The sequence below is a fragment of the Desulfosporosinus meridiei DSM 13257 genome, from assembly GCF_000231385.2.
Lineage (GTDB): Bacteria > Bacillota > Desulfitobacteriia > Desulfitobacteriales > Desulfitobacteriaceae > Desulfosporosinus > Desulfosporosinus meridiei.
The window spans coordinates 3,420,316-3,477,986 of record NC_018515.1; the positions used below are offsets into that span (position 1 = coordinate 3,420,316).

A 57,671-nucleotide genomic window follows, 5' to 3' on the forward strand; every position below is an offset into this window, starting at 1 on the left:
TTGACCTAGCTTCCGTTTCTGTAGCCTTGTTTTCGATGCAGTCTACCTTTTCTCTCAATCCGTTTTGGGTATCTAGTTTTGTCTCCACTCTCACGAGGCGTTCTCTTATGTCTATTAGTACTTCTTGATCGACCATATTGCCACTGTCCTTTCTAGAGACATAAAAATAACACCCCGTATTTAGGCGTTTTCTGCGCATAATGGGTCAACTGCGTATTAAGCTGTTTGCCGTTGTGATGATAATAATGTAGATAACTCTTGATATTCATCTGTAGTAAGTCGTTCTCCTGCGTAAAAGACATCTAGCATTTCATGCATTTGTTCAAACGAGATGAATTGTTTTTTTTCAATTTTCGATTTGCAAAGTGTATAAGTTAATGTATGCATGTAAAACTCCTCCTTATAATCCTAGTTCCATCATAATTAATCTATAATCGAGGTTTAGTACATAATCCCTTAAAATTTCGTTTTCGGTTGGTTGCGGTTCGGGTTCTGGTGGTATATCTGTTAATTCAAGAATTATTAACTCTTCGTTCTTTATTTCGTAGTAAGCTTGTTTACTACCTATAGCGTCGTACGTATCTTGGGATATTTCGTATAGAATCTCGTTTTCTTTCACTCGAACTATAGCACCTTCTGCTACAGCTGCGCAATTAGTAACTACGCTTTCTTTTTTAGATACAACGGCATAGTAACGCAAGTTTAGCCCTCCCTTTATTGTAGTGCGTACACTTCGTTTGTTTTGTAATCAAGTGTTGCGTTGGCGTACATATACGTAGGACTTGAAGTGTTGCCGTTGTAGACGTCAATTCTTATTGAATAAGAAGCACCTACAGCTATATCTGTTAAGTCAATATCCGCGCTCAAGTCACGACCAGACGCGTAGTAAACCTTTTGGACTCCGTTTAAATAAAAACGCGTCCCATAGCCAGCCGCTTGCGCTGTATTCGAGGTAGCGTTAAATCTCAGTGACTCCATATTGATAGTCAGTGTGTCGTGGCCCTTTAATCGGGTAAGGCTGACTGATTTCAAAGTACCCCATGTGTTTTGCGCTACTACAGCTTCGTTCCACGCCATAACTATGTGCGAAAGAACGTACCTAGTGTCTGACGTAGTAGCCACCGACAAAGACGTAGCTTTAGTTATGGCGGTCTGTACAGCTGCTGCTAGGTCGGTTGTTGGAATACCTAGAGCTGGCTTCGAATATTTAGAATTCCACAGCGTTTGCTTTTCGGCAGTAACATGTTTCGCCACATCCGCCAAATGCGCAGCAAAATCCACCTGCCCAACCCTGCTCGTATCAACAGGATGAACATGATCTGCTCTGGCATATCTCTTCGAAGCCCCTACTCCCGCTGTCCCATTCATGGTCGGTGCAGTTGTCCCGGCCTGGCCGAGCACAAAAGCGGTTGTAGCAACCTGTGTCGTACTCGTATCAACCGCGGCAGTTGTTGCTGTAGGCGTTCCCTCAAGTGCGGGCGACACCAACGGTGCCTTGGTACCGATGAGTGTTGCCGTCGTGGCCGCATAATTGGGGTCACTCCCTAAGGCATTAGCTAGTTCCTTTAATGTGTCCAGGGCAGCAGGAGCGGAATTAACCAAACCAGCAACTTTGGTATCTGTATAAGCCTTTGCATTAGCCTCCGCTGTATTCGCTTTCGCCTGTGCCCCAGCCGTAGTTTCCTTTGCCGCCACTGCTGTATCCAACAGATCCGCATTATCATTAAAGTCTTGGATATTGACAACATCTGTACCTTCGGGCTTTTTTAACCCTAAATTCGCCGTCGTTTGCATAGCTTATCTCCTTTACTCATACACTCTCAGTTCATTCCAAGTCATCAGGTTCACGCTATTCCAAGTGAGATATTTCAAAGAATCCCACCAAGTATAGGAATACTTAAAACTGTAATCTAAATGGGACGGCTTAATTTGTTCCAGCATCTGAATAAACCCTGGCATGTTAGACGGGATACCTTTTACCCCAATAAACCGTACCTCAAAGCGATATTCTGCCGGATACTCGATGACATCCACCTCCCCGCCCGAAAAGGCGGATGCAGTATCCAAGATCATATGCTTGGTGGTTGTGCCAGAGCCGCGAATTTTTGCTTTTATAGACTCTCTTCTCCGCTCGATAGGCTTATTAGCCTCTGTCGTTAAACCTAACTCGCTTTCCCAGCAATCCAATCTCCATGTGGCAGTATCCACAAAACATTGACTCAGCATATCGTCAATGGCATATAAAAAAAGACCCATCTCATCCGATGCAGTCTCTTGGAGTTTTTTCATTTCTCGAATGCTCTGATAATACTCAGGCAAATATCTCATGAGGTCAGGAATCGTGTATTCAGTCAGATTACCGTCACTGCCCTCTGTGCCAAAAGTGGTTGTGCCATAAAGTTGATTTCCATATCCCACTAGACTTACACCCCCTTTAATTGGTCCCAGGTTACTGCGCCCTTGGGCATAGCGTTCGCGACGATCGCTTGGGCCACTCTTTGGGCAGTCCATAATCTGGTGGATGTCGCAACACCTGCTTCTGCTTCTGCTTGAGATACCGTGCTCCAAGTGCTTGTATGAGCCAGTGTTCTGGTTGACCCATTGATGCGGGTAATGATTCCCGTAGTCGTTGTCCATACGTCTCCATTAACAGGGCTCGTTGGTGTTACACCATGGGGAAGGTTAAGGGAAGCCGTGGAGTCTGTCGAGGCAGGAAGATTAATCTTTCCCTCAAAAGTATCCCCAGCTTTATTTGCCGGAATATAAGCCAGGGCATCTTGTTTCGAGTTCCATGTAGACTTCTCTGCATCTGTAACAAGTCTATTGCTAGAATCCTGAGTAATTGCAGAAGGACTATGCGTATGTGCGCTTGGCGCAAAGGTGCTTGGTTTCTCGGTCACACCAGACCATGGCACACTTTCTGCTGCCTCAGCCGCATCGACTTTACCGTCATTATCAGTGTCATAAATACTTTTTAGCATATCTCCAACTGTTTGCGCCGCGACAAGCAACTCATTGCCGCTATCCGTTCCAATATAAAGTTTTTTGGTATCCGTACAAAAACCTAACTCACCTATAGCCAGCGTTCCGATACTGGCTTCAAGACCACGCCTAATTTGGATCATTACTTTCCTTGGCATATCATCTCCTCCCTAAAAGGTTCCTCCATCCACGACAGATACCATCAGCCTGTTTCCGTTGCCAGCATCATAGACAATACTGCTGGTATCAATGTTGGCTTCTATACCAGTGCTGTTGACGAGAATTCCTTTCCCTGCTTTAGCACTCACTGTGGTTGTTCCTACCGCGATCCCGTTTCCCGCCCCAACTGTTATGCTGACCGTGTCTGCCTGACCGCCTCCAGTTAGACCATTACCGGCGGTGATAGTTTGCAGAGCCCCGCCAGTTCTTACCCAAGCGGTTCCGTTCCAGGAATACACTTTTTGCTCATCATCGACATAACATGTCCAACCTGTCTGGGGTGTGTAAAAAAGCCAAGATGCACCATTCCACTCAGCAATTTTTGTAGCCTGGCTGACCCATGCCCCAGTGGCACTGGCGGGAATAATATATCGGTCTCCCGTCGTTGGCGACCCAGGGGGAGCGGTAAGATTCTGATCCTTGACGCTTGCTTGAGGTTCGATATTATGTTTGGCTAACTCAATTTCGTTGTTTATTTTTTGAGCACTCCACAAATCAGTTATCGTCGTCCCGGCGTCATTGATCAATCTGTGTTTAGCAGAATCGTCAATATGAGTCTTTATTTCTACTGCAGTTTTAGTGTTCGTTCCATCGGACACTTTATTAACCTGACCATTTGTGAGATCTGATTTTTTGACCTTGGCATAGGTGGTTCCATCAGCAATGTCATCTAAGGTTCCCGTCAGATCCGTCAGTTTTTGCGCATTGACTCGCTCCCAGACTGCACCATCATCCAGGTAGAGATTACCCACATTAGTTCCGCTAGTAACATAATAAAACCTTCCCGATACTCCTGCATTAGGCCGAGCCGCTTCTGTGCCTGATAGTACCCGACCAACAAAAATATTGGCGATTCCGTCCCCGATGTAAACTTCCTTAGTATCTGTGCATAGTCCCATTTCCCCCGTTAACAAGGCACCCAAAGCGATCAACTCAGTTTTTGTACCACGACGAATTCTTATTGTTTGGGCCACAAATTACACCTCCTCCAAAAATGTTCCACCATCAACGATACCCTTTTTCTTATAGCTCTCTAACGCTTGTTGAGTCGCTATAAGACTTTCTTGCAGTAAATTGATATCTTCTGCCTCCACCATATCCCCGAGAGTCTCATAGGTCACATACACTTTACCCACACTGGCAAAGATTTTAATCATCCGCTTCCAAGGGGATTCTGATGGGATTGAAACAATAAAGTTTGTGATCTCTTCTCCAGCAAAACGTGACTCCGTATAAACCCTGATCGTGCTGTTCGTGATATTGTCATGGCCTAAAAGCCCGCTATACACCCCCTCGAAAATTGGCAGTTCTTCTTCAACGGCATAAGCACTGCCATCTGGCTTTCTATTGAACTTTGGCGATAACTGGTCAATCTGCTCAGGATAGGGCATTTTTTCATACCCCCAGTCCTACGGTTCCAAGCACCGGTATTTCTTCATCCCGTAAAGCAACGTTTGCATTGCCGTTATTAAGCGTTAAACTGACATAGTCAATGATGCCAGGTGTGCTAAGCAGTAATGTCCCAACTTTGGCATAACTGACATAGGTACCCGTAAAAGCCATCTCTTGCAAATAGGCTTCCATGGATGCACTAAAAGCATCTGTCACAGCTTGGATAGCATAACCTGAGGCCAACACTACTCCAGCTGAAACATTAACCCCCTTAGCGGCTGCCGAAACAACAGTCACTGCAGCACCAATTGGCCGGACGGTTTCAAGGTATTTCATAACCTCATCCACTAAGGTTAAGGAGGCTGGCTGTTTTTCGGTATCCACTATGGCAAGCTTCACTGTTCCAGGTCCTGCCCATAACGGAAAGACTTTGGCATCTCCTACGCCGGGTACTTCTGTGGCCCACTGCCGATACTGAGCAGCATTTCCCGAGGTTGCCGGCTGCCGAACTCGCTGCAGATATCGCTTTCTGAGCTCGTCATCCGACTCTGTATCTACTCCAGGAATCAAAATATCGACCAGCTCCGCCCTTACAAGTCCACTAATAAAGTCAATGGGCAACATAGTTCCGAAGTTCTGGTTTCCTCTGCTTCCTGCAATCTCACACTCCAAACTATACTGACCGGTTGAAATTCTTTCCATAGTCTGATAGTTAACCTTCTCTATGGAAAAGCGACTGCCCACGGCCACCTCCAAAGGTAGATTATCTTTTCCAAAGAACAGGGCTTTCCGTAGTGCCTTCGTAGCAGCTTTACGAGTTACTCCATAATCTGCTGTCCTGTATTCCAGATAGTCTCCGCTTGAAGTCTGAGCCGAGAATAGCCTTAGATTGATCTCTAGCCCTGCATAGGCCTGAGCCAACTCTGCTGCAGCCGGGGATAGGGCATCATAAATGATGCTGCCCTCTCGTTTGTCTAGGTCTACGTCAACCCTGTCCAACATTCTTTTCAGTATTAACTCGTAAGTTTGTGCTTCATACACTAAACCTTCACCTCCTGAGTCATATCAAAGCTCCCATAGCTGCTGATCACTGTAAATTCAATCAATAGACCATCCCCTGCAGCTGTGATTTGAACATTTTCAATAGAAGAAATTCGATCATCTTGAGTCAGGGCTTCTCCAATCATCCGGCTTATTTCCGATTGGACAAAAATCGGATTGCTACCGATTAACTTCTCGAGCTCAGAACCATAGTTAGCTGTGTAAATCAAATGGTGCAAGCGTGGAGTCAGCAATATCTTATAGACGGACTGCTTGACTGCCTCGATTCCGTCTAACCTGCCTACAATTCGATCTTTGGCCACATCCAGCTTCCAAGTGAGTGACGGCTGCTCTATTTCTTGAATCGCATCATTGGTTAAGGTTCTCCCTACAGGAATCATAGCGTCACCACCTTATCTAAAATTACAAATTTTTGACCACCCTGAACTCGAAGCAACAGAACCATATCTCCAGCCTTGAGACCTCCGCGGATTACGATCTTGGTTGTTAGAGCTTTGGCACTATTTCTCGATGAACCGTCGTCAGTGTATTGGTGAGTATGCTCGAGATCAAGTTCAAACGAAGTCATACTTTCCGGTACCATTAAAAAATCCGCCGTAAGCGTGAATCGTTGATCGACCATCACACTGAGCGGATTAACTGTCATGACTTCTCCAGACATCACGGTTACGGGGTTAGAGGCTCCCACTGCGTCCATTCCTGCAGTCTTTATGACATCCAGTAAACTTGCCATTATATCACCTTCATAATTGCTTTAAGTTCTAGGCTCATTTTATGATCTGCTCCGTCAAAACTATGGGTACATTCATCCACCAGAAAAGGCTGATTGATTCCGTACTCTTGAATCTGGATTCGAACATAGCTTCCTGCCCTTACCCGAAGATCGCCGATGGCTTCAATCTTCAGAGTCTTTGACTCTCGGTTTTTCAATGTGGCCAGCGTATCAAGAAGCTCATTGATCTGAGCAGAGTTCATGTCTTCGTCCACACTTTGGTAGAGCTGTAGGACGCCCCACTTCGCCATATTTACGCTGTCTTGGGCACAATAGACCTCACGCCTGCCGGTGTCTTTGTTGTCCTTATAAAGCTTAATTTTGTTATAGGTGTCGGAGTCAATCGATAGTTTATGGACATAGTCCGTCATGAGACTATTATCCCCGACGACAAAGTCCAGCAACAGATCCTCTACATTTCTAACGGATAAAGAACCGAAGTCATCGAAGAAGACGTAGTTTTTTCCAGAGTTAATAAGGGTTAGATCCAACGCCTTGCAGATGACGTCTAGAAGCTTTTTATCGTTTTCGCTCATGGTGGGAATCCTGTAGCCGGTATCATCAATTTGGCCGAGCTTGAGATTGAAGTCGGCAGCGATCTTTTGAACCACCTCAGACGCTGTAATGTTGGTAAACACATAAGTATCATTGGACATGAGGTAGCGTATTTGGTCATAGCAAGTTATCTTAACTGCCTCATCCCTTCCCCCATCAATGGAAAAAATATAGCCAAAAAAGGCCTTGGCTCCATCTTCTGCCCTTTGAACGCTGACAATATCCCCATTACTATATTTAAACGTTTTGTCTTGGCCAGGGGCGTTTTTGATGAGTGTGAAGTCCAAGCTGCCTGCTTTACCAATCCGGCTGGTTTTCCAGCTCACATCGGCTACCAGGCTAGAAATGTCCCACACGTCGCCGTCTTTCTTATCGATTAGTATTTTCAGCATAACCAAGAACCTCCTTTTAGGGCAGCTTTAAAACCCTGCCGATCTGCAGTCGCTTGATCTCGGCATCAGTAATATCGTTTATTCTCTGAATTTCCGGCCAACGTGCTCCGTTGCCAAGAAACTGTTTGGCAACTGCCCAAAGTGTATCACCAGCCACGAGTGTATAAGTTTTAGGCTGTTGTGTCTCATCCGGGCGCGCTGGAGCTGCTGTTGTCGCAACGCCAGCAGCGCTTGGATTTGAGCTGATCTCAACCTTCTGTGCGGTATAGGGTACATACATTTTCAGCTTAATGTTGTAGTCAATGTCTCCTGCCCCACCAGCTACTTCTTTCCAGTCGAAACTCTCAATACTGGCCAAGGTGTTGATATTGTAGCGATCAGAAATAAAAATAAAGCGAATAGGCTGTGCGGACTCCATCCACTTTACGATGAATCTTACGTATTCAATGGGCTGCAAAAGGGTTTGTACCGTTACAAATGGATAACGCTGAGCAGGGAAAAGACTGCTAAATCCATATTGGCTGAGCTTGAGATTCTTGATCACATTGATTTCTCTTAAACCAACAATGTCATAAGTCTTGCTGCTTATGGCTTCGCTGATTTCAAGGGACCCCGGCATAACAGGTAGTTGAAAGATTTCAGCCTTGTCATTAAAGCTCAATTCTATTCCATACGGCATTACGCATACACCCCCTGAGCAGATGAGGAAATTTCGCTCTCCAGCATCGTCTTAATCTTTACTATAATTGAATCTACACTCTGCCCGTTGTGAATATCCCCTGTTGTCACGGCCACCGTCGGAGTAAGGGTCACAAAGTTTTGAATGTTCTTCATTTCAGCCAGTTCACGCATAGTCTTTAGGTCTTCGCTGGAGATGTCCACGGTGTTGTTTATTTTACCGACTTCGTTGACGCGGTCGATGGCGGGAATACTGCCTGCTCCTCCGTTCCAGCTATTCAAGATTTTTTGTTGATCCAAAGTCGAAGTATCCGCCTTTCCCAAATCAGCTAGACCAAATTTCTTCTTAATATCATCGAGGCTGATATTTTCAATAAAATCTTGTCCGGCTTTTTTAAATTGGGAGAAGTCAGCCTGAAATTCGATTTCCTGTATCTGTTTAGCATCTATGCCTAGAAGGTCACCGAAAAATCCAGCCACTTTGTTAATCGCATTGATAGCATTGTTGATACTTCCAAGGATAAAGTTTATTGCGCTCTGAACAACATCCACAACGAACCCAAAAGCTGAGCTAAATACATTCCTAATGCCGTTTGTGACTATAGCGAAGGTCCCTAATGCTGTGATTAACCCTACGATTAAAGCTATAACTATTCCGATAGGATTCATGCTCATCACAAAATTGAACACTCTTTGCTTTAATAAGGCAAACGATATTGCTCCCGCTAATTGGAGAGTTACCAGGGACCAGCCAGCTGTAAGCGCTGTGATCAATGGAATTAGTGTCCCCGTGATAAATATAACTGCGTTATAGATTCCCCAAGCTGCTGCTATCCCTAGAATGAATGGAGAGAGCCCCACAAGAATGATTCCCACATTATAAGCGACATCGCCAATCATTGATAACCCTTGTAGTAGAAGAGGCCAGACTCCTTCCCCGGTACTCACGAGCCACTGAAGGCCGGTAACGATCAAGAATAAACCTATGCTCAGACCCTCAAAAAATGGCTGAAAGCTTCCCTCCTGAAAGGCATCATTCAATCTAATCATGAGAGGAGTAAGGGCTTCAGTGGCTTGTTGCCCTGCATCAGCAAAGCTGGATTTCATATTGTTCGTTAAAATTTCCAACTGTTTTGTTGGAGACTTCATCATTTGATCAAAGGCCGCTTGTCCCATATTTTGTTTTTCGAGGAGCTGATCAAACGCTTTAATGAAACCATCAATGTTTCCCGACTTGCCTAGATCCTCAATTTTAAAGGCCTCCATATCGAAGTCTGATATACTGAAGCGTTTAGCCAAAGAAGCGGTGTTGCCGGACATCGCTTCCTTAACAGCGGATGCTGCCCCTTCAATCCCATTGCCAGCATTGTCAAAAGCGTTTAGACGAAATGCAAAATCATTCAGCTTGGATAGTTGGTCTACATTCTGGGTGGACGAAAGAAATGTAAGACTACTCTGCAAGGCTTTATTGACATCCTGCCCGGTGGCGAGTGCCTCCCTTTTGAACTTATCGAACATGGCAGTCCCAATTTCTGTATTTCCGGTCCGGGCGATAAACATATCTTGAGTTTTTCGCTGCTCCATTGCGCCACCAATGCTTGCTTTTCCTAACTCCGTAAACATTTCGACAGTTGCCTGGACGCGAGAGGATGCATTAAAAAACTTCAAGATTGAATCAACTGTTGCCAAATCGGAAACCTCCTTTTGCGCATAATAAAAAGCACTCTGTTTCGAGTGCTTATATGCTATGATAAATTTGGTAACAGAAAAGGCTTGCAGGGCGGTCGGCTTATGATTTCATTCGCGACATTGGTGGTGTTAATACTTTCTTTCCATAAACGGAAATAGACCGCCCCTGCCGAAAGGTTTGCGGTCTATCCGTCACCCTAAGCCGTCCGCCCTTTTAAGCGGCTGTTACACAAGGAGTCATGTTTGCAGCATGGCTTCTTGCTGTTACGATACGTAACTTCTGTCTTTAGCATACCATAATTGTTGAATTTTAACACAAGCTGAAAGATAAATCAGGCAAGTTTGAGGCTTAAGACTTGCCAATATCTCCGTCGTACAATCCTCTTCCTTATAAATCCTACTGATCAATTGCCCCTGTCAAATAGGAAAAGAAGAAGCTTAGGAACACTAGACATTATTTCTTCTTTATCTTCGCCCTATCTTGTCTTTCCTTTTTAATTCGAATATCAATCATGGCAAAGATAGCGGCCTTAGCTTCTCGTGTTTTTTGGGCCAGCTCATCGGGGGGAATATGGAGTTCGTGGAGGGCGTAGTAAGCGTAATTCCACTCACCCTCGCCCTCCTCAATTAGTTTTTTACCTCATCCATCAGGTCTTCCAGGCTTTGATCAAAACCGTTCAGTTCTTGCACCTGCTGAACAAGGGTCGCATATTCACCGGGAAACAGCATCTTGCGCAGCAGCTCTTCAGCGCCTATGACGCCGTAAGATTTTTGCAACTCAGCATTTTTCAGATCAGGGAAGCTGACACTTGCCACGATGATTTTGGCCAGATAGATGTTCTGATCTATTTCAGACTGCTGTGAACCATTTTTTCCCTTAACTTTCCGAGTGGCTGCTTTTCGGTACTCTTCATTTTCAGCTTCAGTTATGCTATGGATTTTCCAGGGTATTGACTTGCCGTCATTGTCCTTAAACCGCTCGGATATGACAACCTCTTTGCTGAGATCAGATCCTGCATTTTGCGCAAAAAATGCTTGTAAATCACTCATTTTCTCTTCCTCCAGAATTTCTGATTTCTATGATAACTACCACGAGGATACGACTTATCTCACAACCGGAGCATTAAACTGGTCCAAAAGATCAAAATCGTCAAACGTAAAGGGTAATTCTTCCTCCAAGGGGTCATCTGACGTCGCATCGAAGGCTGCAGCCACCACGCTGTCCAAGTTGCAATCCTTGAGGACGGAGGTCTGTTTGCCAACTGTAGAGGCAGGGTCCTCATTGACAATCTGCAGATCAAAGTAAAAATCTTTGCCCGTCTTGATATATTCCATCATCAGCGCCCTGAACATGCTCGTAAAGTAATAAATCGTCAGTGTTCCGGTCCCAGACCAACCGGCTGCCTTTTTGCCGACGTTGGTTTTTCCCAATATCGGTACATCAGCCTTCGTTTTTTCGATAGTCGCTTCCACTGTTTTGGCATAAAACAACTCTTCCACGCGGCCATTAATTGTGACAAAAGCCTTACCTTGCTTTCCGGATATTGCATCTTCTGCTTTAAGAAATGCCATAGCTTATCTCACCTGCACTTTCACATAGATTTTCTCAATAGAATCTACCGGCTGAGCATATGCCTCAATATAGACACTATCTAATTCATTACCCGTTTGGACTGTCAAATCTGCTTGAGAGTCAAAATTCTGGACAGCATCCATGCTCTGAAGTGTTTCCATATATTTGACACACTGGGTTTTTAACAGGTTTCGTCCATCAGCATTATTGGATACCTGCCCAATGTAAAACTCACTGAAAAGCTGGACAAAATCGTTATTAATTCCATCGAGAACTCTGATCACGCGGTTCTTGGCAAACTGCTTACCTTTTTCTAAGCTCGATGTGGTTAGAGTATTAATGTCCTGCTCGACGATGGCTCGGTTGTCATTGGCTGTGAAAATAAATTCCCCAGCCCGCAACGCTGCAATGATCTGTGCATTGGTATACCTCGGAGCTACATCCACTGCCCCATCATAAGCCTGATAGGTTAGAGATTCATTCACTTGAGCACCTGCAGTTGCACCGGCTACCCAGGCAGTAGCTTGAGCTGCACTGAGGGTTGTGCCGTTGGCAAGAATGACTCCGTTCTTCACACTGATCACGCCTTCATAATCAGCTGTTGGATAGTTTTCCAGCACGACCTGAATCTTTTTTCCTTCGTTATCTCGAAGACGTTGGCAAAACGCTGCGAATGTTGCTTTAAGAGTATCGTCTGTCGAAGGCAAGGCTATTGTGTTAAAGTCATAGATCTCGACTGCTGCCAAGTAGTCAACATAAGTCTGATTGGTGATCGTGCCATCTGCTCCTCCCATCAAAGGGACGCCCGCCGTTTCTGTCAAAGCTCCTGTGCCCGAAAATACGACCCAATCATTTTCTACCAGATCCGCGATATAGGGAACAGTTTGCTGATCTACTTCAGCCCCATCCACTAATGTGGTAACATCAAATTTAGTATTATCGTCAATGTTTTCCTGAATGACCAGAGACACATCATTCCCTCTGATACCGCCCCATTTGGCTGTGACCGTAAGGTTACCAGTTGTCACGGCTGCCTTTGTCCCAACATTAAGTCTGTATAAAAGCAGGGTTTTGGCTTGTTTCAAAGCCTCTCTAACTAAAAGCAGTTTGGCATCCCCCATCGGATAGCCCAGCTTGACGAAGGTATCTTCACCCGCCTCAAGGCTGATGATTTTATTAGGCTCACCCCATGAGAGCAAAAGCGGAAGAGAAACAATCCCTCGCTCTCCAAGTGCACCTACTACCTGGGGCTCTGATTTAAAATTAACATACACTCCCGGTCGTATTTTATTTTGAGTCGTCCATGTACCTGCTGCCATCTTATTTAGCCTCCCTTTTTAGAAAATCCTCAAGAATCTTTTTGACCTGATCGTGACTGTATTTCTGTCCTTCTTCCAAGAGCGCCTCCAGCAAATCCTTGCGGAAATATTGCTTGGACTTCAAAATCTGCTGTTTACTATAAATCTTAGGGAGCTGCTTATCTCTTTTTTCAGTTTTAACCACGTAAATATCCCTCCTGTCTCATAGACCCCATTAATGGATCTGGTTCAACACTTCGCTTAACATGAAAATTGTAAGCCACAAACCAATGAAGTACTCCGTTGACAATTTCGTGTCGCATTCCGCTGCCTCTAACGAGGCCGCCGTCCACGCTGATCAGCTCCAGTTTGTCATACAATTGCTCAGCCATGTCATGTAAGGCCTCATTACTCCCTGCAAAGTAATGAATATCGAATAAGTGATTGCGCTGATAATGCTGACCCAGCAGCTGATTTTGTGACATAGGAAACAGCTTTACATAAAAATAAGGCTCTACCAAGCCTTGATCACTCTCTTCGCTGTATGTGCCAATATTGGGGAAGCTCTGATCCAGAGCGGCAATAACGCCATCTAGGACACTATTGACGGTGATCATCAAATCATCTCCTTGACCTCGACCGATTACGATTTTTTAGAGCAAGCTGATTAGCTTTGGCTCATAAATCTCGGGCGCTGTCCAATTTTTCTAATGGACATTGTTTTAATGAGTTCTTTAAAGTCTTTCATGATCGCTGTTCAGATAAGAGTTCTTAATGTGTCAGAGTATTACCCCCCTCTCTTCAATCCTTCCAAAAGGACTTGCTTAGCCCCGATTGTTAGAACTATTGTCCCCAAACCTTGACTCTTCTGAAAGAACTAGCCGGAACAGAATCTCGCTCATACCATCGTTACTCCTCGGTTTCTTCGCATCATCCGGTCCCAAGCCTTAAACTGGGCGGTATCCTCGTAGTTCTCCTTAAACTCGCCTTTATCCCCACATAGCTTCCCCGTCCATTTTAAACAGTTGGCACAGGTTTCTTTAAGTTTTGGTTTTGGTTTTATTGGTGAGAATAAGGGGCAGGGTTTGGTTCTGGTTTTCACGGCTTGCACCTCGCTTTAATGAGATAAAAATGAACGCCCCAAACATCGGAGCGTTCTAGCCAGAGGAGGATTATGTTAGAGCGGGTCTCGTTCCTAACTTCTTTCACAATATTATTGTATCACGCTTTTTTCCAAACAAAGTGCAAACCCTCTGCCAAAAAAGTGCCAAACTTTCACTCCCAACTCCCCTAATCACGTTTATATATTCCTAATAAAATAGCCACCTCTGACAACAGTTCATCTCTTACACGATAATAAGTCCGAAGAGGTATTTTCATCTGTTTTGCTACCCACCAGTCATAATTATGTTTACTAAAGTAGCGATACTCAATTATCTTCCTTTCGTCTTCTCCAAATCCAGCGAGGATAATATCTATCTCCCTGATACGAAGTGTACACTCATTAATCTCTCGCGCTGTCTCCCAACGTTTTGAAGCAATCCCCGCTGTTTGATCGCTAGTCTTTGTGGATGCTGGAGTTAGGGAGTAGCTCGCTGTCGTCTTAGGTAGTTCGTTTCCCAGCTGAGCATTCAAAATGCAAAGCCGCTTTTTATCCTCCGGATATTGAGAAAGTCTTCTGATCGTTAGCAGGTACCACTCAGGCTTTTTGCTTTTTTTCTCTGCTTGATCATCCATAATATCCCCTTTGAGTTTTAACATTCTTACATCCTCCTCTCATAAACGTCAACAATCTTTACCTCTTTCGGGTTAATTTGCAGTTGTCCTATTTCATCTTGTATTTCCGTCATTCCCTTCTCTGTTGATCTAGTGGTAATTGTATTGTATATCCGTCATTTGCTCAAGGCGAAAAAACCCCTACTGAGTTTAATTAGATAGCTCGTACTTAAATTTGCGATTACTCACTTGTATTTCCGTCACATTTGAAAAATTAAATTACTTGTTGTTCCGACAATTCTGCTCTATAATATAAATGTCTGATATGCCGAACAAATATTCAAGGAGGGAACACCGTGGGTGTGGGCGAGCGAATTAAACAATTCAGAAAACAAAAAGGTCTTACTCAAGTTAAACTTGCAGAAAAGGCCGGAATTTCAAGGTCCTATCTAGCTGACGTGGAATCGGATCGATATAATCCAAGCTTAACCACGTTAATAGATCTTGCTCAAGCTTTAAATGTTACCGCGAGTTGTTTCCTGGATGACAAAGAAATAGATTTCAGTAACCTTATTCAGCTATGTAAAAAAAACGGCATGTCCCTGAGCTCTCTTGGTGCGATATTGGACATCTCGCCAAAGGAATTAGATCATATACGATCCAACAAGCTCCCCGTTGAAGAGACTATGTCTAAAATTGCCGATCATTTCGAATGCACTTGGGATTATCTTATTGGCAAAACTGACTCCCCCGATGATATCGTCTTGGGTGGAAACTCCATTTCCATCCAAGATCCAATTTCAACCCCCCCCCAGAAAGTTGGAAGTTCGGTTGAGCCCATAAACATTCCTTCCACCATCGCGGCTCATTTTGAAAATATGAATTTTACAAAGGAAGAAACTGAAGAGATCAGCAATTTCATTAAATTCATAGCCTCTAAAAGAAAAAAGTAGTCTTGCGCAAGGAGATGTCACATGAATTATGAGAGTTTAATTTTGGAGCTTGAAAAGGAAGGCGTCGAGGTAATAGAGCACAAATTCCACAGCGAATCTTTGAAAGGTTTATATTTTGACAATGTGATAACACTTAATCCTTCAAGTATTATAGATGAAAAGGAAAAAGCATGTATTCTAGCCGAAGAATATGGACACTATCGCACATCCTTTGGAAATATTCTAGATCAGAAAAACACCTCCAATATAAAGCAAGAAAAAAGAGCCAGAAATTGGGCCTATGAAAAATTAGTACCCTTAGAAAAACTCATCGATGCATTTGAAGCATGTATTTGTAACCGTTATGATTTAGCTGATTTTTTGGGAGTGACGGAAGATTTCTTAGATCTAACACTTGCCCACTATAAAGAGAAATTCGGCCTGTATGTGGAGTGTAGGAACTACCTTATTTATTTCAGTCCTCTCGGCATACTTCGCAAATTTGATAATACCGAATTCTAAATCGAATCAAAAATGTTCCCAAGATTCAGGCCGCCTCATAACTGAACTGCTCCCTGTCAAGTAGACAATCAAAAAGAAAAACGGTTTACTGGACTCCGTCAGAATGGAGTCCAGTTTTTTTATGCAGCGTTTTCTACAAACTGGCGGTACATCATCGGAGACATTTTGTTCAGCTTCCTTTGCCGTCGTTCATAGTTGTAGAAATATATGTACTGCTCAATCGCCGCCACCAGGCTGTCAGAATCCTTAAACTTGCTAAGGTAGTACATTTCGCATTGAGAATGCCCCAGAAGCTTTCCATGGGACCGTTGTCGAAATACACTGCACGAAATAAGAATAGCCGGTAGATAATAGGTTATAGTAAATAACTAATGTTGCTTTTAGGGATTAATGGCACTTTACACACTTCTAGTAAGGCACCTATTCAGAAAAAAACACCATACTAAAATAAGTTACTTTGTCGGGTCCATTGTTGTAACGAATGCCTACTGAGGGGGCCAGTTGCATTACCAGGATGCCATAGCTCTCTGTTGCTGGGAACATACGCTTAGGAAAGCGGCAGGGATTCTCCGGATAAGTACATTTCAGACAGATAGTACAACCTTCTGTTGAAAGAATTATTGGATTGCTAAATTCCTTACGAAAAATCTCCGCAACTTTTTCAGTAACTGCCTCGTGCGCAATTCTTGCTTCACGCCAACCAGCCATGTCGTACTTCTTCTTTAGCTGAGTCACTGTTGTAAAAATTAGAGCCTGCTCATATTCTTGACATTGCTTTTTGCAGTCTTCGACACTGCCAGTTGCCGGTGGACAGGCCCATGAAGTACCGTACATTCTACATGAGTTTTTTTCGCATAATCCTCTTACTTCCTGTGAAAAAATAACTTCCTCAGCCTTGATAAAAGCGTATTCATGAATTTTGAGAGCCTCTTTTTCTCGGGATATAATTTCCTCTATTTGCATATAAACCACCTCTCGCCTCTAAGAGCCTATTTATAAGAATACAAATGTAGTGTTGGGTTTTATCAAATTAATACTGTGTTATTTGATTGAATCAAGTATATATGACAACTAGTATTTTATGAATGTGAAATCTAATATGAGGTAGGTCAGCTAACATGGCAATTATTACTTTTCTTATTATTAGTTGGATATTCTGGTGTTTTCTTTGATCCACAGTTCACCCAAAGAAGACAGATCTTCCCCCTGACGAGGAAGATCTGTCTTCTTTGTATAACTCAAGTCAAATCGACTATTTTGCTGCTGCTGGGTCAGCTGGGATCTGCACCAATCTACCCAACTTATTAGCACCAGCATAAACCACATAGGTATCGCCTAGGATATCAGACAATCCCTGCTTCCGAGGATGAAATGCACAAACCAGATAACCCAGGTAGGTACCCAGCAACTGTGCCAATATTCTTCCGGCGACTTCCCGCATGATGACTGTAAGCCAGCTGAGAGGATGTCCATCCTTCCTTACGACTTTAATTCCCAGGATCATTTTTCCCAGCGTTTGTCCAAAATACATAGTCATCAAAACAAAATATAGGCTTCCCCAGATACCGGGGAAGAGTGAATTGATGAGAATAAACGATTTGATTGATGTTGTTTCCAGACCTGACGGCCATACAAGGCGGAAAAATATCTGACTGCTCATAGCAATGACCAACAGATCAATGATAAAGGCAAAAAATCTGGTCCAAAATCCCACGACTCTCAGAGTTATAACGTTTCCACTTTCCATTAACTGATGGCCGCTGTGCTCATTAATGATATCCATTGATTAATCACCATCCTTTAGCGGTATAGGTACATAGCTGTAGGTACCGCACTGTTCTGCAAATCCTCTTTGATCCCTGAAAAGTCAAGTCGCGACGACGGAAGGGACAAGAGTGTATTCCAATTGAATAGATCGTCTTTTTTGTATTTAATAACTTTAGGGTTTGTTTCGTTAATCATTTTTGCAGCTTCGGTAATAGCTCCGTCCAAATCGCCTATTTGGTCTATTAAGCCCAGTGACTTGGCCTGCGACGCTGTATAAACCCTTCCATCAGCAATACTGATGACTGCCTGTCGGTCCATTTTCCTTCCTTCAGCCACGACATCTACAAAATAACCATAATACTCATCAATGATCCCCTGCATGATCTGCATTTCTTCCTGCGTCGTATCACGCATGGGATTCAAGATGTCTTTATTTTTACCACTTTTGAAAACCAGCTCCTCAATACCCCATTTATCTGCAAGCTGGCTGTAATTATATGTTGACATAATGACGCCGATTGATCCGGTCATCGTAAAACGATTCGCAAGAATCTTATCCGCCGGCATAGAAATATAATACCCTCCTGAAGCTGCCATTGAACCCATAGATACAACTAAAGGTTTTTGGTATATGTCTTTTAAGCTCTTTAGTTTCTGATAAATTTGATCACTCTCATACACGCCACCGCCAGGTGAATCCACTGCCAGAATGATTGCTTTTATTTCCGGATTTTTAAAGGCGTTTTCGACTTCCTGTAAAAACACCTGTTGATCAAAGGTATTGGTACCGGCTGACAATGCATTGCCCGACTCAATTGTCCCGTCTACGTTAAGAATAGCAATGGTTTGGCCTAGTCCTTCTTGATAAGTCTCAGTACTAAATGGTGATTTTGAAGATAACATTGATAGGGGATCTCCCAATTTTCCTGTCGTTGTTCCAGTTTTTTCCCCTGTAGAAACAACATCTGTACGGATATACACTACTAACAATACAATGATAACAGCTATAGAAACCCAGCGTTTTTTATTCATAACTTTCCTCCTAGTTTATTTAATCGTGCAGCGAGAAGACTCAGAATTTCCGGAATGACACAAATGTAGGCAAAGAAATCGAAAACACTGCGAGGCAACTAAAAAGCACCTGCGAATTGCGCGAGTGCTTTGTCTTATATTTATAGATTTGCAGTTTTTTTCTCTAAAGCCTTAATTCTGCTCTCATAGTCGTTAAAACTATTATCTGCAGCAATAACGAATGACTTAATTATTTGTAAATCTGATTTTACTTTCTTCATATCAGATTCTAATGATTTCTGCCCATTTTCTAGTACCTTCTGTCCATTTTCTAGTACCTTTTGTCCTTCTTCTAATACTTTCTGTCCTTCTTCTACTTTTCCCAACCTATTTTCAATAATCCGCTGTCCCTCAGCCAGGGTTTTGAACATATCCCGAACTTCTTCAAGTATTACGCCCACCTGATTTTCATTCATAAGTTCACCGCCTTCTATATGTTCAAGCCTTTTTATTATACCATAAGTGCGTTTTAAGGGTAATATATTTCGCCTCGATCTTTTCATGCTTGCCACCTCAACGCTGCACAATTCGACTTACTCCCATGCCCTTATCCTCTAAAAGCCATTAGGAAACAAATTCAGGCATCGCATTACTTATTCTGGTAAATTTAGAAATTGCCACCATTTTCATCGAATGTTATATTTGGGTTAGCCAAAATATCCGAAAGGGTGAAAAAATTATGGACTATCAGAACGAAGGTAAGGTTAATGACTACCGTGTTAATTTCCATAATAACGGCAAAATCATTAGCGTTGAAGTAACCTGCTGCGGTGGACATATTGGAGAGATGCGCTTCAAAGACGACGAACGTAAACAATGCTTGGCTTGCGGGACGCTGCATACATTAAAGATCCAGCACAATCACTTTCATATCCGCCAATCCAAGTGAAGACAAATGAAACTAGACGTATACGACATGATGAGCTCTATAACTTGATTGCTATGAAGGGTCTAAGGCATACTAATACCTTAGACCCTTTCGCTAAAAACCATTTATCATATTGGGCAAGGATGTCTTAAAACAGGTTTTCAGACTTTCTTCGGCTGTTACCTGCAAGGCTTCCTTGGTCGTTCCAAAAACAATCACTGTCACACAGAGGGTGGCACTATCTAAAGACCACTCACTCCACCCCTGGGATTGTTGACAACTAATCCTTCTGCCGGTAGACGATAACCATAAATTCTCCTGGCCCTCAACAAAAACTTTAATATGTCCAACAAAATAAGCCTTAGCACTTGTCCAATCCCTGATCTCTTCAATCCATTGAGTGAGAGCTTGTGTAACCCTTTCGGACTTTACCTTTTCTAAAAGCGCCAGGCTGTAGGTCTCTGAAAAAATTGCCGGCTCAGAATGCTTTGTAGAGCACTTAAGTAAATCCTGATCACTCACCATTAGTCACCGCTTTGCCCCAGATTTGAGGATCAACTTCCTCGTGGGCGGATATTGCATAGAAAAGGCCTGAAGGATTGATCCCTTTAATGTCTTCTGAAACTTCCTTAACTTGCTCAGGTTCTAAACAGTCGATTTTGTTCAAGAGAATGACGTTTGCTCCAGTGATTTGTTCTTCTATTAAACCGGGCATGATCGCAGAAAGATCATCCCAGCGTTCTGCATCAGCCACAACAATGGTCTTCAGACTATCTATGCCCTTCCCATACTTAGTAATGGTTTCCGCGATTGTATGGGGGAAGGCCATTCCCGTTGTCTCAATGATCACCCATTCTGGGGATAGCTCCTCCTGAATTTTATTAAGACAGACGGTAAGCTCTGCGTTCAGGGTACAACAGATACAGCCGGCAATAAGTTCCCGAACATTTAGTCCTTCTGCTTTGAGAATCTTATCATCAATGCCCGTTTCCCCTACTTCATTTTCAATAATTACCAAAGAAGGTTTGCCACTAGCCAACTGTTGTACCGAAAATTCTGCTGTCAGATATCGAGCAACTTGCAAGATAATTGAAGTTTTGCCTGAACCCAGAAATCCGCCAAAAAGTAAAATATGCATTGCCTATAACTCCTTACACTGGCATTACGCACCCTTAGTTAAGGGTCCATGTTTATAGAGGGTTGGAGATTTTGAAAATGAAAATCTTGGAGGGAGCACAGCATCTAGGTTTCTTGAGAAGGGTGCGGATATACAAACTTACGTATAACTCCTACGAACAACTAAACCTTAAATTGAGAGCATTCAGCAAATAATCGTTCATAACCTTTGGTCACGCTCAATTCGAGATAGCTAAAGTCTCGGGCCAGCTTTATCATTTCTCGGCGGGTTTCCAGGGACATCAGAGCCAGATAAGCCCCAGTTTTTGAGGAATTACCGATGTAGGTGATTTTATCACGGACAGCCTGGGGTAAAATATCTGTCCCTACCAAACTTTCTATAGATAGATGAGCGCCGAACTGACCAGCCACAATCACCTCATCCAGATCCGAAAATGAGAGATCCATAGCCTTTACCAGGGCCACAAATCCAGATAAAATCGCACTCTTGGCCAGTTGAACCTGGCGCACATCTCCCTGGGTAATGAGGATTTTATGGGGGCCTTCTCCGATACGAATTCGTCGTTTCTTACCATCTAGGTCAAGATAGGGCAGTCTCGGGTCCCCAGCCTCTAACTCCTCAGACTTAACAATATTTCCGCGGGCAGTTATAAACTCATGTTTTAACAATTCCCGGATCGCGGCCATTATCCCACTGCCACACAAACCCAGGGGAGCAATATTTCCGATAACTTTCAGAGCAAAACCCTGCTCGTTATCGAAACGGACTTCCTCGATGGCCCCATCCGCTGCACGCATACCGCAGCTGATATTCATCCCTTCCAGGGCGGGTCCCGCTGCACAGGAGCAAGAGACTAATTTTTCCCCGTCGGAGAGAACGATTTCTCCATTGGTACCAATATCGATAAAGAGTACTTTATCCTTCCTGTTGTGGAGCCCGGCCACATAAGCCCCTGCCACGATATCTGCTCCTATATAAGAAGAAACGGCTGGCAGACAATAGACCCGCCCAAATGAGGATAGGGCAGTTAAACCCACATCCCTTGCTTTAACATCTTTGGCTCCGACAAAGATGGGGGCATAAGGAGCTTTCCCAATCGAGAGGGGATCAACTCCCAAAACCATATGCATCATCGTGCAATTAGCGGCAATCGCGATTTCATAGATCAAGGAGGGGGAGATCTGCTGCCTTTCACACATGGTGTTCAGCATCTCGTTTAAGGAATCTACAATGGCTGTCTGTAACTGATTCCGCCCCTCCTTACCATGTTCGAGAACATAGGTGATGCGGGTAAGCACATCCTGACCATAATTTTTCTGAGCGTTGATGGCCGCTTCGCTATCAATTTCAGCTCCTGTCCTTAAGTCGATGAGTGCTGCTACAACGGTGGTCGTTCCGATATCCACAGCGACTCCGTAAAGTCTTTCACGAGTATCCCCTTTTTCAATCCCAATCAGTTGATCTTGATTGAATACCCCAGTATAGGTTCCCTCCCCCATGGTAATTTGGCGGAGCACATCCCAAGGCAGCTGATTCACACCCAGGGCCGTTGCCAACAACAGTTCATAAGGGGTTTGGTCTTCCAGAGTAGGCTTGATGATCTCAATGGTCTCTTTCCGGATTGCCGGATTGGGTTCATACTCCGGTACATACCCTCCTGTCAGAACCTGGTGATTTTCCTCCTGATCAACGATGTCGATCTCCAAATCCCCTGTCGGATAGCTAAGACAGGCTAAACGGATACCATCTGCGATCTCTTTTGGGGTAAGGCGTTCTTTCTCGTCGGCAGATAGAGGTGTCAAGTCTCCTCCTAAATGTTTAATCTTACACTTGCCACAGCTTCCTCGTCCACCACAGGGACTTTCAATGAAAATCTGCTGGTCAACAAGAATATTTAAGAGATTCTCCCCTTCCCTTATATCATAAGAGAATTTTATAGTTTGTCTGGGTAAGGCAATTGTATGCATGCTAAAACCTCGTTTTCCGGTACACAGCCTCTAAATCCTACACTTCATAAGCTACGTGAGCTTCATAACTATTTTCCTTGAACGGCCCTCAACATTGCCTGGATATTTTCCAGGGAAGACTTAGTTCCTAGACCACAAGCAGGCGCGATAATATCTGACCCGTCTGCCATTACCTTCTGAGTCATAACGCGAATGCGGTCTGCATCAGCAAACTCCAAAGCAAAGGTACTTACATTACCCATCATAGTCTTACCTGGCAACATTTTTTTCGACTCTTTGATGCTGACAATAGAGTCAAAGCTGTGGGCATCAGCACGAAGTTTATTCAGTGGTTCATAAACTTTATGCATCCGTCCGCAGATGTGCACAATAATAGGTATTTCTGGATTTAGCTCGCGGAGCCCATCGATTAATTGATTGAGATAAGTCACTACGTATTCATCAAATAAACGCGGGCCTAAGATTTCCCCTGTGCCACTGGGGTCCGAGATGGCAATCACATCCGCTCCTGCTTCGATCTGAGCCCGACCGAAACTAATCAGACCTTCCGTGACAAACTTCATGAAAGCATGTGCCTCTTCTTTACGGCGTCTTAAAGCCTTATAGTAAACAACCGGTTCAATGAGGGAAGTGGCAACACTGACAGGCCCGGAAAGATTACCGATAATAGGCACCTGATCAGCCTGTTCTTTCAGAATTTTAATGGCATCCAGCACCACTTTTGCCCGTTTGCTGTGGGGCTCTAGGGGAGGTAATTTCCTCCATTGAGAAAGATCCTCGAAGGCATACCCAGTGACATGCGGTTCATAAATGGCGGAACCCAAGTCCACAATAGCACCCAGCTGTTCCGCTTCAATAGTCATACAGAAGGGTACGCCGTAATTTTCGAAACAACCATAATCATACACTGCCTTGGCCAGGCCCGCCATTTTTATAGGATCAGTATGCGCTTCCGGCCAATGAATGTCGGCCTTTTCCATCAAGGCAGTGACCACCATATTCATCATCCCACCCGGGCAAATACAGGGTGAGCGATCAGTCTTTACACCCTTTAGAGCGTTGAGAAGTCTTTCTTTTGAATCCATAAGGACTTCCTTTCTGGTCCTGTTCCAAAGTCTAAACCATTCCCACTAATTGTTTGGCCAAAGTTACCGCCCCGGTGGCGTTAACGGCATAACCATCAGCGTTAATTTGATTACAATAGGCTTGAGAAAGGGGTCCGCCGCCGATCATAACTTTTACTTTGTCTCTGATTCCTTCTTTGACGAGGATATCTACCACCTCTTTCATACCAGGCATAGTGGTAGTCATCAGAGTGGAAAGACAAATTAGCTGGGCATCTACATCCTTTGCTTTTTCCACGAAACTCTGGAGGGGGACATCTCTGCCCAAATCATACATTTCAAATCCGGCGGTTTCGAGCATGATGCGCACCAGGTTTTTGCCAATATCATGGGTATCCCCTTCTACAACGCCGATAACACATCTGTAGTTAACTGCACCTGCATCCTTCTCTTTAGGCAGATGCTCTCTTAAAACATCCAGACCATTATACATAGCATCGGAGCACACCAAAAGGTCGGTAACAAAATACTCTTCTTCTTCATACATTTGACCGGCGCGGTTCATGCCATCAACAAGTCCATGGAGAACCCCGTCAAGTGCTTCGTAACCTGCTTCAATATATTCTTTGGCTATATCGGCTGCATTTTCATCGTCCATTTCAAATACACAATCAGATAATTGTTGCAATAATTCTTCTTTTGACTTAACCATGACCCTTCACCTTACCTTCTAATTTGTTGATTAATGATCCGTTGCGGGTTCATTTAATAACCCTTCATCCATGGGATAGCGTCCATATTTGCGAACTGCTTCCATCATGTGGTCTATATTCTCAACAGGCACATTTTGCGTAATGTCACAACCGGAAGCAATAATATAGCCCATAGGGCTGTCTTTCCCCTTGAGGATACAGGTCTTAACCGATTCAAAAATGTCTGATCTGGAGCCAAGCATCAGCACGTCTACAGGCGGAACATTCCCTAAGATGGGTAAACGTTTGCCCACTTGTTCTTTCACATATTCCAGATCCACCAGGTTATCAATACTCAGCATATCCGGTCCTGTATCCACCATTTCCATGACAATACTCGTCGTATTGCCACAGATGTGATAGCAGCACATACCCCCCAATTGATGTATATAGTCCATCAATTCCGTGGCATAGGGCTTCACGAATTCTACGTATTGGCTCTTTTTCAGGAGGGTGCCTGAGGCAATCGGATCACACATGAGAATAATAATGCCGCGCTCAATATATTCTTTATAAATATCCTTAAGAGCGTCGGTACACAGGCGAAGCAGCCGGTGGATCGAGGCCGGATCTTTACGGGTTGCCCTTAAAAGGTTTTCAGTGGGCAAGATACTGGAGACGGCTGTGAAAGGTCCTGTAATCAATACCCCTGTCGGCACCTCCTGCCCCATCTTTTCCTGGCAGATTTCACAAGCCTCTAAAGTTCTGGCAAACCAAGGATCATTTTCTTTTTTGGTTTTGTTGAAATCCAGTTGATCGATATCTTTAAGATTTTGTAAAACGTGATTTACGATTGCAGGCAGACTATCCTCGGGATCATTCATTTCTGACCCCAGGGCGGTGCCTATCCCGTGCAGACCATATTCAATAATCATCATATCGTTCCCATAACGTTGATAACAGTCGATTTGGGACTGGGCCTGCTTGAGTGCCGAAGCACGTTTTTCTCGATGGGTCATCCCTGAAACTCTGTGGGAGATGGAAACTAAGATTGGCATCGCCAGGATGCGATCCATTTTTTCTCCTTTCATAAAAGCTTGAAGCCGTTCATTGGGTGTCATTTGGTCTTGTTTATGCATAGCAGTTCCCCCTTTTGACTTCTGTTAATCAATACCGAGACTCCCCTTCTTGTAAGTGGGTGTTTGATGTTCAGCTTTAGCTGAACAAGGTCACTGGAAATTAAGATGTTCGAAGCTTTAAGGTCTTGATTTGGGCATCCTTGAGCATGCTATTACGATTATGGATACAGACATTTCCTACAAAGTTAACTTGACCTCGCAGTTCCAAACAGGCTTGGGCATAGGACATGGGTTCAGGCAAAGGGTAGCTTTCCCACTCAGCCATTCCCAGCGCCGTTAACTGAAGGGCAGTCTTAGGACAGAGATGCATTACCACCTGCCCGCCAATTATCTTCAATGCTTCTTCCACAAAAGGTCTAGAAAAATGTCGTCCCTGCAATTCAAAGTATTTGGGCCCAAGGATATTCAGCCCCCCCACAGGATCTTCAAAGGCAATGAAGTCCACTCCAACTTCGAGGGATTTTTCAATATACCGTAACAGCTGAAGGCGTATCTTCTCTACTACTTTTTCAATGACTTCGGGATTTTTTCTCCAGATCTTAAAGACTCTGCTAATATCGCTTAAATTGTTTAAGATCGTCATTGGGCCGCAGATCTCAATGCCAACCGCTTCCTTGGCTGCTTTAAGAAGTTTCACTGCTTCCAGGGTCTCTTTTAAGCGACCTTTCTCAAAATCTAAAGCGGGTAAGCCCAACAAATCTTCTTCATCTTGGCACACCGGTTCCCGACAGCGTGGCCCAATGGCTGCCGTTCCCAGCTTGATATTGCCGCCTAAATTTTCCGCTTCAACGGTATGACAGAAAGGCACCATACAGAGGGTGCCTCCTTCTGCTTCTCGCAGGGTGCAAGCAATCCTGGCCATCCCTTCTCCATAAGTGTAAGCCTCGGGAAAAGGCAAACCCACCTTTTCCACCACTCTCTCTGTGAAACCGCTGGTATCTGATCCTTCAGGGCATTTATAATTTGTAAATTGGATCATAGAATTCCTCCTTACTATATCTAGACGTTATGTTTAAAACGAATTATCATAACCATTTAATAATGTTCTAGCCTAACTAAAAAATTATACCATGTCTCTTCAAATTTTTGTGTAAATTTTACTGAATCTACTAATCTTTTCGAATAGAAGATAAGAATGGCATGAAAAGGTCAAATAAAATAACGCCCCCACTCGGGGCGTTATTTTGGTGTTAAGTTCAGAATGCAAATGACCGTGCATTTAACATTGCTTGATAGAGATTTCATTTGTGTTTCTAACGAAACTACATACTTTGACAGTTCTTCCTCAAGGTATTCCCGAACAAAAGAAACCACCTCTGATGGATCTTCCCTGTTTGGGTGATAGCTTATAAAACAATCATAGTATCGTTTACGATCACTGAACTTAATGTTGTTTTTCGGATACCTCTCGATAGATCTCCAGCACAGCTTTATTAATAATTGCTCCAAAATAAGCAGTAATAATTGCTCCGATGACAATGCCATAGAAGCCCATGGCTGCTAAAGGGTGAATACTTATCCCCACAAGAGAAAACAAAATCCCAAAAGAAAAGGCCATCTTGATGGTTAAACCTAAGTTTTTAAACAAGAAACTAATTCCAAGTTTAAAATTATCCCTTATACTTACTTGATCAACAACCATTGAGTACTTTACGTAAACTAAAGCAACATATCCCAAACTAAAATAACCAAATTCCCTTTTAATTAAGATCAAGAGAAAGGGGATAACCTCCAAAAGCGCAAGGATAAAAAACTTAAACCATAATTTATTACCCTCTCTGAAAAAGTCTTTGACAGTTACCCTTTTATACCCAGCTTGGCCAATAACGGACATATAACCACTATTCAAAAAACTTGTGACAAGAACAATCGATAAAAGAAGTAACACGTTAGCCAGGTTGACTTGATTTATAACTCCTTGAAAAGGGCTCAAATAATTATACTGAAAGATCAGAGACGGGAAATCTTCCAAGATATATCTAATACTAGGTGGGGCTGAAATAAACCCTATTTTTAAGTTGAATAGTCTGGAGATAGGCTGGTATTCACTCTTCAAAATTCTTTCAAAAAGACTTAGTTCGCCAATATCTAAAATTACGGGCAGCAAAATAATCCAAATAACTTTATGAATAGCTTGAAACTGTTCGTTTAATTTATCAGTTATAGACATTCGCTCCGCTCCTTTAGACCAGCTAATTTGTGATATAATTAATTATTATACCATATTATGGAGGGGGGTATTGGTCCAAGATATGAAGAAATACTTTATGTTCTTCTTTACACTTGTCGTATTATTGGCTACTGCTTTCACTCAACTTTCCACCTACAAGGCACTTCCTAAGCCCAACTTTCGGGAACCTTTTCTTGAATTTACTTCTTCAAAGTTCGGCCAAATTAAAAATATTGTTTGGCTAGATAATTCTATATTAACTGAAAACGCTGTTTTAGTTTTAGCGACAAATCTCAAGGATGATATTAGTTATTCTTACCTATCCTATTTAGATGTTGCTACCGGTAAGAGTACACTCTTAGCAGAATTTCCGACTCACCAATACCTTGAGGATGTTATTTTGTTTGCTAGTCCCTTCTCAGAAAAGAGTATAATTACAGCTTACAGAGATGGAGTGGTTAAAACTACCCTCTCCAGGGATGATAAGCAGAATTTGTATCCTAAACAGGAGCTCATACCCATCGATGGTTTTAATGAAGCTAATAGTATGGATTTCAAAGGTAACCTCTATTACTCTAGAGCCAATGATAATTTACTATATGTAAAGAATTTTGAGCAAGGGGCCTTTCCTTTTTTCGAAACAAATAGCCCAGCCAACCAAGATATGACCTTCTTGCGAAAACCCTATCAAGTAATCAATGCCAACACCCTAGACCGTACCCTTACCTATACAACACTTACTAGTAACGGGATTGACCTCTACTCCATGGCTTTTGATGGTATGCCCTTAACCATCTCTAATAACCCACTTGTAATCAAGGTTGTTCAAGCACAAGCTATCGAGGATGGATACGGTTTTATCGGTATGAGTTTGAACAATGACTCCCCTAGCTCAGCTAATGATCAAACCTTAAATATTTTTATGGTTAGAAGAAACAGATCCGATAACCCAAATATGCTTAAATTGGATACTATTCCTTTTAACACAGATCCTCTAGGAGCTGTGCCTGCTGTCTCCTCAACTACCTACAATCAGGATTATTCATTAATCTATGCCAGTTATGATGCGAACCATAGGGGTAAGCTAAAGATATGTAGTTATGAACAAGAACCCAAAGTTATCCTCGAAGATGAGAATCTCTTTGGGCCGGTTAACATTGCCAGAAAAAGCATACCTGATCCCACAATCCCTGTAGTGAAAGGTGATTTCAGAAGCAAATATATTCTTTACTTCACTATAGAGAATGATTTGGTCAGAGCAAAGATCTGTGACGAACAGGGGAAGTTAGTTAAAGATCTTACCGAAATGCTTATAGGGAATGTGAATTAAAAGGGGTGGGATATATTGTCTTCGGAGGAACTCCACAGACTGATAAATTTGGATACTATAGAAACGATGTTTATATTAGCGACTTTCATTCTATTGACAGCAATCGTTCAAAAACTAAAACCAACATTTTCACTATCCTATAACAAAAATAGTAAGCCCTCTTATCTCAAGGCCAAAATGATTGCTAAATTAGTTGCATCAGCTAGCATATATTTAGGTGGATTGTACTACTATTATTTCATCGATCTTTCTGAAAGATCATGGTTGAGCATGTGGGCCTTACCGATTTCTTTTATTATGTACAATACATACATATGGGTATTTACCAATATTTCCAAGAGAAGAGATAGATGCAAAAATCTCTAGGAGTTCAAATAATCACCTATTCACGCCTATTCTTTTAGACAAAAAGACGAAACTTATCCCTAGACTATTCGCCGAACGCAAGGTTAATTTTTTTCCAGATTCCCAGAAACAGGATAAGTCCTGCCAGACTGGTGAGTCCTTCTGAAATTGTGTTCTCCGGTAGAAGATCCAGTTCAAACAGGGAATCAGGCAGTCCCTGTTTGAGGCGAAGCCCCCTCATTCGTAAAAAGAGGAACAGTACTAATTTTAGCTATTTTTGTTTTTAACAGCCACCCATATTGCAAAACCATTGCAGATTCTAGAAGGGGTGGCTAGCAGAATTGACGGCAGCGATCTGAGCGTAACCAGCATTGATGTGCAATCACAGGATGAAATGGGGCGTTTAGCACGGACCTTTGAAACGATGGCAGGTAATCTACGCAATCTTGTGAAGAAAATCGATACGTCTTCAGAGCTGGTAGCGGCATCGGCAGAGGAGATGACAGCCAGTGTCGACCAGTCATCTCAAGCCGCGAATCAGGTTGCGGGTTCAATTTTAGATGTCTCTAAAGGCATACAAGAGCAGTTGATCGGGGCCAACGATACTTCCACCGTGGTACAACAGATGTCGGCAGGCATTCAGCAAAGAATCCTATTACCAACGCATAGGTATATGCTTTATTTAAATTTGGACTCGTATCATACGCTACTCACTAAGGCGCGGTAATACCCGGGTCAATTTTCCGGGAATTTTGAGCAACTCATCCTTTTCTAGCTGCCCGCCGCAGGAATAATAGTAGCCATTGTCCTGCCAATCGAGCATATATTTGACACCCGCTAAATCTATCTTAATGAGTCCTCCGGTTGCTTTCCTGCCGTCAAACTCAAGTTCTACGGGTTCTTGACTAGCATTTGGAGGTAGATTGGTATGCGGCACCGGCCCTTGGGTAACAATCAACAACGGGTTCTGCTCACCTAGGACGAAATACATACTGAGCAGAGCACCTTTACCCTCTTTTACTTCAATCCATTGGTGTTTGATCTTATAATTCTGACCCTCCAAAATATAGGGCACTTGATCAAAACGCTCTGCTGCCTCCGTCAGGATTATATCCTGAGGAAGATTGAGAACTTGAGTGTTTTCCTCCTCAATAGTTACCCCTTCAGGAAGATCTAGTTCAAACAGGGAATCAGGCAGTCCCTGATTGAGGCGAAGCTCCCTCACTTCCCTGCGGTTTACCAGCTCTCCTTTGACATTATAATATTCAGTTCGTATTGGCATCCAGGTTTCTTTGTCCATCCAGTGATGCGTATTCATTTCCCCCAGCCCGGGGACTTTTTCACTGAATTGCACATGAAGAACGGGTCGACCTTGCAGGTATTCCGTACCTAAGATCCGGCTAGATTTATTCTCGACCATGGCCTTGAGGCTGTCCGGGAAATTAAAGTTGCCGCGTTCTCTGTATTCCTGGCTTAAGATAAGTTTACTGACTTGGCGCTTATCGGCAAGCCAACTCAACATAACTCCGTCTTTCATAATTACCGTTATGGGCCCGGTTACCCCACTGTCCCCGTCTGTCCGATAGCAATCGGGCTTTTTAAACCAGATATGGGAGGTCATGGTGGTCGGTTTTCCCTGCTCAAAGAAAGTAGCATCCACGATTTCCTCGTAATCCTCTGTTTTCTCTATCACCGCCTGCACCTTATCCTTAATCTCGGCTACGGAAAGGGTTATTTTTCCGGTTAATGAATGCAAGAATGTCAAAAAGTCCTTCTGCTTTTTCATCTCCTCTTGCCAGGCAGGGTTTTGCGAAAGTTCTTGCTCAAAAGAATTTCTGGCCGCTGCCTCCATGGTTCCTTCCAAATAGTCACAAATTCGATCCTTGATATCTGATGACTCTAACGTCATGTCTAATCGCTCCTTTGGCTTTTTTCGATAATCTTTCAGTGTCTCCTGCAGACGGGCCCGAGCCCGAAATAACCGAGACTTGACTGTTCCCAGAGGTAGATTGTATTCTTCAGCAGCTTCCTGTAAATTCAATCCTCGCAGATCAATATCAAGTAGGATTTGCTGTTGTTCCAGAGGAAGCCTTTTAATCGCCTGCCCCATTTCCAACTTTAGCGTGACTGCATCCTCGACAGACAGTTCCCCGGTAGTTAGAAGTTCCGGTGATATCCCCGGCATTACCCTGCTGCTGAAACGCAGCAACAGGTATACTTCGTTGGTTAATATCCGCCGCCACCAACCGGTAAAAGCAACCTCATCTTTTAAGCCTGACAGGTTATTAAAAACCTTAAGTATAGTGTTTTGGACGGCATCCTGGGCCAGATCTTTATCTCTCAGCAGGCAGAAAGCCTGTTTAGAAGCATGGGGATAGATTTCCCGGATTAATACTTCCCAAGCGTCAAGGTCACCCTGCCGAGCCCTCCCAATTAGATCTTTTTTCACGCTTTGATCCTCACCTCAACTATTTCAATTGGAAATGCATTTCAGTACTTAGGATTCATGATAGGGTTAAAAAGTTCCACAGTTGTAAAAAAAATATTACGAGCCTAGTCTAGTCATTTATATATATTTTCTGTTTTTGTATATAACAAAGGACTTTTTTATAAAAAATCCAATAAAATAGTAATATTCCTATTACTATACTATTTTTTACATTAAGACTTCAAAGCTGCATTCTCTGCCTAATCTTAGGCACTACTTTATTACAGACCCAGCAACAGAACGCTCCATATATTTCCAAGCGGTACAGAGGTAAGCAATCGTAGAAAAGGACTGACGTGTTGCAATCACGCCAGCCCGCCAGATTGTCTAACCAAACGGTTAGCCCGAATTAGAGATTACAAGAAATAACCGCCATCCGACTAGGGGCGGTTATTTCTTCTTCATTATACAGCATAATTTTAACTTGTTCCTCAGATTTTTCTTAGTGGCAGAGTCCTGAAATTCCGCTGTTTCTTACCAGTCGTCACTCTTAAACTCTAATAATCCAGCTTGTTTTGTCAGATACAGTTGTTGATTATTCCACAAAAATTATGTTACTATATTCATATCATTCAGTTAAGGAGGTGTGGTAGGATGAATCGTGATTTTGCAATGCTCCGTCTTGAACAGTTGCCAGTAACAATTTTCGGAATTATGTATGCAGTTTCATTTAACGGGATAGCTGTGCCCATTTTTAAGCAACTGAGTACGGATCAACAAAATCACGAAATGACACGCCTACCATGACCCGCAACGAAACCTTAAAGCTGCGACCGTAGGGACATTTCCCTGCGGTTTTTTTATGCTTAAATCCGTGAAAGTGTCATTTCCCTAAAGGAGAATGAACATGATTATAAATTTTCAACACATTAAACTATCTTTTGGCACCAATGAAGTGCTTACCGACGTCTCCTTTGAAATCAGGCAAGGAGAACGAGTAGGCCTAATAGGCCGTAACGGAACAGGAAAGTCCACAATCTTGAAATTAATCATAGGATCCCTTCACCCTGAACAAGGGCAAATCGCCATACGCAAAAATGCCAGGATTGGTTTCTTGGCTCAGGCCCCCGAATATAACGACAACATGAGCGTCTATGAAGTATTGGAACAGTGCTTTCAAGAAATAAAGAAGTGGCAGCACCAACTAGAACAATTCGCGCAAAAAATGTCCGACCCCATGAACACCGAGAATAAACTTAGTCAGCTTATACTGGAATATGGCAAACTTCAGGAAAAGTTCGAAGAGGCTGGTGGATACCAAATCCCTTCCTATATCGACGGGATTGCCATTGGACTCGGTATCACGGCAGATTACTATCCGCGGCCATTTTCCTCTTTATCCGGCGGAGAAAAAACGAAAGTGGGCTTAGCTGCCTTACTATTGACCCAGCCTGATATTTTATTACTAGACGAACCAACCAATCACCTGGACATGTCTTCCATCGAATGGCTTGAGACCTTTTTAAATAACTATAAGGGCACCATTATCGTTGTTTCTCATGACCGCTACTTTTTAAATAGAGTGATAACTAAAATCATTGAACTTGATGACAGGGAAGCCGTAACTTATCAAACCAACTATACGGACTATCAGATAGAAAAAGAGAGCCGCTTGCTCTCTGAGTTTACAAATTATCAAGAACAACAGAAAAAGATTAGAAAGATGCAGGAATCCATCAAACAATTAATTGAGTGGGGCAACTGCAATCCGCCGAATCCCGGTTTTCATCGCCGTGCCGCATCAATGCAAAAGGCCCTAGATCGAATGGTTAAATTAAAGAGACCGATCTTAGAACGCAAAAAAATCGACCTGCATCTCGAACAAAGTGACCGTTCCGGAAAGCAAGTGATTTCACTGGAAGGAATCAGCAAATCCTATGCTAACCGCTCGCTTTTCTGTAAAGTCAGTGCCCAGTTATTCTACGGCGATCGAACCGTCCTCATCGGAAAAAACGGCTGCGGTAAAAGTACTCTTCTAAAACTAATCTTAGATCAGGAAAACCCAGATCACGGTGAAATACGTCTTGGCTCACGAGTTGACATCGGATATCTTTCTCAAGACAGTGCACCCCTCAAGTCCGACCAAACCGTCCTTCAATATTTCCGTGCAGAACTGGACATGGAAGAAGGTGAAGCCAGAAAACAGTTATCAAAATTTCTCTTCTACGGTTCCGACGTCTTCCAGAAGATTAGCAGTTTGTCCGGTGGAGAATGGAGTCGGCTGCAACTAGCATTACTTATGTACCAAAGGCCAAATCTGTTATTGCTCGATGAACCTACGAATCACCTGGACATTGATTCCCGGGAAGCTCTGGAAGAAGCCTTAGAGGAGTTTCCCGGCACGCTTCTGGCAGTCTCTCACGACCGGTATTTTATCAATCGTTTGGCTCACAAGGTTTGGGTGCTTAACCAAGGCGAGATTACTGCGTACTTGGGGAATTATAATGACTATCTGGAAAGAAAGAACCAACAAATTATTAAGCTCGCAGGTAAAACAGACAGTTCGTATAGCCTTTCTATTGAATGTGACCAGCAGGTTAAAGCGTCTGATCCAAAGACGGCTAATCCAGATAAATCAGCCACTCAACTAGAAAAGGAAATAACCGCACTGGAACAACAAATTCTCAATATTGAGGTACAAATGTCTACTCCTGCAATTTCTTTTGACTCATCAAGACTAGCTTCATTTCAGGATGAACGGGAAACAATTGAAAGCCGACTTAATTTTTTGTACGAGAAGTGGGTTAGGATATCTGAGAAGTCCTAGAAACTCATGAGTAATGGTTATTTCGAATTCATCCTCCTGATCTCCAATCTGCAATAATTGAACTTATTGGTAAGAAAAGAAATCCCCTTGACATCTTTCAAGTTGAACAATGTTAAAAACAATCGAAAGGAAGAACAAAAACTAAATTAACGGAGCGTATTCGGAATTACTATCTTTTGTTCTAATTGAAGGAAATAGAGGATAAATGTGTAATTAATACGATATATCAATGTTCATGTAACCACATGTCGAGTAATATTGGGGGGAGAGAGTTACCCTAATCAGTTCGACGAAGGTACGAATAGTGCTAGGAAAAAATACGAGTTCAAAATGAAATAAGGAGGACTACTATGCACGTTGCATTCCGAAAAATCATGCTCATCAACCCACCTGCGGATCTCCGGCTTTGGGAACCTCACAGCGAAAATCTCGGTCTCGGTTACTTGGCTGCCGTTCTCAGGCAGTTAGGATACCAAGTTACCATTCTTGATGCGTCACTTTTCCGGCTCGGTGTGTCCGCAACGCTCAAATACGTTCAGGACCAAAAGCCAGATCTGGTCGGCTTTCGTCTGCTCCAAGTCAACATGCCAATTGTGATCGACCTGGTGGAGCGTCTGCGTCGCGGAGGCTACACAGGACATATTACAGCGGGCGGGCCAGTCGCTACGATGATGGAGTCTGATATTCTAGGATTAGTTCCAGGCCTGGATAGCCTCATGGTTGGGGAGGGCGAGGAAACGCTGCCGGAGCTGCTGGAGGCCCTCAACTCGTGCGGCTCCCCGAGACCCTCAGGAGATTCTTTAACTAAGATACTCGGCCTGCATTATCGGGATGGCGACACGGTTAGGGCCAACGGACCTCGCCCTCTCATAGAGGATCTCGATGCGCTGCCTTTCCCGGCTCGGGATACGCTGCCACATATCCTCAGATGGGGCCGACTGCCAATGGTTATCTCCTCCAGAGGGTGCGATGGGCACTGTATCTTTTGCTGTCCAGCTGCAATGAATGCTAAATCGCCCGGGCCAAAGTGGCGCCCACGCAGCGCCGGCAACGTCGTCGACGAGATCGAGGAACTGCAGCGACGTTACAAGGTGAGCCATCTTGATTTTTTAGATGATAACTTCTTCGGCCGCGGTGAGGTGGGGGTTCGGAGGGCCTGGGATTTTATCGAGGAATTGCGGCGGCGTGATCTGCGTTTAAAGTTTTCGATAGAGTGCCGGGTAGACAACGTGGAGGAAGACCTTTTCAAGGCTTTGCGTGACATAGGGTGCGTAGAGGTTCGCATGGGCATCGAGTCAGGCGTTCAGCGTATACTCGACCGCTACGGCAAAGGAACGACAGTCGAGCAAAACCGCCAGGCTTTGCTCAAGCTAAAAGAGTGGGGCCTGCCGACTAAAATCGGGTATATCCCGTTTGATCCGACGTTATCTTTCAATGAACTTATGCAAAACGGGGAGTTTCTACGCTCGGTTGGTAACCCCGAAGCTTTTAACTATAGTAAGATCGAAGCCGGGGTTGGGACTCCTCTGGAACGCCTGTTCGAGAAGGAGGGGCGCCTGACCAAACCCAAGCCGTGGATGTGTGATTACACGTTTGATGAACCAGCCGTGAGCTTTACGTGGAAAGTAGTTCAGGGATATGCAATGGTCAAGCAGACAGCCTTACAACTAGCCGATGGGTGGAAAGTAGGGCTTGCTGACCTCCAGGCCTTGCTCCGTGGGGAGAGAATCAGATGAGTTAAGTCTGGGTTCAATTCTGCCTTTAGGAGTCAAGACAGGCAAACTTTAAATTAAAGCATACACACTTAGACGCTTTTGTGGTAGTTCTCGATACAGGGGTGCAATTCCCCAAGGTTATTCGGCAAAGCCTCCTCCTGCAGATATTTGAAACTCTACAGGAGGAGGCTTATTCTGTGCTGAATTATTCAAGACCATTGAAGAATATTTAAAAATAATAAATTAATTCTTTACTTATATTAATATTTAATTTATAATAATTATAACATTATAATTACACACTTCACCAGATGTTTATACCTAAGGCTCTATTCTTCTTTAGCTTTAACCAGGTGTAAAAGAATCTATTTAAATTATTTTAGGAGGAGATTTTATGACATCTTATATTGAAACAGTAAAGACACAGTTTAGAGATCGGAAAGTTGCTTTATTGGTGATCATCTTCACAGTAACAAGATTAATCTATGGATGGGCTTGGGTAGAGTCTGCTTCGCACAAGTTAGCTTGGTTTTCTGATGGCAAACTAAATTCAGCCGGAAAAATTGAAACTCTCATTACTAATATAGCAGGTCCAAAGGTTACCAACTTCGATCCACTATACATTAACAAAGGATTTTCTTGGCTAGCGCAAAATATCTTTCTAAGTATGCCAGGTGTGACAGATACCTTAGTAGTAATTTTCGAACTGTTAGTGGGTTTATCAATGCTCCTGGGATTTCGGATATTCTGGTTTGCTCTTTTAGCAATGTTTATGAATGTACAGTTCCTAGCCGGTGGGTCATTTAATAATTTTGGCTACATTTGGACTAACTTAGCATTTTTAAAATTTGCTCCCTATGCCGAACTTCTGGGAGTAGGAGGATTCCTGAAATACAAACAAAATAAGGAATTATTAAGCCAAAGCAAGGAACTATCAACCACTTGATTCAAATTCAGACCGATCAGGATACAATTGTATTCCTAAGCTCAAGACAACTACACCCTACGACGGGATAGCTCCACCCGTCGGGGGTGTATTTTTTTAAAAATTTACTTTATAGTAAGAAAAGGAGCAATCGTGCGACGAGGGGGGTATCAATCAATGGAATATTTACTGGAAATGCTTAAGTGGATTCAATCTATCAGAAATCCTGTGCTAGACCAGGTTTTTACTTCGATTACCGTATTGGGTGAAGACTATTTTGCTATTGCGATTTTATGCCTAATATTGTGGTGTGTGAGTAAAAAGTCCGGTTACGTGATTGGCTTTGCCTACCTGACATCTTGGATATTCAATTTTTCTTTGAAAGAGGCTTTTAAAATACCAAGACCTTTTGTACTGGATAAAAGCATTATCCCTATAAGACCAGAAACAGCCACAGGCTATTCCTTCCCCAGCGGTCATACTCAGGGTATATCGGCCTTGAGCACAGCCGCAGCATCAGCATTCCGAAGAAGATGGATCTATGCTGCAGGGATCATACTGGTGATCCTTATGGCTATGTCCAGGCTCTATCTAGGAGTCCATACACTTCTGGATGTAGCGGTCGGAGCAGTTGCGGGTTTTGCCTGGGTATATGCCGCCAATTTTGTATTCAGCTATGCCGAAAGGACAAACCGGAAGGCACTGCTGCTAATCCTGTTTATTCCAATGCTGCTGGGTATGATTCTTGTACGAACCCATGACTATTACAAAATCGCCGGAACCTTCTCCAGCTTTATCATCGGGTACCTGCTGGATTCCCGGTACATACATTATGAAGCAAAGGGCCTGATCTGGCAGCAGGTTATTAAGTTTATTCTTGGTATGACCATACTGATTGCCCTTAAGATTATTGTCAAGGAAGTACTGGGCGAAACCCTTACATCAGATTACATACGCTATCTTAGCATAGGATTTTGGATAACCGTTGCAGCTCCCTTGCTGTTTAATAAAATGTTCGCCGCAAAACCCTATGATACTGCCGATAAAGTTAACAGCCAAATTTAGTATCTTTACTCTCAGGAAGGTACCTTCTCCCCTTTTGTTTTCCACGGTGTAGAATATGACTAGGCTTACAGCCCCAACAGCGGAAGAAACCCGAATAGTCGTAATGAAGGCGACCATCAGAAAACATGGCACGAGAGTAGTCCATAGCTATTTAAGTTTATTTTCATCGCATTCACAATACCCTCCTGTCCCATTATATAATGGTTTATGAGCTTAAAGAAGGGATATTGTACTTCTTTTCTCATTCCTGCCTACTGCAGATGTATAATATATTAATAGGTAAAAATACTGGAAGGATGAAGTACATGTTCAACAATATTCTTGCTACTATTGGACATACTCCTCTAGTCAGAATCAACAAGCTAAACCCCAATCCAGATGTTCAGCTCTACGCAAAGCTGGAGAGTTTCAACCCAACTGGTAGTATCAAGGACCGGATTGCCTTAAAAATGATTGAGCAAGCAGAGGAAAGCGGTGCCTTAACTCGAGATAAAATTATCATTGAACCTACCTCTGGTAATACCGGAATTGGCCTAGCCATGACAGGCGCAGTAAAAGGTTATTCCGTGGAAATAGTCATGAGCGAGTCTGTTTCCATTGAGCGTCGTAAAATGATAGAAGCTTTTGGCGCAAAAATTATCCTTACGGAGGCTTCCCAGGGAACTGACGGAGCGATTAGGAAAACTAAGGAACTCTGCCGCAATAATCCTGATAAGTATTTTATGCCGAACCAGTTTTCCAATGAATTCAACAAGCTGGCCCATTATTATACTACAGCCAATGAAATCTGGGAGGATACCCAGGGAAAGGTCACCCATTTTGTCTCGGCACTTGGTACATCTGGAACCATCATGGGTGTAGGAATGGGACTAAAAAATAGAAATTCCAATATTCAGATCGTGGAGGCTCACCCTGTTCTCGGCCACTACATTCAAGGCCTCAAAAATATGGAGGAGGCAATTGTCCCAGAGATCTACGATCCAACGAAAATTGATCGGACGATAATGATTGAATCTGAAGCAGCCTTTGCCATGTGCAGGGACATCGTATTACAGGAAGGGATTTTTGTGGGTATGAGCAGTGGGGCCGCCATGCTTGCGGCCCTGGAATGCATCAAGGATATGAAGGAAGGCTTTGTGGTAGTCCTCTTCTCTGATGGAGGGGAAAAATATCTCAGTACAAGTTTGTTCAATCCACCAGGTTAATAAATATCATCCTCCAGTCCTTCTAACAACATATTGAGCGAATATCATCCGCTGGCCGCCTCGAGTATGAGGCGGCCTGATAACAATGAGTGTCGCGAATGCAATCATGAGATACATCGCCTCAACTATTTAATTCTAATATCAAACTCGCCCGTAATCCGACTTGGATAATCCTGAATTTGTAATGTGATTGGAGATTGGTAAGATTGGTTATCCGGTGTGGGGCATAGTGGGTATTATATTGCTCTAAAAATCGTATTCAAAATACTCCTTAACAAAATTAGCCATATTTTCTTCTCCGATATAATCTAAATCCGTATCGTTAAAATACAAATATGCAATGCTTTTGTTCTCTTCAGATGTTCCAATCATACCGAAAGATTTCGGAAATCGTGTATTGTCTTCTCCATTACCGGCCACAACCTTAAAAGAATAACTATTGATTGAAAACTCATGTTCAGGAATAATATCTTTACTTATGTTAGCGTCAAAGATTTTTTGATCTAGAAAGGTATATTTTTCTCCTAATTTTTCCTTTTCACTCTTATACGTTTTATCATCGTAGTATACAATGAGAGCAACCGAGTTAGATTCAAATACAAATGATTTATGAGTATATCTGTATTCCATATGCCGGTATTCTGGTAAATCATCAAGAGTTGGCATAATGTCTTTTGCATTTGTATCAAGTAAGGTGCCACTGCTAAGATAACCTTCAGTATTTGCACTTGATTTGCTACAGCCAGTAATGAAAAGAACAAAAATAACCAATATAATAATTATGTTTTTTCTCATTTTAATTTACCTCTCCCCAAACAACTTACATCACTTTATGAACTTAAAGATAACCTGTCATAAGCATTATAGCATAATCTTCCAGATATAAGGATGAAACTTATCCTTGATGGGCAAAAGGATGATTCCAGGGAAGCCCCCCTCCCAGTAACATCAACAACCATAAGTAAGCATATGCCTCGCGCCGAATGGCGCGAGGCATATGCTTACTTATGATCGCTTCTCCACTTCAAATGCTGTCTAAGCCTGTCCAAAAAGAAGATGTTAAGTCCATATTGAATAAATATTAGCTTGGAAAACCGGCAATAGTTACAGATTTGAGCTTTAGACGTCTCTTTTAAGAGTTTTGCAATCGTTAGGTAACTTATCAAAGAGTGGCCGGTTAATCTTCTTATTCAACCTATGACCATAACCTTACCATTAGCTAAAGGAAACACAAAATCCAAATCCCTTTCATCTTTGTACTTATCATAAGTTTTTCGCCATTCAATAGTGTTATCATGCTTATATTTGATCACTACAAGCTCAGTATCATACCAAATGGAAGAGACATAGGCCGGTTGAGGTATACATTTTATTTCCCTGACAGCAGTAACTATGTAACCGCCGTCCGACGTGGGCCTGATCTTCCCTGCCGCATATTTTATATCATCCATTCTTTTCTCTTCCTGCCCATTATAATCAACAACCAAGATACTGCCTTGATTTTGTTGTCCTGCCGCAATAATAATCTTGTTATTTGGAAGCAAAGATAAAACACTCCCCCACAACCCCTTATGAAGGTCGGATTTCAACCATACTCTGTTTCCATTTTCATCAAGCTTGATTAGAAATCCGCTGACAAGAGTACCTTCAATGACGCTGCTCCCCTTGTCACCAAGAACATAGACATAACCGTCAGCAAGGCCAAGTTGATTGTAGACAAAGTGTTCGTTTTCGTTAGTCTTGACTACCCATTGCAAGGAAAGGTTTACAGCGATCCTAGCAACAAAATCAGCAAACTTTTGTCCTTCAGGCAGTCCGAAATCTCCATTTTGTGATGTCGTGTGGCCATTGATGAGCATTCCCAGATCCTTGTCATATTTTGCACCGTCAAGATTTTCAAAGCCACTGCCCCCATACCCTTTTTGCTGTATGACCTGACCATCTTTAGCCAGTTTCGTAATGACAATATCGAATTCTCCACCCCTCGTCTGTTTCCCGTTTTCACCCAACCACTTTCCTACCGCCAGGATTTCTTCCTTCTCAGTGATAAAAAGATACCGCAGCATATCCCCTAGATCATCGTCAAACTCCCGTTGCCAAAGTTCTTCCCCATTCTTATCACATTTTACAAGGATACTTTTTTCGCAAATCATGCCCTGCTCACTGTAACGGGGAGATGTCTGAACTGAAAAGACATAACTTCCATCAGGAAAAACCTGCAGATTATTGATCTCTCCCGAGATTGTCGGGTACATGTAAACCTTGTCCCAGACAACGTTGCCTTCAAGATCCAGCTTCAATATTTTAGGCCAGCTTTTAGAATTATTTTCATTAACCAAACTCGTTGCAAGATTTACTTTATAACCGCAGAGAAGCCCGTCGTTTGTTTCTCTGACAATCAAATCGCCCAAAGAATCAATGTTCAGATCCATCTTTATCTCAGGAACCATGCTAGGGTTTATATCTTCCAACTTGACATAATTTGTTGATATTCCGCTGATCGTTAGCCAATTATTTTCGTTATTAAAATTATTTTGCAAATGCTGCCCTGCCACAGGTAAGCCTTCATCAGTATTCTCTGGTTCACTCTTACCTGTACTAAGTCCAGGCTTGCTGAACCCTAACGATGACCATAACAAGGCACAAAGCAAGCCAAACATGAGAACTAATTGTATCTTCCTTTTCAAACTGTCATCTCCCTCACAATTCATATTAAGTTCGATATTGTTCAAGAAAATAACTCCAGACTATTGCAATAGTTTTAGTTTATACTACTGCAATAGTCTGGAGTTGTCAAGGAGAATCTACTTCGCTTAACTGTTCTCTTGGCCGAAAGTTCCAACTACGTCTAAAAAGAAAAATCCTGTTCATAGGGCATTAGTATTTACTCATGTTAATTTGATTACTAAAGCAGCTTCACGATACTATTGACTGTTTCTTTTTCTTCTACATATTTCACACTGATTGTATCGCCAATTTTTAGGAAGGGTAATCTTTCTGATTGGGAGATATTTGCAGTAAAGACATCCTCCTGTCCTTCTAACAGGATATAGTAATAAGTATTTCCTTCGATAACGAGATTTTGAATATTAGTGATCTTAGCTGTTACATCAAACTGTTCTTTGAGTTCTGAAACTTTTTCGGTTGTGGCTGTACCCTTATTCGTAAACATTGCAAAAGTTTCTTCTACAGTAATACCGATAATTACCTTTTGATAATCCTCAGCATCTACTAACGCATACATCTTAATAAGCCCTGCGTTATCTTTTAAAGACATGAAATAGGTTGGCTTTCCGTTGATATTTAAAAGAAGAGGAAACGTCGAGACATACCCTTTCTCTTGTACTGCACCTTGAGCGCTTTCCATAGCGGAATATTCTTCGGCTGACGGTATACTGTAAAATGTCATATCTTTTGTTCGTAGATTGACTAGGATAAACCCAATATTTGATTCATCACGCACTACAGAGGTTATTCCTGTATACAAATACACATCATCATTAATGGCTAGATAGTTGTATCCATCTGTTGAAGCAAGCACACCTCGTTGTCCAACGACTGAATTCCAAAAACCACCTTGATATTTACCATTGTAATTAACTTGTTCTACCACAAGTTCAGACTCAAAGACTGTATCCACCCAGGTTGGAACCTCTTCAATGCCTATTTTTTGATGCTCTCCTGTTGAAGCATTTAACATAATCACTTCTTTTACGTCAGTACCTCCGAAAAGACCAATTTTCTTTTCAAGCACTGCTACAATCCAATATGGTGTACCTTCTTCATCAACTTCAAAGCTAAAGTTCCCGAAAATATCGTTCATATAATTAAATCTTAAGTATCGTTCTACATTTCTTCCAAATCGTTCGCTTTCTGAATACATGATAGCGTGTTTTGGTTTTTCCAGAGTTACTTTTCCGTTAATCATATCGACCATAATATAATTTGGAAGTCCGGCTTGCTTATTATTAAGCCATTTAAAGAACCCGGCATATTCCAAGGGGGACACTCTAACCGGCTTTCCCTGGTAATTGATTTGCGTATAATCCGAAGCAACACTAAACTGTGAGACCAATTCAACGATCTCACCCATTTTTCTGTCTCCCAATCTTTGGGCGGTATCTCTATCAACGGTTGGGACTTGATTAAAGGCTATTTCTGCAACATCTTCTGCAAAATTCCCTTCCTGCTTTTCAATTAAAGTAGCGTATCGGTGAGCATGGAATAATGGCGTAGAATAAATTTCCATTATTCCGACAACTGCTATTATAAGCATTGACGCCCTGAGCAGATAAGACCATGCTTGCGGCTTCTTCTTTAAGGTAATCTTTTTTTCGTTAACGGCTACTTGGGGCAAAAGAAATAATCCGGCACCCAAAAGAAGCATGCTGCAAAAGTATGCCCAGAAACCCACTGATTGGATGTTAATAGGCACAAGCAGAAAATAATATGAGATTAAGATAAGTGCAACCCAAATAATCGCTGTAATGATGTTTCCCTTGGCATTTTTCATAGTTTTTGTTCCCTTCCTTTGTCATCACAGTTCATTCCCTCATGGAAGTTAAACGTTATATCGGCCTGCGGCGCATGAAGTTTTCAAGAGATTATGCGGACCAAAATCACTGTTCCCTGTACAGCGCACTGTTTTATATTTACACCCTCAACAAGCCTCGGAACCCTCTGGCAGCATAGTAAGATTCGGCTCCGTTGTGATACACGAAGACATTGCCGTAACGAAAATCCGCAAAGATGGCACCACCGAGCTTTCTAATATCAGCAGGCGTTTTTATCCAACTAGATGTCTTAGTGTCGTACTTTCCAAGTTTCTGTAAGTTCCGGTATTCTTCTTCAGTTAAAAGCTCAATTCCCATGGTAGCAGCCATATCAATGACGTTGTTTTTGGGTCTATTTTCTTTTCTTGACTCCAGCGCCTCATGGTCATAACATAGGCTTCGGCGGCCTTTAGGACTTTCTTCAGAACAATCATAAGAAATGTATTGGCCGGTCTTTGGGTCAAGACCAAGAACATCCGGTTCACCGCCTGTTCTTTCCATTTCATTAAGCGACCATAGTCTTTCAGTATTATCTTCTATCTTTGCTTGTACTTTAGCCCATTCAATCCCTTCATGACGCTTCATGTTTTTCTCAAAACGGGCTTTTAATGTTCTAAGTAGTTCTTCACGTTTTTCTGGTGACAAATCCATTTTATGTCTCCTTATCATAAAATACTTTCATATTATATATTCCATTCAGTGGTTCCTTTCAATCATAAAGGAGTTGATTTTTACGACGCTCCTATAGTCTAAACTTAAATTAGTCTGCCTCCATTGTAAAAGCAGTAATTATTTAGGGCTCTAATATAGAACACAATTTTCTTCCTCCTTAAAAGGCACCCAATTTCTTGAGTGCCTCAAAGAACTCTATGCTAATTTTTACTTGATATCGCCCTAGCCCATTGACCCGGCTGATACCTATCTCTCATAAGGAGTTATTGCCCATTTGACACAACCGTCTTTTTGGTGACTAAAAACATCGTAACCTTCTAAAATATCATTTAAAGGTTTGGTGTGTGTTAGCATAAATCGTGCATCGAGTTTACCTTCTTTTATTTTTTTAAGCATTTCCCCAATACCTTCTCCTTTATGAATTCCCATTTTTATTGTAAGGTTCTTGGCAAAAATTTTATCCATGTATAAGGTTAAAGGTTTGGAAAATACTGCTACTGTAGACACGATTCCACCAAATTTAGTAATTCTTGTGGCCAGTTCAAAAGTTTGTTGGACGCCACCCGATTCAATGGTTACATCCACGCCAGCCCCTTTGGTAATCTCTTTAATTCTCTCTTTTACATTTTCGGTGCCTGAATTAATGACCGCATCAACTGCATGATTGCGTTGTAAAAGCTCTAAGCGCTCGGGCAACAAATCTATAGCAATCACTTTCTTCGCTCCAAAAATTGATTTGGCAATTAAACAAGCTGACATTCCAACGGGTCCAACACCTACAACCGCCACTATTTTTTCAGGATTAACTTCCCCATTCTTCACGCCGAACCAACCTGTTGCTAACATATCGGGTACGAGAATGACATCTTCTTCTTTTAAGACGCTAGGTATAGGTATGCAGAATATGTCTGCTTTAGGTATCAGTACATATTCTGCTTGTGACCCTTCAAGTTCCCCTACACCAAATATACCATATTTTTCACATAAGCCCGGCAGACCGCTTTTGCACATTTTACACTGACCACAAAAAACAGCTGGAAATACAATACAACGCATACCAGGTTTTAAATGTTTAACTTCGGAGCCAGTTTCGACGATTTCCACACAAAACTCATGACCTACAATTTTGGGCATGGGAGCGGTTGGAATATGGCCTTGCACCATATGAATATCGCTTGTACAGATTGCTGCTAAAGTAACTTTTCCAATAGCATCCTTAGGGTTGGTTATTTTAGGTACCGGCACATCATCTAAGCTATAGTTGCCTGGCCCATGATAGACCAGAGCTTTCATTGTCTCCTCTAACATTCCTTCAACTCCTCTAAATATTTTTGATTTTCATTATAAAAAGAATGAATCTTCATTCATAATCTTCTAAATATTATAACACATATATTTAAATCTGATGTAATCTTAACTCGAATTTTTTGAAAGATTTGTCTTTTCCTCAAAATTATAGAACTGTATTCCAATGATTAAGGGGATCCTGCCGGCCGTTACTTAAAATCATTAAGCTGGAAGACGGGGAAGCCATAACTTATCAAACGAACTATACCGACTATCAGAAAGAAAAAGAGAGCCGCCTGCTCTCAGAGTTTACAAATTATCAAGAACAACAGAAAAAGATTAAAAAGATGCAAAAGGCTTTAGATCGCCTGACTAAATTAAACAGGCCGATCTTAGAACGCAAAAAAAACGACCTGCATCTCGAACAAAGTGACCGTTCCGGAAAGCAAGGGATTTCTCTAGATGGAATCAGCAAATCCTATGCTGACCGCTCGCTTTTCTGTAAAGTCAGTGCTCAGCTATTTTACGGCGATCGACCGTCCTTATCGAAAAAACGACTGCGGCAAAAGTCATCGCAACGTTTCAATTGCCCGTTTCGCCCATTGAGAATCCTGTAGTACCGCGCGACCGACGCCGATGAGGTCAGCTTTTTCTGCCACCAACAATTTCTCAGCCGCTTGGGGTTCAGTGATGCCGCCAGTTAGAATGACAGGAATGGATACAACCTTTTTAATCGCTTCGGTCAGAGGGGAGAAATAGCCTTGCTCAGAACTCCCCGGAGATTTATAACCTAAGAAACTGCCGGAAATATCCAGAATGGTGATGCCTGCTTTCTCGAATTCTTTAGCCGCTATCTGACTATCTTCAATCGTGATGCCGCCTTCCTTATAATCGCAAGACCCTAACCGTAAGAGTAGTGGGAAATCGTTGCCCACAACAGCTTTGACTGCTGCGATAATCTGCAGATGGAGGCGAAGGCGATTATGAATCGTTCCACCATACTCATCGGTTCGCTTGTTGCTTAAGGGGGAGAAAAATTGGTTAAGTAGGTAGCCGTGGGCAGAATGGATCTCCACTCCGTCAAAGCCTGCTTCCTTGACACGACGAGCAGCATCCTGAAAGGCTTGGACGATATCGGTAATTTCCTGTTTGCTAAGCTCTTTAGGGGTATTTCCATTCCAAGGATGAGGAACTGGGGAGGGAGCGACCGGAATCTCACCGATGACTTCCTGAGTGGTGGCGCTTCCGGCATGATTAATTTGCATCACTGCTTTTGAACCATTGCTGTGAATAACCTGGGCTAAACTACGTAATCCTTCCACCAGATGATCATTAGCAACACAGAGTTGATTCTTGCTAGCTTTACCTTCGGGACTTACAAAGCTATGTTCAACTACGATGAGCGAGAAACAGCCGCCCTTCGATTTTTCTTGATAATAGTCGAGGACCGCCTTGCTTACACCACCGTCCGCTTCGGACTTGGCGGTGGCCATGGGAGGCATAATCAGACGATTATGCAGGGTCAACGCGCCCGCTTGCAATGTATCTAGTAAATGAGCCATAAAAAGAACCCTCCTTAAATTTTAAACGTTATTCCACAGAGAAAGCCTATCCTATCTGATCTCGTCTACGATAATACGATTGATACATTTTTTAATATTCCCGACTGCAACGAGAATTAATATGAATTAGTAGGGTTCGTTAATTCAGTATGAACTGTTGTCAATAATTCTGGAATTTCTAAAGTCTGTGGGTAATTTTCTGTATGTTTAACCTACAGCATGCTTATTACAAAATGATAGTGAAGAGGACGTCCGATTGAAGTGTTGGCAAATGCCTGCGTTAAAGCACCTAGTTCTTGAGTTTACCGGTCTGCTTTGCTTACCTTCCGAAGCCGGCCCTTAATCGGAGTGTTCTGCAGATTCTGCAGCACCAACTCACCCTTATTGTTTAAGATTTCAACAAAGGTTGATACATCCAGGATATTGATGATTCCGATATCTGCCGGGGTTATGCCCTCAATACTGCAAAGCGTGCCCACAATGTCGACGGGTCTCATCTTTGTTTTCTTCCCGGCATTCACATGGATCTTCATGATTTCGGTACTCAACTGCACGCCTTTTGTTTCCTTGATTTCTGGCAAAGTATTGTTTTTCGCCATAAAATCCTGTTTTGACTCATGTACCGTTGCTTCATCCGGTCTTTCCTTTAGAAGAATCTCTTTGCCGATGTAGTCGTGGATTTCCTTTAAAAACTTGTCTTCATTTTTGGTAACAAAGGTTATGGCTTTACCCAGTTTGTTGACTCGTCCTGTTCTTCCGATCCGATGAACATAGCTTTCTCGGTCGTAGGGGATGTCATAATTGATGACCAAGGTAATGTCCTCGATATCCAGACCTCTTGAGGCAACATCTGTCGCACATAGATATCTGAAATATCCTTGTTTAAAATCCTTCATGACATTCAATCGATCTCGTTGTTCCATTCCGCCATGAAGTTTATCACAAGAATAGTCCAGCTTCAGGAGTTCTGTGTAAACTTCATCGACAGTTTGCTTAGTATTGCAAAAGATCATACAACTGTCCGGGTTTTCAACCATCGTTAGATCTTGAAGAAGCTTCATCTTATCTGTCTGATCAACAAGATATCTTTCCTGAGCGATCCGGTCGGCCGCAGGATTCTGTTCTTCGATTTCCACGCGAATGGGATTTCGCATAATCTTACTGCATAAAACATTGATGTCTTGGGGCATTGTCGCTGACAATAAAACGGTCACCCGTTCATGAGACAAGTTGGCAATGATCCTTTCGATTTGCTCGATAAAGCCCATATTCAACATTTCATCGGCTTCATCAATGACTAGGTATTTTATATTTGATATATCCAAGGTTCCTCTTTCAATATGATCGATCAAGCGACCCGGGGTTCCAACCACAACATGGGTTTTTTGTTTAAGTTCCTTTTCTTGAACATGAAAAGGGTACTTCCCAAAAATTGCTGCTACTTTTATTCTTCTAAATCTGCCGATATGAAACAGATCTTCTTTGACCTGAACTGCGAGTTCTCTGGTGGGGGTAAGCACTAATGCCTGGGGTTTATTCTGTTCCCAATCCACTAATTCACAAATAGGGATAGCAAAGGCCGCCGTCTTTCCGCTTCCGGTCTGGGACTTGACGATGATATCCTTTTGGGCCAAGACTGCCGGGATCACTTGCTCCTGAACTTTACTGGGACTGATGAAATTTAGTAAGCTAATTGCTTTTAATAATTCACTACTTAATTGAAAGTCGTTAAAATTACCCTTGTTCATTTAGAGGTCTCTCTTTCATTATTACAATTCCTGATTCAGGCTTTCAGAGTATAAGATTACCAAATATTTTGGGAAAACCTAAACTAAATTATAAGACAAATCCATATTTAAGCAAATTTGTGCTTAGCCTTTCACAATATAGTTTACTCCGCGTAGGATTTGGCTTATAAGAAAACCTCAGGAAATTATGTATTCTCCCAAGGTTGAGGTTTCATGTTATTCAACTCTCGTTCCGCATGAATTATGCAATGATTCCTTAACTTCTTCATGTAAATACACTTTGGCTTCTGGAAAATCAGACCGTAAGAACCTTCGTAGTTTCGTCTTTCAGGAAATCTGTCAGCACCTGACCTGTATACATTACGTTTATGCCCATATTCTCTAAAACTTCCGACACCCCGTAACTATCGGCGCAAGCCTTGCAGGCCAAAACCTCCACCCCGGCCTGTTTTATTTTCGCCGCATATTCCTGCAATTGCTGATCTTCCGTGAGAAGTTTGGCCGAAGGCCCCCAAACGATCAGGGATACCTCATCCCACCATTCCTTGAGCTTTGAATTAAGGGTATACATTAAGGCCATTCGGATAGCAACTTCCCTATCCCCACTAGTCCAGATCACGACCAACTTATTGGGTAGATTCATACCTGCAACGCCTCCTTAACTTTTATGAGATTCAGGGATATTTACTTTTACTTAAAGAGCAGCAGTGACAGGCCGTAACTGCCACCAAAGGCTTCACTCACGTGATTGCTGGCGGATCCGCCGTAACAATTAAAAGTAGCATTCTCTTACAAAATTTCATTAAGTTTGGGATAAACCGTAAGCGCATTTCGATAAAATACAGCTTCGTGATACTCTTCCGGTATAACATGCTTAATAAATTCTACATAAGGTTTAATTGGTACAAGTGGCCAATCTGATCCAAATAGAACTTTATTATAGCAATTCGAAATGACTAAAGCTTGTTGTATATACTCGACGTAAAGCCTTTTATCTTTGATTTTCATCACGTGCTCTTTATTCCCTGCGATGAGTCCAGATAAGTCTGCGTAAACATTATGATTCTTGGCGGTGACCTCTGCTGCATCAATCATCCACGGGACGCCCATATGACAGATCACAAACGTAACGTCCTCTTGTTTTACAGCTAACTCATCAATGGTTAAAGGATGGGAATATTTTAAAAGCCCTTTTGGGGATTGTGTATCCCCACAATGAATCGCCACGGGAACTTGGTATTTGCGAGCAAGCTCATAGATCGGATCATAAATCGAATCATACACGTAATATGGAAAATAACCGGGATAGAGTTTAATCCCTGTCACTCCCCTTTTTTTAAGTTCTCCTTCAATATAATCAAGTTCTTTATGATCTTCCTTAAGCCTTTCAGGATTGACGCCTACGCAAGAAAGCAAACCTTCTACAGTCCCATCTGCCAAAACAAATTCTTCCGGACTCCCCGAAGGTTGGTTGGGATCTCGACTGGGCGTTGACATGATGATTCCAGCTACAACACCGGCTTGTTCAAACTCTTGTCTGAGCCCTTGAGCACTAAATTCCACTTGAGATATATTTTTCGCCGTTTCATTAAATCCAGAGCGACATGAAAAATGCAAATGCGCATCAATGATTTTCAAAATACCATCCCCCGTATTTGGTTTCTTATATTAATTTTAAGTCTATTTTCTTCATTATATCATATCCTCCTTTTGTTATTGTCCCAGTCTGCACTTCAGCCAGGGTAAACATAAACATTACAGACTGCAGCAAGATAAACATCATCAGATAGCCGATAATCGTTGTTCCGACCCCTCTGACATCGTTGACCGGGGGGACAAAATCAAGGTCTTTGACCTTGATAATTTCTTTCATTCCTCGCATTCCTGGGAAGGACAATGAAGCTATCATCCTAAAGCCTATTGCAGCAAACACCCTCAACATTGAAGCAGAGTTGTTCAACTATAATCAAATTGGCAAATCGGATGATATCGTGATAGTGAACGAATAATAACTGACAGCCCGTGATATTAAACACTACATCTAAAGATACAAAAACTTAGTCTATCCCCATATTTTTTGCTTAGGTGCTCATGCTTTTCAAATATTTCAAGTAATTGATCGTCTATGTTTTCCGAAAGTAAAAAATCAGAAGCGGAATCAATATCATTCTCCTTTTCGTCAAATTCTGATTTGAATATTTCCACAGTTATTTCATTAAAACCAGCCTTATGAAAAAGGTTATACCATTCTGACTGAGTTAGTAATTGTGAAACTCCATAAAATTCAACCATTGTTATAAGATCTTCCTTGGAAAGTGAATCCTCAAGAACCATTTCAATGGCGAGTAATACACCCTTTGTCTTAAGCACTCTTTTAAATTCCATGATTGTTAAGGGGACATTTGTAAAGGAAGTTACCGATTCTGAAAGGATAAAATCAAATGATTCATTAATGAAAGGCAAATTTTCGGCACTTCCATACACAACATTAATCGGTAGTTGTAAGGATGAAAACCTTTGTTTTGCTTTCAATAACATTGTAGTATTACAATCCAAGGAAGTAACAGAGCATCGGTACTTTTCAGCAATGTATGCCGATGTCTGACCTGTTCCACAACCAACGTCAAGGATTGACTTTTCTTGGTCTATATACTCCCTTGATAAAAGACCTTTGGTAAGTTTAAGCCCTCCGGGGTGAGCCCCCCCAACTCCGAAGGATGCCAAACAATCGAGATATGTGTAATCCAATTTCAGTCACATCCTTGTGTTAAATTACTATAGTATAGTATGATCGCGGGAATAATTTGTCACTGAAGGGTTCTGCCATTATAGTTTTGAGGTATTTAAAAGCAACATACTTATAGACCAGATACAAGCTAGGGGTGCTTTATGAGCATTATTAGGACGGACAAGTGGTTAGAGGATTTATATGAACAGCCAATTAAACTATGTGAAAAATTAATGAATTACTTTGAAGGTGCTGAAGCCTGGGAAATCTATGATTATTTAACCATGCATGGTATGTATCGCCCCTTCATGAACGGAACCGAGGAAGTGAGAAAGTTACATAACAATAAGGTATGGGAAATTGTACAAGCTGAAATGCAACACCTTCAGAAACTGTGGGAAGGGCCCAATATCCCAGTCTTTATTTTTCCATCAGATATTAATAACCCTAAGATAAAAATAGATTTCAACGGAAAATCAGGCCTGGCCTTTAAGGATAAACTTATATTATTTATTTCCGGAGATACCTTGGAAAAGGAAATAAGGTCATTATTCACTCATGAATACAACCATGTCTGTCGGCTATATAGATATAAAAAAAGTGAAGAGCATTATAAATTGCTCGACACTATTGTTTTGGAAGGATTAGCCGAAAATGCAGTCCGCGAAAGATTTGGTGAAGGGTTTATAGCAACTTGGACGTCATATTATTCAGTTGATGAGCTAGAGATACTATGGAAAACCTTAGTGCAACCTAACAAAGATTTATTAAAAACTGCTCATAAACACCAAGCCATACTCTATGGCTTAGATAATTATCCCCGAATGGCAGGGTACTGTGTTGGGTATTATTTAGTTAAGAAATTTATGGAACAAAACGCGCTAACACTTAACGATCTCCTTGGTACCCCAACTGCTAAGATCCTAAGTTAAAAACCTAGACAGTTAATAAAGCTAACGAGTGAACTCGTTCAGCTGAAGTTGAACATCGAGACACTAACAATGAAAACGTTCCGCTTGTAAAGATAGACGAAAAGACCGAGAGCTTCGGTCTTTTCGTCTATCTACTTTGTAAGGACACCACTATAAGATTAGATGAAGAGCAGAGGAAGTAAAACTAATGTGGCAATTGAACCAAACGCAACTCCTGCACCAAAACCAGGATAACCATACCAACCGTAGCTAAAGCCGCCCAAATTTCTTGTGCGACTAAGCGGTTGTAAATATACTCTGTCATAGTCAACATCCCCAATAATACCACGGTGAATTCTTCCGTCATGAGTACTGATTTCAACGGCTCTGCCTCTGTATCTGTTGCAGAGCGAATAATAATCTCCAACTGACATTTCGTCACCCCCATATCTTTAGTATCTAATGAGCTATACATTAGTTTATGTATGGGGAGGTCGGGGTGATCCATAATTTACCACACAGAATACTTTGCATTTTAAGATCATCAATAAGCTGACCAAGCCAAGGATTTTCAACGTATCTCCCGCATGTTGAACGGAATCTAGCTAATAAACCCTTGGCATGGAATTCCCACATTTGCAAACTCCTCATCAGTAATGGGTTATCTCGAATTCATCCTCCAGATCTCCAATAATCATTGACATATCTAACGAATCCACAAATAAGTCTTCCCGCAAACGGCTCTCCAAGGATAAGCGGCGGCAGTTAGTTCAAGAAGTTTGTTCGTAAGCCTGGAGTGGATTATTCTTTAAAATATTTTCCACTTCTTCAAAGCCTGTTGGAAAAGCGAAGTTGTAGCGCGCAGGAAGGGCAAAAACGTATTTGCTGTTATGAGCAAGCTCGCTTGGTCCGATGGGTGCCGCTCCAATATGAAACTCTTCCCGCTGCAGGGAGCTCCATTGGGCATGTGTAAATATCATAATCGGAATATCCTGTCGTTGGTTTTGAGCAGTCCATTGAGGATGCCGGATGGAAATCAGCGGTCCCGTTTCCACAATTTCTCCTAGTGAACCTTTCAAGCCTAAACCTTCCCAGGTAGACATGATTATCGAATGGCCTTGCCAACTCTCCGGCAAGGAAAAATTAAAACCATATTGAGGATTTTGGTACACCTTAGGGTCAGTTTCCACGTAGGCACCAAGATGGACAGCGGTAATCAACCAGCGATTTTCAACTTTCCCTACGCTAAGATCAATTGGCCGCTTGGCGGCAACACCGCCATTTTGCATCTCCACACTCGTTATCTCCAAGACTTCACCCTTCACGTCATACTCAGATTTCGTTGATTTCTCAATGCTTAGAATTCCTATTCGATCCGGCCATGGACTTGAGACCACCCTGCCCGGAACATTCTGAAGATCTTTTTGCCATGCCGACAAAAGCTCGGGGGAAACAAGGTCTCCGTAGTTCTCTTGGATACTTTTGTTTACGTAATCTTTTGGCGCAGTAAGGGGAACTGCCTGAAGTTTCTTGCCGAAATTCTCAACTAAACTGATAACTTCTGCTTCAGCACCTTCATCCTGAGTTTCGGTTATACTTGCACCAGGACTTTTATCTTCGCTCTTGGGAAGTGCCCCCGTAAGCAATACAATTCCGGCAATGATCACTACTGCAACCGCAGCAAAAGAAGCTATAAAAGGATATTTCCGACCGTTCAAGACGTTTTTCACTCTATCCTTTAAATTTCCCTCCGTAAAAGCGGATACGGCTATAACCGGCCTTCGTTTCCCCACACAAGAAGCAACATCCACCAATGCCCTTGCATATTCCCTGCGCCTTTCACTGGAATAGTTTCTAACAACCGCCCTGTCACACGCCCGTTCTCCGTCGTTTTTCAGCCAAGCGAAGGACAACCAGACTACCGGATTAAACCAATAAACCGCTTTAAGCAGGAACAAAATAAGATTGACCAGGTAATCCCTGCGTTTGATATGCATCAGCTCGTGGGAGAGGATTGCTATGATCCTTTCGTCTGTCAGGTTCCTATAAATGCCCTCGGGCAGGATAATCACAGGCTTAAGAAAGCCAAAAATAAACGGTATCTCAAAGGACCCCGTGAAGTAAAGCGAGGCTTTGCTGCGCATCTTCAGGTCAGCTTTACATTTTTCCAACAGACCTAACCGTCTGTCGTCCGGTTCTTCTACTGTTGCCCTAAGAATTCTGGACGTTTTGAGATAAGAGAATAACAACACAGCGAACATCACCAGAATACCGAGAACCCAAATCAGCGCTGCGACATTCCAGAGGTCAAGTCCGTGTACAGGAACAGGCAATTCTGGAGTTAAGACTGGAGGCTGCTGATTTACAGGATTGATCAATACACCAGTGGTCATTGGCGGCAACACCCTATTGACCTTATCCAGGACAGGGAAAGGAGTAACTTGATTAAACAAGGTAAACAGGCTAAACATACTTTTGATATCAAAAGGAATCACCAATTTGAACAGAAATACAAACCATATTCCGTAATGAAAGGAAGAAGACAGCCGTTTGCCGCATACTACTTTTATCAGCATAATTGCCACAGCCACAACAGTTGCATACAAGCTGATATTCAGTACCCCTTTGAAAATGTTCTCAAGCATTTTCATCCCCTCCTTTGACCGTTTTGTCGATCAAGTCCTGGAGCTCTTTCAATTCCCCATTGGACAGAGCCTTATTTTTAATAAATTGAGAAAATAACTGATTAAAGGAGCCTTGATAAACTCTGTCGATAAAGGACTTTGTTTCGCTGATTAGTATTTCATCCCGTCCAAAAAGGGGAACGCAGTTGAACCCCGGCTCCCTCCGCTCAATTATCCCTTTCTCAACGAGACGTTTGATAAAGGTGTAAGTAGTATTCTTGAAATGAGCACCGTTTTCCGGTTTTAGGAAATGGGCTGCAATATCCACAGCGAACATTTCCTTGTTCTTCCAGATAATCTCCATAATTTCAAGCTCGCGCTCTGTGACCTTTGGAATTTCCTGTTGCATTTATATCGCCACCATTCTAAAGCGTTAGTACATTATGTTTATTCTAATGCTTTAGAACAGCAAATGTCAATAGCTTATCGCAGAGAAGAATTACCCGAGATAATGGTAGTACTGTCATACACCTTGCTATCCCGGAGCAATCTGAATCCTCCGGCAACTCTTATCTTTGAATAGGAACAACAGGGAACACTTTATCCGGAGCCGTACGCCCCCAGTTTCAGAGAGGCCACCACGGACGGTGGCCCCTCTGAGGAACCCTAAAACGATAAAGCATTAATTCTTTTTCTTACGAGATCATCAATAATTATCACATTCTTTTTGTGCATAGAACTTAATAAATAAATAAGTTAACATTGTAACCCCAATATTTTGTGTAAGAAAGTTGACTAATGATGGCACTCCTGTTAGCTGAGTATAGTACAATCCTTTCACTGGAATTAATATTTGATCTCCCATTGGGCCTTTAGAAAAAATAGCGTTCGTGGTAAAATTCCACCCCAAATGAAGACCTATAGGTAATGCCATTGACTTAGACTTTAAAAATCCTAAAGCCCATATTAAGCCCATGAAACCTGTTATTAAAAAAACTATTACCATTGATGCAATATTTCCAAACAAGCCATAAGAGAACCAATGATATATACCAAAACAAATGGCAGAAAGAACAATTCCTTTTTTAGCACCTAGCCTTTGTATGGCAATATAAAGTAATGCTCCTCTGAAAATAAACTCTTCAAATAAAACGGACTTTAAATTCCACCACAGGTAGTTCGGTATGTCCATATAATTCAAATTGTCATTTAGTTTCCAAGATAGATGGGTTAATTCTGAGTTTAAAATTTCAACCAAAATACATGACATGCTAGCAAACAATAAGCCAAGAAATAATTGCAGTATTCTCTTTTTTGGGGGATAGAACCCTAGTGCAGATAAACTTTGTTTTTGTAAAATCCCAAGTATTAACCATGATAGTACCAATTGGACTATTATTCCTACCACTTCGCCCCTCCAATCAATAACCCGCGCATGGACGTGCGACTTTTCGCGTACGTTTTGTTCAACTCCGGAATCTCCCGAATAAGCATTCAGGTAATCCTTTACTCATTTAGGTTTAACCAGTCTCAAATTAAAACCTCCTGGAGTCAAGCTACCTCTAAATTCTGCCCAGATTATATGAAGTATAATAAAAATCACACCCGAATTCACAACGAATATTTTTATATATTTAGTGCGAAAAACCGTGTGATTTCGAGTGCGAATTACTGTCAGCTCCTGACTTACAAAGCGCCTAACCCCTTCCACTCCTATCTTAAAGAAACCCAGCCTAAAAGCCCTCCGTGTTTCATGTCGGAGGACCTTTGGACTGGGTTATAACCTTGTTTATTATATTTCTGTGATGATGTCAATCGGGTCAGACTACGGAGTTCGAGATATTCAACCTTTTATTCAGTTGATAGGTTCCCATTTACATCGTACAGGAGAAGTAATCATATTTTCCTTTTTCAATTCTTTAAATGCTTTATCTATTTCTTTACGGTCCAATCCTGTAATCTTCTCAATTTCTCCCGCACTCACAGGTTTTCCTGCTTCTTTCATTGCTTTCATCACATCTTCTAAGATACTCATTATTAATCATCCTTTCATTATTTATTTACATTATTTGCCCTGTCATTCTAGTG

64 protein-coding genes (1 of these 64 running past the window's edge) are annotated in these 57,671 nt (G+C 42.3%); 13 read left to right on the forward strand and 51 right to left on the reverse strand.

All coding sequences use genetic code 11. The features are described from left to right. The 20 genes from DESMER_RS15715 to DESMER_RS15805 form a co-directional block, all read right to left on the reverse strand. Positions 1–136 carry the 5' portion of a hemolysin XhlA family protein gene (locus DESMER_RS15715; protein ID WP_014904051.1) on the reverse strand. The gene continues 113 nt to the left of window position 1, outside the view, so only the first 136 of its 249 coding nucleotides appear in the window; it begins with the start codon at positions 134–136; its stop codon lies off the left edge, out of view. A gap of 80 nt (positions 137–216) precedes the next feature. Next, the gene (locus DESMER_RS23825; RefSeq protein WP_014904052.1) at positions 217–387 is read right to left on the reverse strand and encodes a hypothetical protein; all 171 of its coding nucleotides are present in this window, start codon (positions 385–387) and stop codon (positions 217–219) included. 13 nt (positions 388–400) lie between these two features. Beyond that, positions 401–700, reverse strand: a complete 300-nt coding sequence (locus DESMER_RS15720) for a hypothetical protein (RefSeq protein ID WP_014904053.1) — start codon at positions 698–700, stop codon at positions 401–403. A gap of 14 nt (positions 701–714) precedes the next feature. Then, positions 715–1,794, reverse strand: a complete 1,080-nt coding sequence (locus DESMER_RS15725) for a hypothetical protein (RefSeq protein ID WP_014904054.1) — start codon at positions 1,792–1,794, stop codon at positions 715–717. Positions 1,795–1,806: 12 nt separating this feature from the next. Then, positions 1,807–2,418, reverse strand: a complete 612-nt coding sequence (locus DESMER_RS15730; RefSeq protein WP_014904055.1) for a YmfQ family protein — start codon at positions 2,416–2,418, stop codon at positions 1,807–1,809. 5 nt (positions 2,419–2,423) lie between these two features. After that, positions 2,424–3,140, reverse strand: coding sequence for a hyaluronate lyase N-terminal domain-containing protein (locus DESMER_RS24500; protein ID WP_014904056.1), 717 nt, complete (start codon positions 3,138–3,140; stop codon positions 2,424–2,426). A 12-nt stretch (positions 3,141–3,152) separates the two neighbouring features. Continuing rightward, on the reverse strand, positions 3,153–4,175 hold the full coding sequence (locus tag DESMER_RS15740) for a DUF2793 domain-containing protein (protein ID WP_014904057.1): 1,023 nt from the start codon (positions 4,173–4,175) through the stop codon (positions 3,153–3,155). 3 nt (positions 4,176–4,178) lie between these two features. Beyond that, positions 4,179–4,592, reverse strand: a complete 414-nt coding sequence (locus DESMER_RS15745; protein WP_014904058.1) for a hypothetical protein — start codon at positions 4,590–4,592, stop codon at positions 4,179–4,181. Positions 4,593–4,596: 4 nt separating this feature from the next. Further along, the gene (locus DESMER_RS15750; RefSeq protein WP_014904059.1) at positions 4,597–5,634 is read right to left on the reverse strand and encodes a baseplate J/gp47 family protein; all 1,038 of its coding nucleotides are present in this window, start codon (positions 5,632–5,634) and stop codon (positions 4,597–4,599) included. Next, the gene (locus DESMER_RS15755) at positions 5,634–6,035 is read right to left on the reverse strand and encodes a DUF2634 domain-containing protein (RefSeq protein ID WP_014904060.1); all 402 of its coding nucleotides are present in this window, start codon (positions 6,033–6,035) and stop codon (positions 5,634–5,636) included. The genes DESMER_RS15750 and DESMER_RS15755 overlap by 1 nt, the downstream gene beginning before the upstream one ends. Beyond that, positions 6,032–6,388: a DUF2577 domain-containing protein gene (locus tag DESMER_RS15760; protein WP_014904061.1), complete on the reverse strand. Its 357-nt coding sequence runs from the start codon at positions 6,386–6,388 to the stop codon at positions 6,032–6,034. Before DESMER_RS15760 ends, DESMER_RS15755 begins: the two co-directional genes overlap by 4 nt. Further along, positions 6,388–7,374: an XkdQ/YqbQ family protein gene (locus DESMER_RS15765; protein WP_014904062.1), complete on the reverse strand. Its 987-nt coding sequence runs from the start codon at positions 7,372–7,374 to the stop codon at positions 6,388–6,390. Before DESMER_RS15765 ends, DESMER_RS15760 begins: the two co-directional genes overlap by 1 nt. 16 nt (positions 7,375–7,390) lie before the next feature. Next, positions 7,391–8,053, reverse strand: coding sequence for a LysM peptidoglycan-binding domain-containing protein (locus DESMER_RS15770; RefSeq protein ID WP_014904063.1), 663 nt, complete (start codon positions 8,051–8,053; stop codon positions 7,391–7,393). Continuing rightward, on the reverse strand, positions 8,053–9,675 hold the full coding sequence (locus DESMER_RS15775) for a phage tail tape measure protein (RefSeq protein ID WP_427854284.1): 1,623 nt from the start codon (positions 9,673–9,675) through the stop codon (positions 8,053–8,055). The genes DESMER_RS15770 and DESMER_RS15775 overlap by 1 nt, the downstream gene beginning before the upstream one ends. A gap of 693 nt (positions 9,676–10,368) precedes the next feature. Continuing rightward, positions 10,369–10,791: a phage tail assembly chaperone gene (locus DESMER_RS15780; RefSeq protein ID WP_014904065.1), complete on the reverse strand. Its 423-nt coding sequence runs from the start codon at positions 10,789–10,791 to the stop codon at positions 10,369–10,371. Between the two features lie 54 nt (positions 10,792–10,845). Beyond that, the gene (locus DESMER_RS15785; RefSeq protein WP_014904066.1) at positions 10,846–11,313 is read right to left on the reverse strand and encodes a phage tail tube protein; all 468 of its coding nucleotides are present in this window, start codon (positions 11,311–11,313) and stop codon (positions 10,846–10,848) included. Between the two features lie 3 nt (positions 11,314–11,316). After that, a complete protein-coding gene (locus DESMER_RS15790; RefSeq protein WP_014904067.1) occupies positions 11,317–12,633 on the reverse strand; it encodes a phage tail sheath family protein in 1,317 nt (438 codons plus the stop codon). A gap of 1 nt (position 12,634) precedes the next feature. Beyond that, positions 12,635–12,817 carry a hypothetical protein gene (locus DESMER_RS15795; RefSeq protein ID WP_014904068.1) on the reverse strand — a complete coding sequence of 61 codons (183 nt, stop codon included), beginning with the start codon at positions 12,815–12,817 and terminating at the stop codon, positions 12,635–12,637. Continuing rightward, positions 12,810–13,229, reverse strand: coding sequence for a phage tail terminator family protein (locus tag DESMER_RS15800; protein ID WP_014904069.1), 420 nt, complete (start codon positions 13,227–13,229; stop codon positions 12,810–12,812). Before DESMER_RS15800 ends, DESMER_RS15795 begins: the two co-directional genes overlap by 8 nt. 673 nt (positions 13,230–13,902) lie before the next feature. Beyond that, positions 13,903–14,373: a hypothetical protein gene (locus DESMER_RS15805; protein WP_014904070.1), complete on the reverse strand. Its 471-nt coding sequence runs from the start codon at positions 14,371–14,373 to the stop codon at positions 13,903–13,905. A 311-nt stretch (positions 14,374–14,684) separates the two neighbouring features. Between DESMER_RS15805 and DESMER_RS22630 the strand changes: the two genes are divergently transcribed. Together DESMER_RS22630 and DESMER_RS15815 are read left to right on the forward strand one after the other, a co-directional pair. Continuing rightward, positions 14,685–15,281, forward strand: coding sequence for a helix-turn-helix transcriptional regulator (locus DESMER_RS22630; protein ID WP_014904071.1), 597 nt, complete (start codon positions 14,685–14,687; stop codon positions 15,279–15,281). Between the two features lie 21 nt (positions 15,282–15,302). Further along, on the forward strand, positions 15,303–15,782 hold the full coding sequence (locus tag DESMER_RS15815; protein ID WP_014904072.1) for an ImmA/IrrE family metallo-endopeptidase: 480 nt from the start codon (positions 15,303–15,305) through the stop codon (positions 15,780–15,782). 119 nt (positions 15,783–15,901) lie between these two features. Here DESMER_RS15815 and DESMER_RS25005 read toward each other — a convergent pair whose 3' ends face one another. The 5 genes from DESMER_RS25005 to DESMER_RS15835 form a co-directional block, all read right to left on the reverse strand. Continuing rightward, positions 15,902–16,051: an IS3 family transposase gene (locus tag DESMER_RS25005; RefSeq protein ID WP_083856495.1), complete on the reverse strand. Its 150-nt coding sequence runs from the start codon at positions 16,049–16,051 to the stop codon at positions 15,902–15,904. Between the two features lie 151 nt (positions 16,052–16,202). Continuing rightward, positions 16,203–16,745, reverse strand: a complete 543-nt coding sequence (locus DESMER_RS15820; RefSeq protein ID WP_014904073.1) for a DUF2284 domain-containing protein — start codon at positions 16,743–16,745, stop codon at positions 16,203–16,205. Between the two features lie 289 nt (positions 16,746–17,034). Beyond that, the gene (locus DESMER_RS15825) at positions 17,035–17,565 is read right to left on the reverse strand and encodes an RDD family protein (RefSeq protein ID WP_014904074.1); all 531 of its coding nucleotides are present in this window, start codon (positions 17,563–17,565) and stop codon (positions 17,035–17,037) included. A 17-nt stretch (positions 17,566–17,582) separates the two neighbouring features. Further along, positions 17,583–18,581, reverse strand: a complete 999-nt coding sequence (sppA, locus tag DESMER_RS15830) for a signal peptide peptidase SppA (protein WP_014904075.1) — start codon at positions 18,579–18,581, stop codon at positions 17,583–17,585. A gap of 140 nt (positions 18,582–18,721) precedes the next feature. Then, positions 18,722–19,123 (reverse strand): hypothetical protein, encoded by a 402-nt coding sequence (locus tag DESMER_RS15835; protein ID WP_014904076.1) that lies wholly within the window; start codon positions 19,121–19,123, stop codon positions 18,722–18,724. A gap of 176 nt (positions 19,124–19,299) precedes the next feature. Between DESMER_RS15835 and DESMER_RS23140 the strand changes: the two genes are divergently transcribed. After that, positions 19,300–19,509, forward strand: a complete 210-nt coding sequence (locus DESMER_RS23140) for a hypothetical protein (RefSeq protein ID WP_083856496.1) — start codon at positions 19,300–19,302, stop codon at positions 19,507–19,509. Between the two features lie 93 nt (positions 19,510–19,602). Here the strand turns inward: DESMER_RS23140 and DESMER_RS15845 are convergent, their stop codons facing one another. The 8 genes from DESMER_RS15845 to DESMER_RS15880 form a co-directional block, all read right to left on the reverse strand. Beyond that, positions 19,603–20,013, reverse strand: coding sequence for a hypothetical protein (locus tag DESMER_RS15845; RefSeq protein ID WP_014904078.1), 411 nt, complete (start codon positions 20,011–20,013; stop codon positions 19,603–19,605). Beyond that, the gene (locus DESMER_RS15850) at positions 20,003–20,626 is read right to left on the reverse strand and encodes a GTP-binding protein (protein ID WP_014904079.1); all 624 of its coding nucleotides are present in this window, start codon (positions 20,624–20,626) and stop codon (positions 20,003–20,005) included. The genes DESMER_RS15845 and DESMER_RS15850 overlap by 11 nt, the downstream gene beginning before the upstream one ends. A 161-nt stretch (positions 20,627–20,787) precedes the next feature. Then, positions 20,788–22,593, reverse strand: coding sequence for an ASKHA domain-containing protein (locus tag DESMER_RS15855; protein ID WP_014904080.1), 1,806 nt, complete (start codon positions 22,591–22,593; stop codon positions 20,788–20,790). A gap of 68 nt (positions 22,594–22,661) precedes the next feature. Next, positions 22,662–23,678: a methylcobamide--CoM methyltransferase gene (locus DESMER_RS15860; protein ID WP_014904081.1), complete on the reverse strand. Its 1,017-nt coding sequence runs from the start codon at positions 23,676–23,678 to the stop codon at positions 22,662–22,664. Between the two features lie 31 nt (positions 23,679–23,709). After that, the gene (locus tag DESMER_RS15865; protein WP_014904082.1) at positions 23,710–24,369 is read right to left on the reverse strand and encodes a corrinoid protein; all 660 of its coding nucleotides are present in this window, start codon (positions 24,367–24,369) and stop codon (positions 23,710–23,712) included. Positions 24,370–24,399: 30 nt separating this feature from the next. After that, positions 24,400–25,488: a uroporphyrinogen decarboxylase family protein gene (locus DESMER_RS15870; protein WP_014904083.1), complete on the reverse strand. Its 1,089-nt coding sequence runs from the start codon at positions 25,486–25,488 to the stop codon at positions 24,400–24,402. 100 nt (positions 25,489–25,588) lie between these two features. Then, positions 25,589–26,467, reverse strand: a complete 879-nt coding sequence (locus DESMER_RS15875; protein ID WP_014904084.1) for a uroporphyrinogen decarboxylase family protein — start codon at positions 26,465–26,467, stop codon at positions 25,589–25,591. Between the two features lie 405 nt (positions 26,468–26,872). After that, positions 26,873–27,658: a hypothetical protein gene (locus DESMER_RS15880; protein WP_014904085.1), complete on the reverse strand. Its 786-nt coding sequence runs from the start codon at positions 27,656–27,658 to the stop codon at positions 26,873–26,875. 70 nt (positions 27,659–27,728) lie between these two features. Between DESMER_RS15880 and DESMER_RS15885 the strand changes: the two genes are divergently transcribed. Continuing rightward, positions 27,729–28,988 carry a hypothetical protein gene (locus DESMER_RS15885; protein ID WP_014904086.1) on the forward strand — a complete coding sequence of 420 codons (1,260 nt, stop codon included), beginning with the start codon at positions 27,729–27,731 and terminating at the stop codon, positions 28,986–28,988. A 622-nt stretch (positions 28,989–29,610) separates the two neighbouring features. Next, positions 29,611–30,060: a HAMP domain-containing protein gene (locus DESMER_RS15895; RefSeq protein ID WP_042333863.1), complete on the forward strand. Its 450-nt coding sequence runs from the start codon at positions 29,611–29,613 to the stop codon at positions 30,058–30,060. Here DESMER_RS15895 and DESMER_RS15900 read toward each other — a convergent pair. Continuing rightward, a complete protein-coding gene (locus tag DESMER_RS15900) occupies positions 30,040–31,782 on the reverse strand; it encodes a sigma-70 family RNA polymerase sigma factor (protein WP_014904088.1) in 1,743 nt (580 codons plus the stop codon). The genes DESMER_RS15895 and DESMER_RS15900 overlap by 21 nt on opposite strands. A 633-nt stretch (positions 31,783–32,415) precedes the next feature. Between DESMER_RS15900 and DESMER_RS24030 the strand changes: the two genes are divergently transcribed. The 6 genes from DESMER_RS24030 to DESMER_RS15925 all read left to right on the forward strand — a co-directional run bounded on the left by DESMER_RS24030 (position 32,416) and on the right by DESMER_RS15925 (position 39,498). After that, positions 32,416–32,568 (forward strand): RAxF-45 family protein, encoded by a 153-nt coding sequence (locus tag DESMER_RS24030; RefSeq protein ID WP_014904089.1) that lies wholly within the window; start codon positions 32,416–32,418, stop codon positions 32,566–32,568. Positions 32,569–32,668: 100 nt separating this feature from the next. Further along, positions 32,669–34,588: a ribosomal protection-like ABC-F family protein gene (abc-f, locus tag DESMER_RS15905; protein WP_014904090.1), complete on the forward strand. Its 1,920-nt coding sequence runs from the start codon at positions 32,669–32,671 to the stop codon at positions 34,586–34,588. Positions 34,589–34,938: 350 nt separating this feature from the next. Then, the gene (locus DESMER_RS15910) at positions 34,939–36,324 is read left to right on the forward strand and encodes a B12-binding domain-containing radical SAM protein (RefSeq protein WP_014904091.1); all 1,386 of its coding nucleotides are present in this window, start codon (positions 34,939–34,941) and stop codon (positions 36,322–36,324) included. A 373-nt stretch (positions 36,325–36,697) separates the two neighbouring features. Next, positions 36,698–37,249, forward strand: coding sequence for a hypothetical protein (locus tag DESMER_RS15915; RefSeq protein ID WP_014904092.1), 552 nt, complete (start codon positions 36,698–36,700; stop codon positions 37,247–37,249). A 156-nt stretch (positions 37,250–37,405) separates the two neighbouring features. After that, positions 37,406–38,293 carry a phosphatase PAP2 family protein gene (locus tag DESMER_RS15920; RefSeq protein WP_148275294.1) on the forward strand — a complete coding sequence of 296 codons (888 nt, stop codon included), beginning with the start codon at positions 37,406–37,408 and terminating at the stop codon, positions 38,291–38,293. A 305-nt stretch (positions 38,294–38,598) separates the two neighbouring features. Continuing rightward, entirely contained in the window at positions 38,599–39,498 is a 900-nt protein-coding gene (locus DESMER_RS15925; RefSeq protein WP_014904095.1) for a PLP-dependent cysteine synthase family protein, read from the forward strand. Positions 39,499–39,744: 246 nt separating this feature from the next. Here the strand turns inward: DESMER_RS15925 and DESMER_RS15930 are convergent, their stop codons facing one another. The 5 genes from DESMER_RS15930 to DESMER_RS15950 form a co-directional block, all read right to left on the reverse strand. Then, complete coding sequence (locus DESMER_RS15930) at positions 39,745–40,293, reverse strand: hypothetical protein (RefSeq protein WP_014904096.1); 549 nt, start codon at positions 40,291–40,293, stop codon at positions 39,745–39,747. Positions 40,294–40,688: 395 nt separating this feature from the next. Beyond that, positions 40,689–42,185: a hypothetical protein gene (locus DESMER_RS15935; RefSeq protein WP_148275295.1), complete on the reverse strand. Its 1,497-nt coding sequence runs from the start codon at positions 42,183–42,185 to the stop codon at positions 40,689–40,691. 218 nt (positions 42,186–42,403) lie between these two features. Beyond that, positions 42,404–44,011: a hypothetical protein gene (locus DESMER_RS15940; protein ID WP_014904098.1), complete on the reverse strand. Its 1,608-nt coding sequence runs from the start codon at positions 44,009–44,011 to the stop codon at positions 42,404–42,406. Positions 44,012–44,150: 139 nt separating this feature from the next. Then, positions 44,151–44,702, reverse strand: a complete 552-nt coding sequence (locus DESMER_RS15945) for a DUF4256 domain-containing protein (protein WP_014904099.1) — start codon at positions 44,700–44,702, stop codon at positions 44,151–44,153. 267 nt (positions 44,703–44,969) lie between these two features. Beyond that, complete coding sequence (locus DESMER_RS15950) at positions 44,970–46,031, reverse strand: alcohol dehydrogenase catalytic domain-containing protein (protein ID WP_014904100.1); 1,062 nt, start codon at positions 46,029–46,031, stop codon at positions 44,970–44,972. Between the two features lie 224 nt (positions 46,032–46,255). On the opposite strand from DESMER_RS15950, the gene DESMER_RS23145 reads away from it, so the two are divergent. After that, a complete protein-coding gene (locus DESMER_RS23145; RefSeq protein ID WP_242831115.1) occupies positions 46,256–46,627 on the forward strand; it encodes a hypothetical protein in 372 nt (123 codons plus the stop codon). On the opposite strand, the gene DESMER_RS15955 is transcribed toward DESMER_RS23145, so the two are convergent. The 6 genes from DESMER_RS15955 to DESMER_RS15980 form a co-directional block, all read right to left on the reverse strand. After that, the gene (locus tag DESMER_RS15955) at positions 46,580–47,572 is read right to left on the reverse strand and encodes an NADH:flavin oxidoreductase (protein WP_014904101.1); all 993 of its coding nucleotides are present in this window, start codon (positions 47,570–47,572) and stop codon (positions 46,580–46,582) included. The genes DESMER_RS23145 and DESMER_RS15955 overlap by 48 nt on opposite strands. A gap of 302 nt (positions 47,573–47,874) precedes the next feature. Further along, on the reverse strand, positions 47,875–49,320 hold the full coding sequence (locus tag DESMER_RS15960) for a DEAD/DEAH box helicase (RefSeq protein WP_014904102.1): 1,446 nt from the start codon (positions 49,318–49,320) through the stop codon (positions 47,875–47,877). Between the two features lie 295 nt (positions 49,321–49,615). Continuing rightward, positions 49,616–49,963 (reverse strand): DsrE family protein, encoded by a 348-nt coding sequence (locus DESMER_RS15965; protein WP_014904103.1) that lies wholly within the window; start codon positions 49,961–49,963, stop codon positions 49,616–49,618. A gap of 146 nt (positions 49,964–50,109) precedes the next feature. After that, positions 50,110–50,958: an amidohydrolase family protein gene (locus tag DESMER_RS15970; protein WP_014904104.1), complete on the reverse strand. Its 849-nt coding sequence runs from the start codon at positions 50,956–50,958 to the stop codon at positions 50,110–50,112. Positions 50,959–50,983: 25 nt separating this feature from the next. Continuing rightward, entirely contained in the window at positions 50,984–51,193 is a 210-nt protein-coding gene (locus tag DESMER_RS15975; protein WP_014904105.1) for a hypothetical protein, read from the reverse strand. Between the two features lie 155 nt (positions 51,194–51,348). After that, positions 51,349–52,068: a class I SAM-dependent methyltransferase gene (locus DESMER_RS15980; protein WP_014904106.1), complete on the reverse strand. Its 720-nt coding sequence runs from the start codon at positions 52,066–52,068 to the stop codon at positions 51,349–51,351. Between the two features lie 141 nt (positions 52,069–52,209). On the opposite strand from DESMER_RS15980, the gene DESMER_RS15985 reads away from it, so the two are divergent. Then, on the forward strand, positions 52,210–52,980 hold the full coding sequence (locus DESMER_RS15985; RefSeq protein WP_014904107.1) for a DUF2268 domain-containing putative Zn-dependent protease: 771 nt from the start codon (positions 52,210–52,212) through the stop codon (positions 52,978–52,980). Between the two features lie 184 nt (positions 52,981–53,164). On the opposite strand, the gene DESMER_RS15990 is transcribed toward DESMER_RS15985, so the two are convergent. The 6 genes from DESMER_RS15990 to DESMER_RS16010 all read right to left on the reverse strand — a co-directional run bounded on the left by DESMER_RS15990 (position 53,165) and on the right by DESMER_RS16010 (position 57,618). Further along, positions 53,165–53,467: a hypothetical protein gene (locus DESMER_RS15990; RefSeq protein ID WP_158405972.1), complete on the reverse strand. Its 303-nt coding sequence runs from the start codon at positions 53,465–53,467 to the stop codon at positions 53,165–53,167. Next, complete coding sequence (locus tag DESMER_RS24855; RefSeq protein ID WP_345787928.1) at positions 53,434–53,610, reverse strand: MmyB family transcriptional regulator; 177 nt, start codon at positions 53,608–53,610, stop codon at positions 53,434–53,436. Before DESMER_RS24855 ends, DESMER_RS15990 begins: the two co-directional genes overlap by 34 nt. A gap of 119 nt (positions 53,611–53,729) precedes the next feature. Continuing rightward, on the reverse strand, positions 53,730–55,604 hold the full coding sequence (locus DESMER_RS22635; RefSeq protein ID WP_014904109.1) for a M56 family metallopeptidase: 1,875 nt from the start codon (positions 55,602–55,604) through the stop codon (positions 53,730–53,732). Further along, on the reverse strand, positions 55,597–55,992 hold the full coding sequence (locus DESMER_RS16000) for a BlaI/MecI/CopY family transcriptional regulator (protein WP_014904110.1): 396 nt from the start codon (positions 55,990–55,992) through the stop codon (positions 55,597–55,599). The genes DESMER_RS22635 and DESMER_RS16000 overlap by 8 nt, the downstream gene beginning before the upstream one ends. Before the next feature lie 297 nt (positions 55,993–56,289). Further along, a complete protein-coding gene (locus tag DESMER_RS16005) occupies positions 56,290–56,991 on the reverse strand; it encodes a CPBP family intramembrane glutamic endopeptidase (protein ID WP_014904111.1) in 702 nt (233 codons plus the stop codon). Positions 56,992–57,438: 447 nt separating this feature from the next. Further along, positions 57,439–57,618: a transcriptional regulator gene (locus tag DESMER_RS16010; protein WP_014904112.1), complete on the reverse strand. Its 180-nt coding sequence runs from the start codon at positions 57,616–57,618 to the stop codon at positions 57,439–57,441. Between the last annotated feature and the right edge of the window lie 53 nt (positions 57,619–57,671).

Bases quoted from the DNA above. Each gene is read 5' to 3' on its own strand.
- DESMER_RS23825 (WP_014904052.1), bottom strand. From the start codon at position 387: ATGCATACATTAACTTATACACTTTGCAAATCGAAAATTGAAAAAAAA.
- DESMER_RS15725 (WP_014904054.1), bottom strand. From the start codon at position 1,794: ATGCAAACGACGGCGAATTTAGGGTTAAAAAAGCCCGAAGGTACAGAT.
- DESMER_RS24500 (WP_014904056.1), bottom strand. From the start codon at position 3,140: ATGCCAAGGAAAGTAATGATCCAAATTAGGCGTGGTCTTGAAGCCAGT.
- DESMER_RS15745 (WP_014904058.1), bottom strand. From the start codon at position 4,592: ATGCCCTATCCTGAGCAGATTGACCAGTTATCGCCAAAGTTCAATAGA.
- DESMER_RS15755 (WP_014904060.1), bottom strand. From the start codon at position 6,035: ATGATTCCTGTAGGGAGAACCTTAACCAATGATGCGATTCAAGAAATA.
- DESMER_RS15760 (WP_014904061.1), bottom strand. From the start codon at position 6,388: ATGGCAAGTTTACTGGATGTCATAAAGACTGCAGGAATGGACGCAGTG.
- DESMER_RS15765 (WP_014904062.1), bottom strand. From the start codon at position 7,374: ATGCTGAAAATACTAATCGATAAGAAAGACGGCGACGTGTGGGACATT.
- DESMER_RS15770 (WP_014904063.1), bottom strand. From the start codon at position 8,053: ATGCCGTATGGAATAGAATTGAGCTTTAATGACAAGGCTGAAATCTTT.
- DESMER_RS15775 (WP_427854284.1), bottom strand. From the start codon at position 9,675: ATGTTTACGGAGTTAGGAAAAGCAAGCATTGGTGGCGCAATGGAGCAG.
- DESMER_RS15780 (WP_014904065.1), bottom strand. From the start codon at position 10,791: ATGAGTGATTTACAAGCATTTTTTGCGCAAAATGCAGGATCTGATCTC.
- DESMER_RS15785 (WP_014904066.1), bottom strand. From the start codon at position 11,313: ATGGCATTTCTTAAAGCAGAAGATGCAATATCCGGAAAGCAAGGTAAG.
- DESMER_RS15790 (WP_014904067.1), bottom strand. From the start codon at position 12,633: ATGGCAGCAGGTACATGGACGACTCAAAATAAAATACGACCGGGAGTG.
- DESMER_RS15800 (WP_014904069.1), bottom strand. From the start codon at position 13,229: ATGATCACCGTCAATAGTGTCCTAGATGGCGTTATTGCCGCTCTGGAT.
- DESMER_RS15805 (WP_014904070.1), bottom strand. From the start codon at position 14,373: ATGTTAAAACTCAAAGGGGATATTATGGATGATCAAGCAGAGAAAAAA.
- DESMER_RS15815 (WP_014904072.1), top strand. From the start codon at position 15,303: ATGAATTATGAGAGTTTAATTTTGGAGCTTGAAAAGGAAGGCGTCGAG.
- DESMER_RS25005 (WP_083856495.1), bottom strand. From the start codon at position 16,051: ATGTACTACCTTAGCAAGTTTAAGGATTCTGACAGCCTGGTGGCGGCG.
- DESMER_RS15820 (WP_014904073.1), bottom strand. From the start codon at position 16,745: ATGCAAATAGAGGAAATTATATCCCGAGAAAAAGAGGCTCTCAAAATT.
- DESMER_RS15825 (WP_014904074.1), bottom strand. From the start codon at position 17,565: ATGGATATCATTAATGAGCACAGCGGCCATCAGTTAATGGAAAGTGGA.
- sppA (WP_014904075.1), bottom strand. From the start codon at position 18,581: ATGAATAAAAAACGCTGGGTTTCTATAGCTGTTATCATTGTATTGTTA.
- DESMER_RS15835 (WP_014904076.1), bottom strand. From the start codon at position 19,123: ATGAAAAGATCGAGGCGAAATATATTACCCTTAAAACGCACTTATGGT.
- DESMER_RS23140 (WP_083856496.1), top strand. From the start codon at position 19,300: ATGGACTATCAGAACGAAGGTAAGGTTAATGACTACCGTGTTAATTTC.
- DESMER_RS15845 (WP_014904078.1), bottom strand. From the start codon at position 20,013: ATGGTGAGTGATCAGGATTTACTTAAGTGCTCTACAAAGCATTCTGAG.
- DESMER_RS15850 (WP_014904079.1), bottom strand. From the start codon at position 20,626: ATGCATATTTTACTTTTTGGCGGATTTCTGGGTTCAGGCAAAACTTCA.
- DESMER_RS15855 (WP_014904080.1), bottom strand. From the start codon at position 22,593: ATGCATACAATTGCCTTACCCAGACAAACTATAAAATTCTCTTATGAT.
- DESMER_RS15860 (WP_014904081.1), bottom strand. From the start codon at position 23,678: ATGGATTCAAAAGAAAGACTTCTCAACGCTCTAAAGGGTGTAAAGACT.
- DESMER_RS15865 (WP_014904082.1), bottom strand. From the start codon at position 24,369: ATGGTTAAGTCAAAAGAAGAATTATTGCAACAATTATCTGATTGTGTA.
- DESMER_RS15870 (WP_014904083.1), bottom strand. From the start codon at position 25,488: ATGCATAAACAAGACCAAATGACACCCAATGAACGGCTTCAAGCTTTT.
- DESMER_RS15875 (WP_014904084.1), bottom strand. From the start codon at position 26,467: ATGATCCAATTTACAAATTATAAATGCCCTGAAGGATCAGATACCAGC.
- DESMER_RS15880 (WP_014904085.1), bottom strand. From the start codon at position 27,658: ATGTCTATAACTGATAAATTAAACGAACAGTTTCAAGCTATTCATAAA.
- DESMER_RS24030 (WP_014904089.1), top strand. From the start codon at position 32,416: ATGAATCGTGATTTTGCAATGCTCCGTCTTGAACAGTTGCCAGTAACA.
- abc-f (WP_014904090.1), top strand. From the start codon at position 32,669: ATGATTATAAATTTTCAACACATTAAACTATCTTTTGGCACCAATGAA.
- DESMER_RS15910 (WP_014904091.1), top strand. From the start codon at position 34,939: ATGCACGTTGCATTCCGAAAAATCATGCTCATCAACCCACCTGCGGAT.
- DESMER_RS15915 (WP_014904092.1), top strand. From the start codon at position 36,698: ATGACATCTTATATTGAAACAGTAAAGACACAGTTTAGAGATCGGAAA.
- DESMER_RS15920 (WP_148275294.1), top strand. From the start codon at position 37,406: ATGGAATATTTACTGGAAATGCTTAAGTGGATTCAATCTATCAGAAAT.
- DESMER_RS15925 (WP_014904095.1), top strand. From the start codon at position 38,599: ATGTTCAACAATATTCTTGCTACTATTGGACATACTCCTCTAGTCAGA.
- DESMER_RS15930 (WP_014904096.1), bottom strand. From the start codon at position 40,293: ATGAGAAAAAACATAATTATTATATTGGTTATTTTTGTTCTTTTCATT.
- DESMER_RS15940 (WP_014904098.1), bottom strand. From the start codon at position 44,011: ATGAAAAATGCCAAGGGAAACATCATTACAGCGATTATTTGGGTTGCA.
- DESMER_RS15945 (WP_014904099.1), bottom strand. From the start codon at position 44,702: ATGGATTTGTCACCAGAAAAACGTGAAGAACTACTTAGAACATTAAAA.
- DESMER_RS15950 (WP_014904100.1), bottom strand. From the start codon at position 46,031: ATGTTAGAGGAGACAATGAAAGCTCTGGTCTATCATGGGCCAGGCAAC.
- DESMER_RS15955 (WP_014904101.1), bottom strand. From the start codon at position 47,572: ATGGCTCATTTACTAGATACATTGCAAGCGGGCGCGTTGACCCTGCAT.
- DESMER_RS15960 (WP_014904102.1), bottom strand. From the start codon at position 49,320: ATGAACAAGGGTAATTTTAACGACTTTCAATTAAGTAGTGAATTATTA.
- DESMER_RS15965 (WP_014904103.1), bottom strand. From the start codon at position 49,963: ATGAATCTACCCAATAAGTTGGTCGTGATCTGGACTAGTGGGGATAGG.
- DESMER_RS15975 (WP_014904105.1), bottom strand. From the start codon at position 51,193: ATGAAAGAAATTATCAAGGTCAAAGACCTTGATTTTGTCCCCCCGGTC.
- DESMER_RS15985 (WP_014904107.1), top strand. From the start codon at position 52,210: ATGAGCATTATTAGGACGGACAAGTGGTTAGAGGATTTATATGAACAG.
- DESMER_RS15990 (WP_158405972.1), bottom strand. From the start codon at position 53,467: ATGGATCACCCCGACCTCCCCATACATAAACTAATGTATAGCTCATTA.
- DESMER_RS24855 (WP_345787928.1), bottom strand. From the start codon at position 53,610: ATGAGGAGTTTGCAAATGTGGGAATTCCATGCCAAGGGTTTATTAGCT.
- DESMER_RS22635 (WP_014904109.1), bottom strand. From the start codon at position 55,604: ATGCTTGAGAACATTTTCAAAGGGGTACTGAATATCAGCTTGTATGCA.
- DESMER_RS16000 (WP_014904110.1), bottom strand. From the start codon at position 55,992: ATGCAACAGGAAATTCCAAAGGTCACAGAGCGCGAGCTTGAAATTATG.
- DESMER_RS16010 (WP_014904112.1), bottom strand. From the start codon at position 57,618: ATGAGTATCTTAGAAGATGTGATGAAAGCAATGAAAGAAGCAGGAAAA.